Source organism: Marinobacter sp. CP1, from assembly GCF_001266795.1.
Lineage (GTDB): Bacteria > Pseudomonadota > Gammaproteobacteria > Pseudomonadales > Oleiphilaceae > Marinobacter > Marinobacter flavimaris.
This window is the reverse complement of the sequence record NZ_CP011929.1, coordinates 3,429,720-3,487,390: the sequence shown is the minus strand read 5'-3', so window position 1 is coordinate 3,487,390 and position 57,671 is coordinate 3,429,720. Positions and strand designations below refer to the sequence as shown.

The following is a 57,671-nucleotide window of genomic DNA, read 5'->3' as shown; positions in this document are numbered from 1 at the left end:
AGCAAACTGGAGACCGATCATCAGAAAGAAAATGCCGAGAAAGTGGCGTACGAGGGGTTCAATAAATTCCATCAGGATCGCTTACAACGTTTTCAGGCCGACAGCTTATTATTTGAAGAGGTCTGTGAAAAGGCCCTGTGCTAGCCGCCGACCACTCACCCTACCTAAAATGACATGTCATCACGTTTTCAAATGCAGTAGAGTCGTGGAATCACTTTCAAGGAGAGTCTGGCCATGAGCGCCCCGCAGTCCTGCCACAGTTTCAGAAACGACGCGATAGGTTGCGATGACGCCACTGCCCTTGCCGAACGGGTCCTCCGCCGGGAAATATCGATCACCGAACTCACTCAAGCCGCTATCGCTCGCGCACAGGCGGTCGAACCGCTCCTTCACGGTCTGGCCTCGGCGAATTACGACCAGGCGATCCGGACTGCTTCAAAGCTTGATGCCGCCGACCAGACCGGTTCCTTTCCCCTGTTCCGCGGTGTTCCAACACTTATCAAAGACAACACCAACGTGTCGGGCATGACCACACGGCACGGCTCCCTGGCCGTGCCCAGCGTTCCTGCATCCGATACCAGTCCATTTGCCCGCCAGTTGCTTGCCCAGGGTTTTCTGTGCCTGGGTAAAAGCACCCTGCCGGAATTCGGATTCAACGCCACAACCGAGCCCGCACACGCGCCGGCAACCTGTAACCCGTGGAACCTGGCCTATTCCTCCGGAGCCTCCTCAGGCGGTTCAGCGGCCCTTGTGGCGGCCGGCGTGGTACCCATTGCCCACGCGAATGACGGCGGAGGCTCCATACGGATTCCGGCCGCCTGCTGCGGCCTGGTCGGCCTTAAGCCCACACTAGGACGATTGATAGACAACGAAGCGGCAGCCTCCCTGCCGATCAACATTATCAGCGAGGGCGTAGTGACGCGCTCGGTACGGGATACCGCTAATTTTTTCGAGCAGGCCGAGACCTATTTCCGCAATCCCGGCCTGCCGGCCATTGGAAGAATGGAGGGCCCCTCCGGTCGTCCTTTGAGAATCGGACTGGTGCTGGATTCCATCAATGGTCACAAAACCGATGACATCACCCGACGGACTGTCGAAGAAACGGCGCTCAGGCTGGAAAAAATGGGCCACCGCATTGAGCCAGTGCCCGTTCCGGTGCACAGCACCTTCCCTGATGACTTTGCCCTGTACTGGGCACTGCTTGCCTTCGGCATCAGGGCCAACGGCAGGAAACTGCTTCACCCGGCCTTCGACAAACACAAAACAGACGGCCTGACCAACGGCCTCGACAGGATGTTCCGGCGACAGTTCTGGCGCCTGCCAACTGCGCTCTGGCGGCTCAAGCGTTCCTGGCACGACTATGCACATGCCATGGCCGGATTTGATGCCGTGCTCACGCCGGTACTTGGCCACACCACACCCGCCCTTGGCCATCTGAGCCCCGATGTGCCTTTTGACACCCTGTTCGAACGGCTGCGCGAGTATGTGAGCTTCACCCCTCTGGCAAACGCCACGGGCGCACCGGCAATCTCACTGCCCATGGGCCACACGCCCGATCAACTGCCCGTGTCCGTTCAGTTTATGGGGCGGCACGGAGGCGAACGCACGTTGCTGGATATCGCCTTCACTCTGGAAGCCACCCATCCCTGGCCGCTGCTTTGCGATTTCAGCCGGAACAATCCTGGCAGTGGGGAACAAAACGCCAGGGACTCACTGGCCAATCCCGCTTGAAGTTGGACACTTATAAAAACAGCTGCCATATTCTTTAAAGAACTTAGACGTAACCTGATCAAGTATCCAAACCGAGAGCCAAGGCCGTTCGTAATTCTAAGAAGGACAATTTATTGAGCCCGGCCATGCGTGACAGTGAAGTCCTCGTGACCCACCACAAGGCACTGATGGAGCTGAGCCACAATACCAGCTTTATCGAGATGCCCCGCCCCCGGAAGCTGGCAGCACTCATGGAGCTGTGCACCCGGCTGTTGGGCGTGAAACGGGCGAGTGTCTGGCTTTTCCCTCCGGAACGGGACCGGATCACCTGCGAGTGGCTTCACGACACAGAGCTGCCCGGCCGCAATAGCTGCATCGCGCAGAATGGCTCAGAGTTCAACCTGTTTCGCTCAGACCACCCTGACTACTTCCGCGCCATCACCGAAGAACGAGTCATTGCCGTGGAAGACGCCCGCAATGATATCCGTACCCGTTCCTTCGACCGCGATTATCTGTCCGTGCAAAACATTCATTCCATGTTAGACGCCCCGATTTTCGACGGCGAACAACTCAGCGGGGTTGTCTGCCTGGAGTCAAGTGTGCGCCGTGACTGGTCGGTCCCGGACATTTCGCTGTCAGCTGCCATTGCAGACACCATAAGCCTGATGAACACTCACGAGGCATGGCTGAGATCCAAGCGGGCGCTGGAATACGTCAGTCGCTACGACTCCCTCACCGGACTCGCCAACATTGATTCACTGCGTGACCGGCTGAACCACCTGGTGCGCAAGATCAAAGGCCGGGGTACCGGCAGTCTTGCACTGCTCTGGATTGACGTTGACCGCCTGAAAACCATCAACGATGGCCTTGGCCCTCAGGCGGGGGATCAGGTCATCGCCGATATCGGACAGCGCCTGAAAGAAATCCAGTTGGCGGGCAAGGACTTTCTGGCGCGCATTGGAGGGGATGAATTTGCCCTGGTTATTCGCAACTACACCCAGCCGAGCTTTCTGGACGAGGTGATCCGCGAGATCCACAGCCGTATTCGCCAGTCTATCCGGGTGTCCGATCAGGATCTGAATGTCAGTGCCAGTGTGGGCATCTGTCACTTCCCGGGCGATTGCCACGAGTCAGAAGAACTGCTCAGAGGTGCAGAGGCTGCGATGTACCACGCGAAGCGGCAGGGCGGGGACCGTTCGACCTTGTTCGATTCGGAAATCCAGATGACAGCCCGCTCCCGGTTTGCGCTCGAGAGCGAGCTGCGGGAAACACTCAGAACCAGCGGCCTCGATGTCTTCTACCAGCCAATCATGGACCGCACAGGAACACAGCTGGAAAGCGCCGAGGCCCTGGTTCGCTGGCAGCACCCGCAACGTGGCTGGCTGTCACCGATTGAATTTCTGGACGTGGCGCGCAGCGCCGGCCTGATGTATGAGCTGGGCGCCTGTGTGCTGAAAAACGTCTGCGCCCACTGGCGTGAGGCAAAAGACCGGAATACGCCATTACCAACGATATCCGTCAACCTGTCGGCAGAGCAGATATTGGTCCCAGAGTTGCCAGAGCTGGTAAAAGAGATCTGCGGTAACCAGGGCATGCCGGTCAGTGCCCTGCAGTTTGAGGTGACCGAAGACTCCATCCAGGGTGATTTCAGTGTCATCGGTCGGGTTCTGGAACAGCTGGTACACGCCGGCGCCGAGCTCGCTATCGACGACTTTGGCACCGGGTACTCATCGCTGTCCCGGCTCAAAAGCCTGCCCTTCTCCCGAATCAAGATCGACCGCTCGTTCATCAACAACCTCCCGGATGACGAAAACGATTGCGCTATCACCCTGTCGATCATTGGCCTGGCCAGGGGGCTTGGCCTTTCTGTCGTTGCAGAAGGTGTGGAGAGCGAAGCCCATGAAAGCTGGCTGTTCGAGAAAGGCTGCGACTACCTTCAGGGCTACCGTTACAGTATACCGCTTCCCTACCCAGAGTTTATCAAGCGCTATTTTTCCCAGTGATCCTGCACGTCAAATCCCGGAAATAGTGATAACACCTCCAGAAAACTCGCCTCCGGCGCGGCGCTAATGGTCAGTGGTTTACCCGAAACCGGGTGTCGGAATGCCATCCGGGTTGCGGCCAGCATCAACCGCCCCTGGCCGAATCGCTCTGCAAAATAGCGATTGTGGCGGCCCCGGCCGTGATTGGCATCGCCAATGATCGGGTGATTGATGTGTTTCATGTGCCTGCGCAACTGGTGCTTTCGGCCGGTTTTCGGGTTCAGTTCAACAACGGCGTAGCGACTGCTCGGGTATTTCTCGATCTCGACCGGTATCTCCGTCGTCGCCAGCGTGCGGTAATAAGTGAGAGCGTCCCGCACTGGCTGCTCTTCCCCTTTCAGCCGTCGATCCTCCGATTCCTCTCGCAAGGGATGATCAATCTCCCCGTGTTCCGGCGGCCAGCCACGCACCATCGCCAGATAGGTTTTCGTCACCTCACCGGCCATCAGCGCCATACCCAGCGTGCGGGCAGTGTCGCTGTCCCTGGCAAACACCAGGACGCCGGAGGTAGGCCGGTCCAGTCGATGGACCGGGTAAACATGCTGGCCCTCATTTAGCGCCCGGGCATATTGCAGGGCAAACTCGGTTTCGTGTTTGTCGATAGGGCTCCGGTGAACCAACAGCCCGGCCGGTTTGTGGACAGCCAGAAGGTGTTCGTCCCGGTAAAGAACGGTTAGTGGGTTGCTCATAAGATAGATGTCATAAAAGCTTCATATTCAAGTCGGCCAATTGCATTCAAGAGCCCGCTTCTCTAGCCGATACCAAAGTAGATAACCTAATCAACTAACGCTACGTATACACTAGCGACACACCCTTACCATCGATCGCTCCCAGGAATAGCTGATGAACTGGTACTCGAAAAGCATTCTCAACCGGGTTCTTCTCGTCGTTTTGACGGCAAATCTAGTCGTCGCCGCAGTGGCGGTGATTTACCTGAACTTCTCCCTGAAAGTCAAAGATGACTTCAACAGTCTTGTAAGTACCAGGATGGTGAACGCCCTTGAAGCCCAGGATGTGCTTTCTGATTTCAAGACCCAGGTCCAGGAGTGGAAAAACGTCCTGATCCGCGGAGCCGACCCGGAACAACTGGACAAATACTGGGGCCGATTTCAGCAGCGCGAAGCATCAATACAGAGCCAGCTTGATGACCTGATTCCCCGAATTCAGGAGCCACAGGCAAAGTCACTGATGTCCGACTTCAAACAGGCACACCAGACGATGGGGCGTGCCTATCGTGAGGGATTCGAGGCGTTCACACGCTCAGGCTTTGATCCGAACGCAGGCGATGCCGCGGTACAGGGGATCGACCGTGAACCTGCCAGACTGATTGTAGATGCTGCAACCGCAGTCCGTGAAGATAGCCTTGTCCGGGCCCGAACCCTGAACACCGTTGTCACCGAGCGTAGCTGGCTGGTGGCGGGTCTTCTGATTGCCGCCATCATTCTGGGTACCATCGCGCTGATAATGATCCTGTTGTCAGGTGTGGTCCGGCCCGCACAGAAGCTCACCTCGCAGATCTCCCGACTGGGCGACGGTGATCTTTCGGATCCTGTAACCATGCAGCGGGCTGACGAATTGGGGCAATTGGCCGACGCTGCCCGAAGCCTGCACCGCTTCCTCAGCGATACCGGAAGCCAACTGAGCGAGAACGCCAGGCAACTGAACGATACCGGCGAGTTGATCCGCCAGAACGCCGACAGTGTCGTCAGCCAGTCTGACCTGGCCCACCAGCGCATTGAGCAGATTGCGACAGCCATGAACGAAATGTCTGCCACCGCGGAGGATGTGGCCAGTCACGCTGCCTCGGTAGCCACCGAAGTGAGCCAGACATCCGACGAGACGGCTACAGCGGATTCGCAGATCAACAAGGCGGTAGACAGCATGCGGCGTCTGACCGACCAGATCCGGAACTCGGCCGAAACCGTTAACCAACTCGCCAATGATGGCAAGAAGGTCGGCGACGTTATGCAGGTTATCCGGGAAATTGCAGACCAGACCAACCTGCTGGCACTGAACGCCGCCATCGAGGCGGCCCGGGCCGGCGACGCAGGTCGCGGATTCGCGGTGGTTGCCGATGAAGTCCGGAACCTGGCTGCCAAGACCCAGGAAGCCACCGTGGAAATCGACCAGATCATCGGCGCCATCAGTGGGGCTTCGCGGGACGCCACCGAGTTCATGCAGGCCTCAGGCGTTGTAGCCCAGGAAAGCAGCGAGGCCGTTGAAGCCGTACGCGCCACCCTGGCCGAAATCAACCGGCGCATGGGCAGCATCAACGACGCAACAACCCAGGTTGCTACAGCGGCCGAAGAACAGACCAGTGTCTGTGAAGACATCAACCGCAATGTCACGGATGTGGCCGAAACCTCCGAAGCCATGCACCAGGCTGCTGAAAACAACCTGCGCACGGTACCTGAACTGGAAGCCATGGCTGCCCGGGCCCAGGAACTGGCGGGCCGGATCAAGCATTAAGTAGTTCGGAAGCGGCTGGTCAGACTCCCGAAAGCCCGACCGGCCCGGTTACCCAGCACCAGCAATGCAGGTGTGAGCAACAGCGTCAGCACCGTAGCAAACGCCAACCCCCCCGCGATGGCACTGGACAGCTGGGTCCACCACTGGGTTGATGGCGCACCAAGGCCCAGGGAGGGCGTCAGCAGGTCCACATTGACGCCGAGGACCATGGGCATCAACCCCAGCACAGTGGTGATGGCCGTCAGCAGCACCGGCCTCAGGCGAAGGCAACCGGTTTCCAGGGCGGCCTCGTAGGCCTCAACCCCGTCCTTGCGCATCTGGTTGTAGGTATCGATCAGAATGATGTTGTTGTTTACCACGATGCCTGCCAGGGCAATCGTACCCATTCCCACCATCACAATGCCGAACGACTGACCGTTTACCAGAAGCCCGAGCAGCACCCCGGCGGTGGAGAGCACAATCGCCGAGAGAATCAGGAAGGTCTGGTACAACGAATTGAACTGGGTCACCAGTATCAACAGCATGAGGCCGATGGCTACCAGGAAGGCCGTCGCAAGGAAGTTTGATGCCTGCTGCTGATCCTCGTTCTCGCCGGCAAACTTCACCGAAATTCCCTCTGGCGGTTCCGGCATCTCGGCCTGCAGGGCCCGCAGCAGCTCATCCACGCGGCGCCCCTGTGCCAGATCGGATTTGATGGTTACCGTGCGCTGGCCATCCACCCGGACAATACTGTTGGTTTTGTCGCCCGGGCGAAGATCGACGAATTCAGAGAGCGGCACCTGGCCCCGGGAGGTATGAATGGTCTGGCGCTGCAGATGATCCAGTTCCCGCCAGTTATTCGGAACTCGCACCACGATGTCCACTTCATCCCGCACGTCTTCAGGGCGATAGGTGGCCAGTTTCAACCCGTTGGTCACCAAGCGCACGGCACTGCCGATACCCAGCACATCGGTACCGAAGCGAGCGGCGGCTTCCCGGTCAACCTGCAGCCGCCACTCAATCCCCGGAAGGCTGCGGTCGTCTTCGATGTCCACGAAACCACCGAGCTCACGCATGCGGTCTTTGATTTCGTCCACGTAGCCATTGAGACTGTTTGCTTCGCGGCTGCTCACCTGTAGCTCTATCGGTTTGCCTTCGGCAGGCCCACCTTCCTGTTTGCGGAATTCCAGCTCAACGCCCGCTATATCAGAGGTCATGTCGCGGAAGTCCTCGAGAATCGCGCTGGCCGGTCGCCGGGTGAACCAGTCGGTAAACTGGAATTGCAGAACGCCTATGACATCTGGCGCCAGTTGCGAGCTGGTCTGTACCATTGAGCGGGCGTACAGGGCCTTCACCTCGGGCATGCCACGCAACCGCTGCTCCACTTCACGCACAATGGCATCCCGCTCCCACACTGAAAGATCACCCCTCGCCCTCACCTGAACCTGGGCGGAATCCGGCTCCACACTGGGGAAGAACTCAACCCCATGGTTGAAGCGGGCGTACGCGGCGTAGATCACGGCGATCACGCAGAGCACACCAATCAACGTCAGCCCCGGTGAACGAAGTAGCAGCCCCAGTACCCGTCGATAACCCTCCATCAGGCGCCCCGAAGAATGCCCCTGCCGCGCCCGGCGCCCCCCACTGGTGCTGCCCAGCACGGGCAGGAACACCAGCGCCATGGCCAGGGAAGCAATCAGACAGATAATCACCGTCAGCGGCAGGAACTTCATGAACTCCCCGACAACGCCGGGCCAGAACAACAACGGCACAAACACCGCCAGCGTGGTTGCGGTCGACGCAATAATGGGCCAGGCCATGCGACTGGCCGCCTCGGCCCAGGCGTGCTTTACCGTCTGCCCCTCCGACAGGTTCCGGTCCGCCAGCTCCGACACAACAATGGCGCCATCCACCAGCATGCCGGCCACCAGGATCAGACTGAACAGCACCACGATGTTGAGCGTGAGCCCCATGCTCCAGATCACCAGGATGCCGGTGAGGAAGGCACCAGGAATCGTCAGCCCCACCATAACCGCCGAACGCGGCCCCATGGCGGCAATCACCACAATCAGAACCAGCACGATGGCGGTGAGCACGTTATTCAGCAGGTCACTGAGAATATCCCGGACTTCCTCGGACTGGTCCATGATGTAGCGGATTTCCAGAGAGTCCGGCAGCTCCGGTCTGGCCTGATCAATCAACTCACGAACCTGGGCAATGGTCTCGATAATGTTGGCACCCGAGCGCTTGGAGACTTCCAGCACCAGCGCCGGCTCCCCATTGATACGAGCGAAACCGGTGGGGTCCTTGAAGGTACGCTGGAGCATGGCCACATCGCCGAAGGTGACCACTGTGTCACCGTCCACCTTGATCGGCATGGACATCACATCCTCGATGGTTTCGATCACCCCGGGCACTTTCAGGGCCATGCGGCCATTGCCGGTATCCAGCGAGCCGGCCGCCACCAGCTGATTGTTGCGGGTTACCAGCGAAGCCAGCTGATCAAAATCAACGCCATAGCTCTCCAGCACCTGGGGATCGACCACGATTTCCAGCAGATCCTCCCGATCGCCACCAATCTCCACTTCCAGAACTTCCGGGATAGACTCGATGGCATCCTGGAACCGCCGGGCGATGGTTATCAGCTCCCGCTCCGACAAGGGGCCAGACAGACCCACGGACAGCACCGGGAACAGGGACACGTTGATCTCGTTTACCCTGGGTTCATCCGCTTCCTGGGGCAGCTTGGTACGTGCTGTATCCACTTTCTCCCGCACGTCCTGAAGCGCCTTGTCCGGATCAAACCCGGCATCGAACTCCAGCATCACCGAGGCATGACCTTCCGAGGCGGTACCACGCATTTCCTTGATGCCTTCAAGCGAACGCAGCTCCTGCTCCATGGGCCGCACCAGCAGACGCTCGGCGTCCTCCGGGCTGATGCCATCCAGGGTCATGGAGACATAGATCATGGGGATGGTGACGTCGGGGTTGGCTTCCTTCGGGATGGTCTGAAACGCGGCAATACCCCCGAGCAGGAGGAACAGAAGCGTCAGCAAGGTGGTCCGGCTGCGATCAATGGCTGCGAAGATCAGTGCGCGCATGCGGTCTAGCCCCTGTCTTCAGCGGCGTCGACCGGCACAACCTGTTCCCCGGTGCTGACGAAACCACCGCCGCGGGTAATCAGGCGGATCTCATCCGGCAAGCCGGTCACCCAGGCACCCTCGGTGGATACACTCAACAACTTCACTTCACCGAACTCGACACGGTTCTCACCGTTCACGTATTTCACACCGGGGCGACCGTCATCACCGAGGGACAAATAAGCGGGTGAGATAAACATCGCCTTTACCTCCGGCAATGCCACCCGCAGGCTGGCGCTGCCACCGGCCACCCGTTTGCGATCCGGATTCTCCACCGCGATCTCCACGGCAAAACTCCGGGTTTCGGGCGAGGCAGCGCTGGCCACAAAGGTCACCACGCCAGAAAGACGGCTGCCATCCAGCAAATCCACGCGAACAGACTGACCGGGCGCCACATTGCCCACCGATTGCTGGGGGATCTGCGCGGTAGCCTTCAGGCGATCCACCCTCACCAATTGAAACAGGGGGGAACCCACCTGCACCAGATCGCCGATATCCACCGATTTGCTGTTGATAATGCCGTCAAAAGGCGCCTCGGGAGTGAGGTGGCTGATGGCCTGTCGGGCACCGGTCAGCTCCGCTTCAGCGGCAGCAAGTCCGCTTTCCAGGCTCAAAATCTGGGATTCCGAGGCAAGGTTATTGGCGCGGAGCCGGCGGGCCGCCACCAGGTCCGCTTCCAGTTTCCGAACCTGGGACTGCCAGCGCAACACCGCGGCACTCCGCCCTTCATCAGCTATCGTAAGCAGCTTCTGACCCTGCTGGACCTGCTCACCCAGACTCACAGCCAGAGACTCCACGCGGCCGGGCACCTGGGCACTCAGCATCACCGAACTCCAGGGCTCCAACTGGCCCTGCAGCATCAGGCCCGGCTCATGCAGCCGGGCCGTCAGGGTTTCCACCTGCACCGTTGTAGGCTGGCCATCGCCGCTGTCCTGACGTTCCGGAGCCTCGTCACTGGCCACCTTCACCTCGCCAGTCGCCATCCAGATCACCATTGCGATCACGATCAGAAGTGACAGCCCAAGAGAACCCCATTTTGCTTTCGTCATTGAATGCTCACTGTTGCTGAATCGAGGGTGGCAGAAAAAACCGGCAATTAACGGTTGCATCCGGCTAAAAACGTGGGGTAGATTCTACACAGAATCTTTTTACGAATTCAGAGCAGACTGTCGATTTTATGAATCTCAACGCAGTGATTGTCCTTGTGAAGCTTGTCCTGGTGGTCGTGGTACCGTCCGGGGGCTTCTGCGTGGACAAGCGGGTGAGATAGCGACAAACCTGACAAGACACCAGAAACCCCCGGCACCGAAAGGTCCCGGGGGTTTCTTTTTTTACGGCAAAAGAAAAGGGAAAGACGACCATGAACGGCGCACAGCACATTCTTGACGCGTTCCACCGCCACAACATCAGCACGGTTTTCGGGTATCCGGGCGGCTGCATCATGCCGCTATACGACGCGCTGGTGGACGATGTGGGCGTGGAGCATGTGCTGTGCCGCCATGAACAGGGCTGCGCCCTGGCGGCAGACGGCTACGCCCGGGCCAGTGGCAAGCTGGGCGTCTGCATTGCCACGTCGGGCCCCGGCGCCACCAACCTGATCACCGGCGTTGCCAACGCGCACCGGGATTCCATTCCCATGCTGGTGATCACCGGCCAGGTTCCCTCGGGCCTGATCGGCACCGACGCCTTCCAGGAAACCGACGTACTGGGCATGACCCTGGGCATCGTTAAACACAGCTACCTGATCGATGATGCCAACAGCCTGCCGACCATCATGGAAGAGGCGATCGAACTGGCTCAGAGCGGTCGCCCCGGGCCGGTCTGGATTGATATCCCCAAGGACCTGTTGCTGTCCGAAGCGGCCGATGCGCCCTTCCCCCAGCCTGAAGCCCGTGAAACAGCTTCAACCGACCTGACGGAAGCCCTGGCGATGCTGCGCGCCGCCCGCAAGCCCCTGCTTTACACCGGCGGTGGCATCAGCCTGGCCCACGCCGAGGACAGCTTCCGGGCCTTTGCCGAATCCTCCGCCCTGCCCGCGGTTGTGACTCTGAAGGGCATCGGCAACCCCGGCAAACACAATCCTTATAACCTAGGCATGCTGGGCATGCACGGTTCCCGGGCAGCCAACAAGGCGGTCGACGAGTGCGACCTGCTGCTGGTTATCGGCGCGCGCCTTGATGATCGCGCCACCGGCAAACTGGATGGCTTTGCGCCCAACGCCAGGATGATCCACATTGATGCTGATGCCGCCGAAATCAACAAATTGCGCGATGCCGATCTGGCCATTCGCGGTGATCTGAACCACATCCTGAAAGCATTGGCGGGCGCCTTGCAGGCCGAGCCACTGGCCATCAGTGAATGGCAGAAACAGTGCCGTACCTGGTACACCACCGGCGGCTTCCACGCCGCTGACAACGAAGAGCCCCTGGCCCCGATTACCGGCCCAGCGTTTATCCGCCAACTCTCCCGGATTGCCCCGGACGACACCGTGATCGCCTGCGACGTTGGCCAGCACCAGATGTGGGTAGCCCAGCACTACGACTTCGATCATCCGCGCCATCACCTGACCAGCGGCGGCCTCGGCACCATGGGCTTCGGCCTGCCCGCCGCCATCGGCGCCCAGTTTGCGGATCGCAACAGCACCGTCATCAACGTTACCGGCGATGGCTCTTTCATGATGAACGCTCAGGAACTGGCCACCATCCGCCGCTACAACCTGCCGGTGAAACTAATCGTCATGGATAACCAGTGCCTGGGCATGGTCCGCCAGCAACAGGAACTGTTCTACAACAACCGGGAAAGCCAGATAAACCTGGACGACAATCCGGACTTCGTTGCCATGGCCCGGGCCTTCGATATCCCGGCCCTGTACATCGAACGCACCGACCAGATCCGCCGCGGCATCGAAACCATCCTGGCCTTTAACGGCCCGATGCTGCTGCACGTTGCCATCAGCCGTGAAGAGAACGTCTGGCCCATCGTCAAACCCGGCGCCAGCAACACCGACATGATCGACGAAACCGCCCGCACCGCCAAAGCCAGCAAGGAGCAAGTTGCATGAACCCGCAAAGCCAACCTTCAACGCCCAGCTACACCATCAACTGCCGCATGACCCACGAAGCCGCCGCCCTGGAGCGGCTATGCCAGGTGGTCCGCATCCGCGGGTTCCGGATTGCCTCCATGGCGGTGGAAACCGCCGGCGAGCATTTGAATATCGCGCTGACGCTGGAGGGTACGCGGCCGATTGCCATGTTGCAGTCGCAACTGGAGAAGCTTCACACCGTTGCCGAGGTTGCACTGGCGGCTGGTTCTGTCGCTCGTTCCCGTTCGGCCTGAGGTTTTGGCGGCATAGTCTTTTCGTAGCCTGAGGTTTGGCGGGCAGGTACGGGGGTGGGGGTATCTTTTCTTCGGGGAAAACAACTCGCTGCGCTCAGACATCTTTTCCCTGTCAGAAAAGATACCCCCACCCCCTACCGACGGGCAGAAACGATATTTCTGGAGAAAAGAGAAAACACAACGTCTTTAAGCCGGTGAACCCGCGTTGCACGTCGGCGCGGGGTGGTAGGTGGATTTTTCGCCGGAAAAAGATGTCTGAGCGCAGCGAGTTGCTTTTTCCAAGAAAAACTCCACCTGCCACCCCGCAAGCCCGCCCCTCAACCAACAGGCTACAAGGACCGGACCTCCGAGGTGACAGGACCTGCGATTACCAGGCTTTATAAGGCAGGAACTTCCCGTTCATGGTAACCACCACACGGTCGCCCTTCGGATTCTCTTCCTTCTCGATGTCCATGGTGAAATCGATGGCACTCATGATGCCGTCGCCGAACTTCTCATGGATGAGCTCTTTCATGGTATCGCCATAGACACCCACCACTTCGTACAAACGATAGATCAGCGGATCCTGCGGAACAGCACCGTCCCAGGCTTTTTTGGGGCAGACCTGCAGGGCTTCGGCTATTGGCTTGTCGAGGTCGAGCACTTCGCACAGGGCGAAGGCCTTGTCTTCGGTGAGGCTGTTCATACCCAGGGCCGCTGAGGTGGTGAACACCGGGGATAGGCCGATGGTTTCGGCGATGGATTCCCAGGTCATACCCTTGGACACTTTGGCTTCCAGGATTTTTGCGGTCATCAGTTCTTTGTTCATCATGGCTGTTTCCTCTCTTGGGTTTTAACGTCAGGCATTCACCGCACGGGCGGCAGTCTCAGATTCGGATTCGGTTTCAGAGTCGGCAGACGCTGGCGTGGACTGGGCAACGCCTTTGGCGGGTTCGACGATTTTCGGGGTGCCGTCTTTTTCCGGCAGAGCCGAGCCGCTTCGGTTGACCAGGAAGTCCACCAGGTAGTCCCGGGTTTTGTGGTAGGCCGGGTTCTGGAAGATGGTGGCCCGGGCCCGCGGGTGCGGAATGTCCACTTTCACGCTCTCAGCGATGCGGGCGTTGGGGCCGTTCGACATCAGGAAGATGCGGTCAGACAGTAGAATGGCTTCGTCCACATCGTGGGTGATCATGAACACGGTCTGGCGGGTTTCTTCCCAGATTTTCACCAGCTCGTCCTGAATCACACCCCGGGTGAGCGCATCCAGCGCGCCGAAAGGCTCGTCCAGCAGCAGGAGTTCCGGCTGGGTGGCGAAGGCCCGGGCGATACTCACCCGCTGACGCATACCGCCGGACAGCTGGGACGGCTTGCGGTTCAGGGCGTGGTCCAGGCCCACCATCTTCAGGTAGCGTTCGCTGTGCTCTTTCACCTTTTCCTTGGACCACTCCGGCCAGCGGGCGCGCACGGCGAAGACGATGTTGTTCAGGGTGGTTTTCCAGGGCAGCAGGCTGTAGTTCTGGAACACAACCCCGCGCTCAAGGCCTGGGCCTTTGATTTCCTTGCCGTTCATCACCACGTTGCCGGCGCTGGCTTCGTCCAGGCCTGCCAACACGTTCAGGATGGTGGATTTGCCGCAACCGGAGTGGCCGATGATGCAAACAAACTCACCTTTCTCCAGGGCAAAGCGGATATCCTCGAAGACGGTCAGCTCACCGCCCTGGCCGTCCGGATAGACTTTGGACAGGCCATCTACTTCCAGGAATGATTTACTCATAACAGGTCTCCATTCGGAGGGTTGAGGCCGGCACCGGAAACCGGTGCCGGACCGCTCATTCTTTGTATTCCACCAGTTTCTGGGCCTTGCCCAGGGCCAGGTCGAGCAGCATGCCCACCACCCCGATCATCAGGATGGAGAAGATCACACTGGCCAGATCCAGGTTGTTCCATTCGTTCCACACGTAGTAGCCAATGCCGGTGCCGCCCACGAGCATTTCCGCGGCGACGATGACCAGCCAGGCGATGCCGATGGAGATCCGCATACCAGTGAGAATGGTTGGTGCGGCGGCCGGCAGGATCACCGTGATGGCAGTGCGCAGTGGCCCGAGTTCGTGGGTGCGAGCCACGTTTACCCAGTCCTGCCTCACGTTGGCGACGCCAAAGGCGGTGTTCAGCAACATGGGCCAGATCGAACAGATAAAGATCACGAAGATGGCCGAGGCATCAGAGTCCTGGATGATGAACAGAGCCAGGGGCATCCAGGCCAGGGGCGAGATCGGCCGCAGTACCTGGATGTAAGGGTTCAGGGCTTTGTACATCAGCGGCGACATGCCGATCAGGAAGCCAACCGGCAAGGCGATGGCCATGGCCGCCAGGTAGCCGGTCAGTACCCGGTACACCGAATAGGCCAGCTGGATGCCGATACCCTTGTCGTTGGCGCCGGCGTCATAGAACGGATCGGACAACTCCGCCCAGGCCAGCTTGATCACCGCCGAGGGTGGCGGCACCCGGGATTCCTGCTCCACACCACCCATCAGCATTTCGTATTCGGTCAGTCCTGTCTGGGCCTCCGGGGGCTGGGTTGCCATTTCCCAGAGCCCCAGGGCCAGAATCAGGAACGACACCGACAGCAGTGCTGCCCGGACGTTCAGGGAAGCCATGGTTACACCCTCCCGATGTCGAAGCTGCGTGCGTATTCTTCGGCACGATCAGAATCGAACGTCTTGCCCATGATGGTGTGGGTCTTGTAGGTCTTGTCCGGAGCGGTGTAACCCAGTTCTTCCATGATCTTGCCGGTCTCGCTCGCCAGGTAGACCTGCTCGGCAATGCCTTTGTAGTCCACATCACCCTCGATATAACCCCAGCGCTTCATCTGGGTGAGGATCCACACGCCCATGGAGTGCCACGGGAACGGGTCGAAGTCGATGCGGTCCGGCACGTCTTTTACCTCGCCAAGGCCATCGGCGTAGTAGCCGGTCAGCACCTGCTGAATCACCGGAACCGGCTGGTTCAGATAGTTCTTTGGCGCGATGGCTTCGGAGATTTCCTTACGGTTATCCGGATTGTTGGAGTACTGCGTCGCGTCGATGATGGCGCGCAACAGGGCGCCGTAGGTGTTCGGGTTCTGGGTCGCGAACTGCTTGCTGCAGGCAAAGGCGCAGCACGGGTGGCCTTCCCAGATGTCCTTGGTCAGCATGTGGATGAAGCCCACCTTCTCCCAAACAGCACGCTGGTTGAACGGATCCGGTGACAAGTAGCCATCCAGGTTACCGGCGCGGAGGTTGGCAACCATCTCGGGTGGCGGGACCACACGGATCTGCACATCTTTGTCCGGGTCGATACCGTTCTCGGCCAGGTAGTAACGCAGCAGGAAGTTGTGCATGGAGTACTCGAACGGCACGCCAAACTTGAAGCCTTTCCACTGTTTCGGGTCGCGCTTGTCCTTGTGGTCGACGTGCAGCACGATGGCCTGGCCATTGATGTTCTCAACGGCCGGCATGATGAACGGCTCCGGTGTGGAGCCCGCGCCCATGGTCATCGCCAGGGGCATGGGAGTAAGCATATGTGAGGCGTCGTATTCGCCAGCCAGGGACTTGTCCCGGGCCACCGCCCAACCTGCGGTCTTGGTGACGGTCACATCGAGGCCGTACCGCTCATAAAAGCCCATCGGGTGGGCCATGATGATAGGCGTGGCGCAGGTGATCGGTACAAAACCAACGTTCAGCTTGGTCTTCTCGAGCTTGCCCAGGGATTCCTTCACCGCGGCCTTGGCCTTTTCCATCGGGAACACGCTGCCCAGAACGGCCGCCGCGGTGCCCGCGCCCATCATTTTCATGAAGGCGCGCCGGCTGTGTTCGTTGTGACCAAACACCGAGCGCACCACCGCGCCTTCGATGGCGCGATCCATCATCGCTTCTGAATCCAAATGCTCGTCAGCAACTGCCTGCTGGCCGGCAGAGGGCTTGAGATCGAGGGAAATCGACGGGGTGCTGTCGCCGGGTTTGCACTCGGGGCAGCCGCAGGTCTTGGCATGAATCAGGGACTTGTCACCGTCAAACGGGTTTCCAAGGCTTTTCGTGGTCATGGCGCACTCTCCTGGGTTTGGGACCTAAGTTTTGGGTTATTTCTGCACTCTCACGGTGCAACAAAGGTGCGGCTCGGGCCCGAGGCTGGAAATGGTCGGGTCGGCTCCGCGTTCTGAGAGAGGTATCGCAGGGTTTGTGCCAAGTCCGGTTATTTTTTTAACCCATTGTTTTTAAGGCATCAGGAATGAGGAGCCTGAAAACAGGAGAGCTACGACATTTCGTATTTCACGATTTTTCGTAGCCCGGACTGCGATTTTTCGTAGTTGGCACAGGGTTTGTTTCTTCCTTCGGGAACTGACTCAGGAAATCGCCATGAACACCGAAGCCATCATTCGCCCTGAAATCACCGGCAACTGGATTGACCATCTGCCAGAGGCTGCGCTGTTGGTAGATGCAGGCAGGGACCTGATTCTGTCCGCCAACAGTGCCATGGGCCGAATGATCGGCTCCGACCGGCAATCCCTCGTCGGAACGCCATGCACCCACCTGTTCACCGACCAGCGGCCGCAACTGATTGCATTCACTGAGGAAACCCTGTTTCGCAGCCACGGCTGGAGCCGGGATTTCTTCCTCCAGCACCGGGACGGCCACACCGTGGAACTGGAAATCTCCTCATCCAGGGTCGGCGAGGCGGAAACCCAGAATGTGCTGCTGTTGTTGAGGGACCGACGCCAGCTGCGAACCCTTCGGGAGCGCCACGATGCCAACCACTACCACCGGGGCGGCCTGCTTGAATGGCGTCGGGTGGAAGAACTGTTCAAGGACATGGAGCGGGAAAACCAGCTGATCCTGCATGCCGTCGGGGAAGGCATTTACGGGGTGGATGCCGAGGGGCGAGGCACCTTCGCAAACCCCGCAGCCGAGCGCATGCTGGGGTGGCGAATTGACGAACTCATGGGGCGGGTTCTGCACCGCGTGGTGCACCACTCCCATGCCGATGGCAGCCTGTATCCCCTGAAGGACTGCCCGATATACGCCGCCTTCCGCGATGCCAGTGTGAAGCGGGTTGGCGAGGACTGGTTCTGGCGCAAGGACGGCAGCGGTTTCCCGGTGGAATACACCAGCACACCGATCCTGGACAACGGGCATCCGGTGGGTGCAGTGGTGGTTTTCCGGGATATCTCCGCGCGTCAGGAAGCCCAGCAAGAACTGCAGAAAGCGCTGGAGGAAGTGGAAACCCTCAAGCACCGGCTGGAAATGGAGAACGCCTATCTGCAGGAAGAACTCAGCGCCGAGTACCACTTCCACGAAATCTTCGGCCAGAGCGAGGCCATCAAAGCCATCGTGCGCCGTATCGGTATGGTGGCGCCCACCGATGCCAACGTGCTGATCACCGGCGAATCCGGCACGGGCAAGGAGCTGATTGCCCGCGCCATCCACCAGTCCAGCAGCCGACGTGACCGGCCCCTGATTCGGGTGAACTGTGCGGCCATCCCCAAGGATCTGTTCGAGAGCGAGTTCTTCGGCCACATCAAAGGTGCCTTCACCGGCGCCGTCAGCGATCGCGTGGGCCGGTTCGAACTGGCCGACGGCGGCACCCTGTTCCTGGACGAAGTGGGCGAAATCCCCCTTGAACTCCAGGGTAAACTGCTCCGGGTGCTGCAGGATCAGCAATTCGAGCGGGTTGGCGAAAACCGAACCCGGGCTGTGGATGTGCGGGTGATCGCGGCCACCAACCGTGACCTGAAGGCGGAAGTTCAGGAAAAAACCTTCCGGGAAGACCTCTACTTCCGCCTGAATGTTTTCCCCATCGAATCCGTACCCTTGCGCCGGCGGCTGGAGGACATCCCCATCCTCGCCCAGGAATTCCTGAACCGCGCGTGCCAGAAGTTCAACCGGCCTCTGTTGGCCCTGAAAGAACGTGACGTTGAAACCCTGAAAGCCTACCACTGGCCCGGCAATGTGCGGGAGTTGGAGAATGTGATCGAGCGCCAGGTAATCACCGCCGACGGCCGGCTGGATCTGGACCTGCCAGGCCCAGAGTCCGCAGCCCGGTCCAACACGGCAGAAGCGCCGCCTGCGAGACATTACAGCGGCGAATTGATGACGGAGCAGGAGTTGCGGGAACTGGAGAAACAGAATTTGGCCCGGGCCCTCACCATGAGCAGTGGCCGGGTCTTCGGCGATGACGGCGCGGCGGCCATGCTGGGCATCAAACCGACCACCCTGACCTCGCGCCTGAAGAAGCTGAAGATCGACGCCAGGGAGTTCCAGGTCAGGCCGGAGTAATGCCCACCTGGTTCAGGGCATAGGTCACCACAATCCAGATCAGCATCACCAGCGGCAGGTAGCGACCAACCAGGTACATACGCCACTCCCACCAGCGGCTCTGGGTGCCCAGCACCGTTCGTATCTTCTCGGGCGGAATAAACCAGCAGAACATGGCGGCCCCCAACACCCCGGAGAAGATGATCACATTACCGCCGGCCACCCGGTCGATCACATCCAGCACCGGCTCCCCGGCAATGTTCCACTCCAGCGGGGTGAAACTCAGTGCCGATGCCGTGCCCAGCACCAGCATCACCAGGGTAACAAGACTGACGGCCTTGCCATTGCTAAGCCGGAACTCCTCCGCTACCGCCGCAATCATCACCTTCAGACCGGCCAGGCTGGAACTGAACGCGGCCATGAAAAACAGGCTGAAAAACAGCGTACCCACCCAGTAGCCGCCAACCATGTCCTCGAACACCCGGGGCATGGTCACAAACGCCAGCTGACTGCCCTCCGCGGGCTCCATGCCAAGACTGAACACAAACGGAAAGATCATCCAGCCCGCCAGCAGCGCCACACTGGTCTCGGTACCTGCAACAATCAGACAGGCCCGGGGCACGTGGGTCTGCCGGGGGATAAAACTGCCATAGGTCACCAGGTAGCCCTGACCAATCGCCAGCGTGTAGAACGCCTGCCCGAACGCAAACGCCCAAAGCTTGCCGTCCGCCAGCCGGCTCCAGTCCACCTGGAAAAAGAAATCCTTGGTCTGCTCCCAACCGGGTGTGCGGCTGGCGAAAATCACCAGACCGATCATCACAATGATCAACACCGGCATCAGGATCTTCGACATCAGCTCAATGGCCGTCACATCCTTGGCCAGGATGACTGCCCCCAGCACGGTCACCGCGAAGAAATACCAGAGCGAGTTATACCCGGCGGTAAAGTCGCCAAACACTCGGAGATTGTCTGTTGCGGCATCCACCGCATAACCCAGGGTCCAGCCGGTAATCACCAGGTAATAGCTGGTAATGGCCATGGTGATGAGCACCACAAACCACCCGTAAACAACCCCGAAGCGGTTCACCTGCCGGTAGGTCTGAACCGTACTGCCCTTGGAAAGACGTCCTGCAGACACTTCCAGAATCATGATGGGCAAAACCACGACAATCAGCGCCAGCAGATAGGCCACCACAAAAGCGCCACCACCGTTCTCCCCCACCATGTACGGAAACCGCCACAGGTTCCCAAGCCCCACAGCCGCTGCGGCCATCGAAGCCACAAACGCGGGCTCGGAACTCCACTGTTTGCGGGATTCCTCAATAAACTCGTGGCGCTTTCGCACGTGGGGTCTTTCTCCAATACCGGGGAATTTCAATGCATTGAAGTCTAGCAAATCATGGGATTGGCCGCATGACTGATATCAAGTCAGGCTTTCTGGGATGGTGAGACTTCTGCCTTGGGGGATGGCCGGCAGTGGGGGTACCTTTTCTTCTGGGAAAAACAACTCGCTTCGCTCAGACATTTTTTCCCGCCAGAAAAGGTACCCCCACCACCGTCCTTCGGACTAAGGGATTGGGGTCTCTAAAGTAGAGAAAAAGGAAACCTGTATTTCGCGATACCTCCTGGGTATCTCGGCGCGGGGTGGCCGGTGAATTTTTCGCCGGAAAAAGGTGTCTGAGCGAAGCGAGTTCTTTTTCCAAGAAAAATTCACCGGACACCCCGCAAGCCCGCCCTAAAATGGGCAGGCTACAACGAGGACAATTCCACCAAATCAGATCAACTCGATAGCAACGGCAGTCCCCTCGCCACCACCAATACACAGCGAAGCCACACCGCGCTTCAGGCCACGCTGCTTCAGGGCATTGATCAGGGTAACGATAATCCGCGAACCGGAAGAACCGATCGGATGCCCCAGGGCACAGGCGCCACCGTGGACGTTCACCTTGTCAGCCGGGAGTTTCAGTTCGTTGATGGCCGCCAGGGTGACAACGGCGAAGGCTTCGTTGATCTCGAAGAGATCCACGTCGTCCACGCTCCAGCCGGCTTTCTTCAGCACCTTCTCGATGGAACCGATGGGCGCCAGGGTGAACTCAGCGGGCAGGCGTGCGTGAGTGGCGTGGGCCACGATGCGGGCCTGGGGTGTCAGGCCACGGGCGTCGGCTTCGGCGGCGGAGGCCAGAACAAGGGCGGAGGCGCCGTCGCTGATGGAGCTGGAGTTGGCCGCGGTCACGGAACCGTCTTTGGCGAAGGCCGGCTTGAGGTGCGGGATTTTCTCCGGTTTGGCGTTGCCCGGTTGCTCGTCAGTGTCGACTTCGGTGTCGCCACCACGACCAGATACGGTGACCGGAACAATCTCGTCACGGAACCAGCCGTTTTCGATGGCCGCCAGGGATTTCTGCAGGGAGCCGATGGCAAATTCGTCCATGGCCTGACGGCTGATGTCGTATTTATCCGCGGTACGCTGGGCGAAGACACCCATCAGGCCGCCTTCGTAGGCATCTTCCAGACCATCCAGGAACATGCTGTCCATTACCTGACCGTGGCCCATGCGCATACCGGCGCGGGCCTTGGGCAACAGGTAAGGCGCCTGGCTCATGTTTTCCATGCCGCCGGCGATCATGATGTTATTGGTACCGGCCTTGATCTGGTCGTGAGCCATGATCACGGCCTGCATGCCGGAGCCGCACATCTTGTTGATGGTGGTGCAGCCGGAGCTGTCGGGAATGCCGGAGGCGCGTGAGGCCTGGCGCGCCGGGGCCTGGCCCAGGCCGGCGGGCAGCACGCAGCCCATGATGACTTCCTGGACATCCGCCGGCTGGAGGCCGGAGCGTTCAATGGCGGTCTTGATGGAGATAGCGCCCAGATCCGGCGAGCGCACGGAGCTGAGGGAGCCCATCATGCCACCCATGGGGGTTCTTGCTGAACCTGCGATTACCACATCATTGCTGTCCATTTTGTTGTCCTCCTGATTGGGTGGAGGGCCCGATCAGGGGCAGACTTTCCGGGACACGCTGTGAATACGTCCCTGTACGCTTGACTGCAGCATCCATGCTGCAGACAGTCCCGGAAAGGCTGCCCCTGCTCGGACCCCGAGCATTCGAGTTGCCTTCCTCAGGCCTTGCCCAGTACCGACCGGGCAATAATTTCTTTCATGACTTCCGAGGTGCCGCCATAAATTCGCTGCACCCGCGCGTCGATGAAGGCCCGGGAAATCGGATACTCGGTGGTGTAGCCGTAACCGCCAAACAGCTGCAGGCAACCATCGGCCACTCGGCACTGCATCTCAGTGGCGCTGTACTTGGCCATGGAGGCGGTTGGCGCGTCCAGTTCGCCCAGGTCGTACTGGTCGATGCACTGGTCCACGAACGCCTTGTTCACCCGGTAGTCAGTTTCCATGCGCGCGATTTCAAAGCGGGTGTTCTGCAGTTGGGCCAGTTTCTGTCCGAACAGTTCCCGCTCCTGGGCGTAGGCAATGGTCAGATCCAGGGAGCCACGGGCGGCAGCCACGCCAAGGGCGCCAATCACCAGACGTTCACGGGGCAGTTCCTTCATCAGGTACACAAACCCCTGCCCCTCTTCGCCAAGACGCGCGGAAGCCGGGATGCGCATGTCGGAGAAGAACAGCTCGGAGGTATCCCCGGAATGCTGGCCGATCTTGTCCAGGTTGCGGCCTTTGCTGAAGCCAGGCAGTGAGGTATCCACCAGGAACAGACTGATGCCCCGGGCGCCGGCCTTCGGATCGGTTTTCGCGGCAACGATGACCATATCAGCGTGCTGACCGTTGGTGATGAAGGTCTTGGAGCCGTTCAGGATGTAGTCATCGCCATCTTTCACCGCACTGGTGCGGATCGCCTGCAGGTCACTGCCGGCACCGGGCTCGGTCATGGCGATGGCGCCAACGGCTTCGCCGGAAACCAGCTTGGGCAACCACTGCTGACGCTGATCTTCATTGCCCATGTGGCTCAGATAGGGAGCGACAATGTCCGAATGGACCATCACGTTGGTGGATAGCGCGCCGAATCCCATGCGGGCCAGCTCTTCACCCACCACCACGGAGAACTGGAAAGGCGCACCGATGCCGCCCCACTCTTCTGGTACATCCACGCAGAGCATCCCGGCGTTGCCCAAGGTGTTCCAGAGCTCGCGGGGAACCAGCCCGGATTTTTCCCAGGCTTCGTAGTGCGGCGTCACTTCTTTTTCCAGGACCTTGATCACGGAATCCCGGAACATCGCCAGTTCTTCTTTATCAACAGACACGGTCATGTATGTCTCCTGCAACTGAATGCTTTACTTGGGCGCCATGCGAAGCGCGCAGTCCAGACGAATCACTTCGCCGTTGAGAATCGGGTTGCGCACCATCTGGTCAACCATCATGCCGAATTCTTCCGGCTTGCCGAGGCGCTTCGGGAACGGCAGCGTGGCCGCCAGGCTTTCCTGAACTTCCTCGGGCATACCCGCCATCATGGGCGTCATGAACAGGCCCGGTGCAATCGTATTTACACGGATGCCTTCGCGAGCCAGCTCACGGGCCGACTGCAGGGTTAGCGATACCACACCGCCCTTGGAGGCACTGTAGGCCGCCTGGCCAATCTGGCCCTCGTAGGCGGCCACCGACGCGGTGTTGATAATCACACCGCGCTCACCATCGGCGTTGGGTTCACGCTGGGCCATATCCGCTGCGGCGAGGCGCAGGATGTTAAAAGTACCAATCAGGTTGACCTGAATAACCTTGCTGAAGTTCTCCAGCGGCATCACACCCTCACGGCCCAGAATCTTCGAGGCCGTGGCAATACCAGCGCAGTTCACAGCAATACCGCAGGGGCCATGGGCCTCACGGGCAGCGTTGATGGCCGCTTCGGCGCTGTCGGGGGAGCTTACATCGCACTCAAGGAAAATCCCGCCAATGTCCTCGGCTACCTTGCGGCCCTGCTCTTTCTGCAGATCCAGGATCGCCACCTTGCATCCGGATGCCGCCAGCGCACGGGCCGCACCCTCGCCCAGCCCGGAAGCACCGCCTGTTACAATGGCTGCCACATTTTTGAATTCCATCGTTCACTCCCCTTTTCAGGATTCTGTTTGTTAAAAATCGGACCCTAAAACTACTTTACGTTTACGTAAACTTTATCTAACCTAAGTCTAAAAAGGAAATCCCAATGGACATTAAACAGACATACAGCATCAGCGAGCTCGCCAAAGAGTTCGACGTGACAACCCGGAGCATTCGTTTCTACGAGGATCAGGAGCTGCTCAGGCCCACGCGGCGCGGGCAGACACGGATCTTCAGTTCAAAGGATCGAGTGCGTCTGAAGCTTATTCTCCGCGGCAAGCGAATGGGATTTTCCCTCGCGGAAACCAAAGAATTGTTCGACCTGTGGGACGAAACCCTCAGCGGCAATGAAAAACAGCTGCTGAAGATGCTGACCATCCTGGAAAACAAGCGGGCTCAGCTGGAACAGCAGAAAAACGACATTGCCCAGGCAGAAATGGAAATGGATACAGCCGAAGCCCGGTGCCGAGAAGCCCTGGCCGAGCTGCAGAAGAAAAAGAAACAGCAGGCGCCGGCGAAAGAAGAAGCCAGGCAGACCGCTGAAAACTAATGAATGACAGAAATCAAAGGTAGCCAACGATGAAATCACAATACTCAGAGCTCAACTTCGGCCTCGGCGAAACCCTCGATATGCTCCGCGAGCAGATCAACGGCTTTGCTGCTTCCGAAATCGCACCGCGCGCCGAGGAAATTGACCGCAACAACGAGTTCCCCATGGACCTGTGGCGGAAAATGGGCGACATGGGCCTGCTGGGTATCACCGTGAGCGAAGAATACGGCGGCTCCGACATGGGCTACCTGGCGCACGTCATCGCCATGGAAGAAATCAGCCGTGCTTCCGCCTCCGTTGGCCTCTCCTACGGTGCCCACTCCAACCTGTGTGTGAACCAGATTCACCGCAACGGCACCGAAGAACAGAAACAGAAATACCTGCCGAAGCTCGTCAGCGGCGAGCACATTGGCGCCCTGGCCATGTCCGAGCCCAACGCCGGCTCCGACGTCATCTCCATGAAACTGACCGCCAAAGATGAAGGTGACCACTACCTCCTCAACGGCAACAAAATGTGGATCACCAACGGCCCGGATGCGAACACCTACGTCATCTACGCCAAAACCGACACCTCCGCCGGCTCCAGGGGCGTGACCGCCTTCATCGTAGAGCGCGACGCCCCGGGCTTCAGCCGCCACCAGAAACTCGACAAGCTCGGCATGCGCGGCTCCAACACCTGTGAACTGGTCTTCCAGGACTGCAAAGTACCCAAGGAGAACGTCCTGGGTGGTGTTGGCAACGGCGCAAAAGTCCTCATGAGCGGCCTCGACTACGAACGCCTGGTTCTCTCTGGCGGCCCGCTGGGCATCATGCAAGCCGCTATGGACGTGGTCGTACCCTACATCCGCGAGCGCAAGCAGTTCGGCCAGGCCATCGGTGAATTCGAACTGGTCCAGGGCAAAGTCGCCGACATGTACACCTGGATGAACACCGCCAAGTCCTACGTCTACATGGTTGCCATGTCTGCCGACCGTGGCGCAGAAACCACCCGTAAAGACGCCGCCGGCGCGATCCTCTACTCCGCCGAAATGGCCACCAAAATCGCCCTGGATGCCATCCAGCTGCTCGGCGGTAACGGTTACATCAACGAATACCCGACAGGCCGCCTGCTGCGGGACGCCAAGCTGTATGAGATCGGTGCCGGAACGTCCGAGATTCGTCGGATGCTGATCGGCCGTGAGCTGTACCTGAACAAATAACGCGCAGCTTCAAGCCAGTAGCCGTCCGCAGCCAGATAAGCTGGGGACGGCTTGCACCCAAAGTACAACGAGGGACTGGCAGGGTGTCTTTCCGGGAATGTCGGCGGCCATGGATGGCCGACGTCAAGCGCACATGGATGTGCTCGTAGCGGTTCCCGGAAAGATTCCCTGCCAGTCCCGCCGCCCCGAACCTCGAGGCCCGAAAAAATGACAATACTTCAAAGCAAGATTAATCCCAGGTCCGAAGAGTTCCAGGCCAATCAGGAATCCATGGCCCAGGCCGTAGCCGACCTGCGCGACAAAGTTTCCACCATCCAGCAAGGCGGCGGCCCCTCCTACCAGGAGCGCCACATCGCCCGTGGCAAGCTGCTCCCCAGAGAGCGCATCAACCGCCTCCTGGACGACGGCTCCCCGTTCCTGGAAATCGGCCAGTTCGCCGCCTACAACGTTTACGATGAAGAAGTCCCCGCTGCAGGCGTCATCGCCGGCGTGGGCCGCGTCTCCGGCACCGAATGCATGATCATCGCCAACGACGCCACCGTAAAAGGCGGCAGCTACTACCCGCTGACGGTAAAAAAACACCTGCGCGCCCAGGAAATCGCCCTGCAGAACCGCCTGCCGTGCATCTACCTGGTCGACTCCGGCGGCGCCAACCTGCCCCGCCAGGACGAAGTCTTCCCGGATCGCGACCACTTCGGCCGCATCTTCTACAACCAGGCCCGTATGTCTGCCGACGACATCCCGCAGATCGCCGTCGTCATGGGCCTGTGCACCGCCGGTGGCGCCTACGTGCCCGCCATGGCGGATGAATCCATTATCGTCCGCAACCAGGGCACCATCTTCCTGGCCGGCCCGCCGCTGGTGAAAGCCGCCACCGGTGAAGTAGTGACCGCCGAAGACCTCGGTGGCGCCGACGTACACTGTAAAATCTCCGGTGTGGCCGACCACTACGCCGAGAACGACGCACACGCCCTGGAAATCGCCCGGCGCAGCGTCTCCAACCTGAACCGTCGCAAGCCAACGGATGTGGAAATCCGCAAGCCCAAGGCACCGCTGTACGACGCCGAGGAGATCTACGGCATCGTTGGCACCGACCTGCGCAAACAGTTCGACGTGCGTGACGTCATCGCCCGCACCGTCGACGGTTCCGAGTTTGACGAATTCAAACGCTATTACGGCCAGACCCTGGTCACCGGCTTTGCCCATATCCACGGCTACCCGGTGGGCATCATCGCCAACAACGGCATCCTGTTCAGTGAAGCCGCCCAGAAAGGCGCCCACTTCGTTGAATTGTGCTGCCAGCGCAACATCCCGTTGCTGTTCCTGCAGAATATCACCGGGTTCATGGTTGGCCAGAAATACGAATCCGAAGGCATCGCCAAGCACGGCGCCAAGATGGTTATGGCCGTGGCCTGTGCCAACGTCCCCAAGATCACCGTGCTGATCGGTGGCTCCTTCGGCGCGGGCAACTACGGCATGTGCGGCCGTGCCTACAGTCCGGATTTCCTCTGGATGTGGCCGAACGCCCGCATCTCGGTGATGGGCGGCGAACAGGCCGCCGGCGTTATGGCCACCGTTCGCCGTGAAGGCATGGAGCGCAAGGGCCAGGAATGGAGCGCCGAGGAAGAAGCTGAATTCAAGAAGCCGATCATCGACACCTACGAACACCAGGGCCACCCGTACTACGCCAGTGCCCGCCTCTGGGACGACGGCGTCATCGACCCGGCCCAGACCCGGGAAGTGGTTGCCCTGAGCCTGTCTGCCACCCTTAACCGACCCGCCAAGCCGACACGCTTTGGCGTGTTCCGGATGTAATCGGGGAGACTGACATGACAGACAACGAATCCGCAGTTCTGCTCAAACGTCGCGACGAAGGCATTGCCGAGGTGGTTCTCAACCGCCCTGACAAACGCAACGCCTTTGATGACGTGATCATCCAGCAGCTGATCAGCACCCTCACCGAGGTGAATGCCGACAACAGCGTGAAGGTCGTTATCCTGCGCTCCGAAGGCAAGCACTTCTCCGCCGGGGCCGACCTTGGCTGGATGCGCCGCATGGCCGAGAACAGCCGCCAGGAAAACCTGGATGATTCCCGTGAACTGGCGCGGCTGATGAACGTACTCAACCATCTGTCCAAGCCGGTGATCGGCCTGGTACAGGGCGCCGCTTTCGGCGGCGCGGTGGGCCTTGCCGCCTGCTGCGACATCGTCATCGCCACCGAGAAATCCAGCTTCTGCCTCAGCGAAGTGAAGCTCGGCCTGATTCCGGCCGTGATCAGCCCCTATGTGGTGCGCGCCATCGGCGAGCGCCAGGCCCGGCGGTACTTCATCTCTGCCGAAGTATTCACCGCCCAGCAGGCTCAGGAATACGGCCTCGTACACATCGTCTGTGACGATGTCGATGCCATGGAAGCCCGCTGCAACGAGATGCTCCAACAACTGGCCATGAACGGGCCCGAGGCCATGAAAGCCGCCAAGGACCTGGTATTCGCCGTCAGCCACAAGCCCATCAACGACGACGTGATTGACGACACCGCACACCGCATCGCGGATATCCGGGTGGGTGAAGAAGGGCAGGAAGGGCTCAGCGCCTTCCTGAACAAGCGCAAGGCCAACTGGGTTCCGGAGGAAGAATAACAATGTTCAGCAAGATACTGATCGCCAACCGGGGCGAAATCGCCTGCCGGATCATACAAACCGCCCACCGCATGGGCATTCGCGTTGTTGCCGTCTATTCGGAGGCCGACGCCAATGCACGGCACGTGGCCATGGCTGACGAAGCCTTCCACATCGGCCCTGCACCCAGCTCCGAGAGCTACCTGCGGGCCGAAAAGATCATCGAGATTGCCAAAAAGAGCGGTGCCCAGGCCATCCACCCCGGTTACGGTTTCCTCTCGGAAAACACCGGGTTTGCCGAATCCTGTGAAGCCAACAACATTGTCTTCATCGGCCCGCCCTCCTCGGCCATCGCTGCCATGGGCTCCAAGTCCGCAGCCAAGGCCATCATGGAAAAGGCTGGCGTACCGCTGGTGCCCGGTTACCACGGCGACGACCAGTCGGTTGAAACCCTGCGGGCCGAAGCCGAGAAATGCGGCTTCCCCTTGCTGCTCAAGGCTGTTGCCGGCGGCGGTGGCAAAGGCATGCGCGTCGTGAACAACATGGGCGAGTTTGACGACGCCTTGGCCGCCGCCAAGCGCGAAGCCCAGAACGCGTTCGGCAACCCGGACATGCTGATCGAACGTTACCTGACCCAGCCCCGGCACGTGGAGATCCAGGTCTTCTGCGACCAGGAAGGCAAGGGCGTGTACCTGGCCGAGCGTGATTGCTCCGTGCAGCGCCGCCATCAGAAAGTCCTGGAAGAAGCCCCGGCCCCGGGCCTGAGCGAAGAAACCCGCAAGGCCATGGGTGAAGCGGCCGTGCGCGCCGCCCAGGCCATTAACTACGTGGGTGCCGGCACCGTTGAATTCCTGTACGACGTCGACGGTTCCTTCTTCTTCATGGAGATGAACACCCGCCTTCAGGTCGAGCATCCGGTCACCGAAATGGTCACCGGCCAGGATCTGGTGGAATGGCAGCTGAAAGTGGCCTGGGGTGATGCCCTGCCGCTGGAACAGTCCCAGGTGAAAACCCGGGGCCACGCCCTGGAAGCGCGGATCTACGCCGAAGACCCGGACCAGGACTTCCTGCCGGCCACAGGCAACCTGCGCTACCTGAGCACTCCGGATGAAAGCGCCCATGTGCGCGTCGACACCGGCGTGACCGAGGGCGACGACATCAGCATCCATTACGACCCCATGATCGCCAAACTCATCGTGTGGGACGAAACCCGCGACCAGGCCATCAACCGCATGGTTCAGGCCCTGGAGCACTACCGCATCGCGGGCGTGAAGACCAACATCCGGTTCCTGCACGCCCTGGCGGACGCCCAACCGTTCCGGGAAGCGGAACTGACCACCGGCTTTATCGACGATCACCGGGAACTGCTGTTCCCGAAATCCAAGCTGGATACCCATAAAGCCCTGGTACTTGCCGCCGGTTTTGTTCTGGAACAGCGCAAATCCCGGGAAGTGGTCAGCACCGACCCCTGGTCGCCCTTCGGTCGCCAGAACAGCTGGCGCATGAACTCGGAATTTGCCCAGCCGCTGCAGCTGCAGGTGGGTGAAGAGATTCACGATCTCAAGGTGCTGGAGCGCGACGATCGCTATCAGGTATTCGTTGGTGACAGCGTCTACAACCTTACGGCCCGTCTGGATGACGACTACCTGCAGGCGGTCATCAACGGCCATCGCATCAGCATCCACGGCAACCTGCATAACGACCAGCTGGTGCTGTTCTACGAAGGCGACACCTTCAACTGCACCGTGTACAAGGAAAGCTACGGCTTCGAGGAAATGGCCGGCGAAGGCAGCCTGGCCGCGCCCATGAACGGCGCCATCGTCGCTGTACAGGCCAAGGTCGGCGACAAGGTCACTGCGGGCCAGAGCCTGGTGATCATGGAAGCCATGAAGATGGAACACGCCATCAAGGCCCCGGCCGACGGCGTGGTCACTGAAATCTTCTTCGCCGAGGGCGACCAGGTTTCCGAAGGTGCCGAACTGATTGCCATTGAAGTGAATGAAGAGGAGGCAGGCTGATGGCCTTTCCCAAACAGGTTCGCCTGGTTGAGATGAGCCCCCGGGACGGACTCCAGAACGAGCCCGGCCCGGTGATCGCCACCGCCATCAAAACCGGGCTTATCGACCGCCTGGCAGACAGCGGCCTGAGCCACATCGAGGCCGCCAGTTTCGTGTCCCCGAAATGGGTGCCACAAATGGGCGACGCCGCCGAGGTGATGGCCGGCATCACCCGCAAGGCTGGCGTCCGCTACTCCGCCCTCACCCCGAACCTGAAAGGGTTTGAGGGGGCACTGGCGGCGAAGGCCGACGAAGTGGCCGTCTTTGGCGCTGCGTCCGAATCATTCACCAAAAAGAACATCAACTGCACCATCGCCGAGAGCCTCGAGCGCTTTGTGCCGGTCGTCGAGGAAGCCCGCAAACACGGCATCCCCGTGCGCGGCTACGTTTCTACCGTGATGGGCTGCCCGTACGAAGGCGACATTGCCCCGGAACAGGTGGCCACCGTGGCCAAGGCCCTGTACGACATGGGCTGCCACGAAATCTCCCTGGGCGACACCATCGGCGTAGGCACACCGATCAAAGCCAAACGCATGCTCGAAGCCGTCGCCGCCCACGTGCCGATGGCAAAACTTGCCGCCCATTTCCACGACACCTACGGCCAGGCCCTGGCCAATCTCTATGCGGTGCTGGAAGAAGGTGTGTCAGTGATCGACGCCTCCGTCGCCGGCCTCGGCGGCTGCCCCTACGCCAAAGGCGCCTCGGGCAACGTCGCCACCGAAGACGTGCTATACCTGCTTAACGGCCTTGGCATCAAGGCCGGCGTCGATCTGGAAAAACTGGTCGCTACAGGCGACTGGATCTGCGGCCAGCTGAACCGCCACAACGGTTCCAAAGTCGGCCAGGCAATGGGCGGTAACTGTTAAAACCAGGAGTAGTTATGAGCAACAAGAATGTGGTCGCGCTGGATCTGCCGATTCCCGAAATCAGCGACATGCCGGAAGACACCCAGAAGTACTTCCAGATCTGCCAGGAAAAGCTCGGCATGATCCCGAACGTACTCACCGCCTATAGCCAGAACCTGAAGCAGTTGGATGGCTTCACTCGCCTGTACAACGAGCTTATGCTCGGCGAAAGTGAACTCTCCAAGCTGGAGCGGGAAATGGTGGCCGTAGTGGTCTCCTCCGAGAACAAATGCTTCTACTGCCTGGTCGCCCACGGCGCGGCCGTTCGGGTCCTGAGCGGCGATCCCCAGCTGGGTGAGCACATGGTGATGAACTACCGCAGCGCCAAACTCGACAAGCGCCAGCGGGCCATGCTGGATTTTGCATCCCACCTTACCCGCTCGCCGGCCACCGTCACCGAAGACGACATCCAGGCCCTGCGGGATGCCGGTCTGAGTGACCGCGGCATCTGGGATCTCAGTAACCTGATCGGTTTTTACAACATGTCCAACCGGGTGGCGATTGCCAGTGATATGCAACCGAACCCCGAATATCACAGTCAGAGTCGCTAGCAGGTAAACCACCCTGCTCGCCCTCGAATACAAAAACAATGGAGGCAGAGATATGAGCAAGACTCTACCAAGTTATACCAGCGGAACCGCGGAAGTGCCCCTGCTGGGCATGACCATCGGTGAAATGCTCGACCGCACCGCAGAGAAGTACCCGGACAACGAAGCCCTGGTGTGCCTGCACCAGGACATTCGCTGGACCTACAAAGAGTTTGTTGAAAAAGTCGACGAAGCCGCCCGCGCCTTCATGGCCATTGGCGTCAAACGCGGCGACCGCGTGGGCATCTGGTCCCCCAACCGCTACGAGTGGACCGTTACCCAGTTCGCCACCGCCAAAGTCGGTGCCATCCTGGTGAACATCAACCCGGCTTACGGTGTCCACGAACTGCAATACGCCCTCAACCTGGCTGGTATAACCACCCTGGTGACGGCTGACAGCTTCAAAGCTTCCAATTACCGCGAGATGATCTACGAGCTGGCCCCGGAGCTGAAGCGAAGCTCCCCCGGCAAGCTCAAGGCCGACCACGTTCCGGAATTGCGGGCCGTGATCAACGTGCACGAAGACAAGCACGACGGCATGTGGACCTGGAAGGAATTCCTCGGCTTCTCAAGCGACGTGTCCCAGGACGATCTGGTAAAACGCCAGGGCGAACTGCAGTTTGACGACCCCATCAACATCCAGTTCACCTCCGGCACCACCGGCAACCCGAAAGGCGCTACCCTCACCCACCACAACATCCTGAACAACGGGTACTTTGTGGGCGAGAGCCAGATCCTGACCGAGAAAGACCGCCTGGTGATCCCGGTGCCCCTGTACCACTGCTTCGGCATGGTCATGGGCAACCTGGGCTGTATCACCCACGGTTCTACCATGATTTATCCCGGCGAAGGCTTCGAGCCCAAGTCGGTTCTGCAGGCCGTGCACCAGGAAAAGGCCACCGCCCTGTACGGCGTGCCCACCATGTTCATTGCCGAACTGACCGAGCCGGAATTCGAGACCTATGACCTTTCCAGCCTGCGCACCGGCATCATGGCGGGGTCCATCTGCCCGGCAGAGGTCATGAAGAAGGTCAACGGCAAGATGAACATGAAAGAGGTTCAGATTGCCTACGGAATGACCGAAACCAGCCCGGTTTCCACCCAGACCAGCTCCCTTGATCCGTTCGAGAAGCAGGTCACCACCGTGGGCCGCACCCAGCCCCACCTGGAAACCAAGATCGTTGATCCGGGCACCGGCAACGTGGTTCCGCGTGGCGAGATCGGCGAGCTGTGCACCCGTGGCTACAGCGTGATGCTGAAGTACTGGAACAACGAAGAGAAAACCCGCGAAGCCATCGACAGCGCCGGATGGATGCACACTGGCGATCTGGCCACCATGGACGAAGAGGGCTACATCCAGATCGTTGGCCGCATCAAGGACATGGTCATCCGCGGTGGTGAGAACATCTACCCGAAAGAAATCGAAGAGTTCCTCTACACCCATCCAGCCATCGAAGAAGTGCAGGTAACCGGCATTCCCGATGACAAGTACGGCGAAGAGCTGATTGCCTGGGTGAAGCTGGCTCCGGATGCGGCGCCGGTAACGGCTGAGGATCTGCAGGCCTTCTGCAAGGGCAAGATCGCCCACTTCAAGATCCCGAAGAACTATAAGTTCGTGGACGAATTCCCGATGACCGTCACCGGGAAGATCCAGAAGTTCAAGATGCGGGAGATTTCGATCGAGGAGATGGGGCTGAACAAATAGCCACAGTCCCGACTTTGGTTGAATCGACAAATCCCGGCTTTTGCCGGGGTTTGTCGTTTAGAGCTCGAGCAAAACCAGGCCGAATCCGTGCTTGTCAGCGCTCCACCGCCATGCTTCACTCCTGTGATTAGCATGCAACCGGAGACGCCCCTATGCCCAGCCCCGCAACCGACTACTCGAAAACAAAAACCAGCCTTCAACGTGTCTGGGTGCTATTGCTCAGCGCGGTGCTCCTTGGCGGGTGCTCCACGGTGTACTACAAAACCATGGAAAAATTCGGGTATGAAAAGCGGGACATTCTGGTGGATCGGGTTGAAGATGCCCGGGACAGCCAGAACGACGCCCAGGAAACCTTCCGTTCGTCGCTTGAGCGTTTCCAGAGTGTGGTGGACACGCCTGACACCGAGCTAAAGGAACAATATGCCGAAATCAGCGATGCCTACGAAGACAGCCTGTCGAGTGCCGAAGAGGTTAGAGACCGGATCGACAAGGTAGAAGAAGTCGCCGAGGACCTGTTTGATGAGTGGGAAGACGAGCTCAGCCTGTACGAAAGCGCATCACTGCGCCGCAGCAGTGAACAGCAACTGAAAGAAACCCGCGTTCAGTACGGCCAGCTGATCAGCCGGATGCACGACGCCGAGGACAGGATGGAACCGGTGCTGCAGGCATTTGAGGATCAGGTGCTGTACCTTAAGCATAATCTGAATGCCCAGGCGATCGGTTCGCTGGAAAACGAACTGGTGAGCATCCGTCAGGATGTGGACTCCCTGATTCGCAACATGGAACAATCAATCGCGGAGTCTGAAGCCTTTATTCAACGCTTTCGCCAGGGCGGGTAATACCTCAAGGGAGCCAACGCTATGGAGCGCCAAGACGCAGATCCTGCGCTCAAGCCGGCATTGATGCAATTCGACATGGCGCTGGCAGAATTTGCCCGCGCCCGCAAATCGGACCCCAAAGCCTCCAGTCTCAGTCTCCTGGAGCGCACACGGATGCTGATGACGCTGCCAGGCGGCTTCGACGCCATCTACCGGCGCGTAAGGTCGCTCGAATCCGCTGGCATTTTCGGCACCAGCGACTGGGCCCGGCCAGCCCTTCTGCAACCGGCGCTCGCCAAACACTCGCTGAGGGAGGCGGGTGCAGTTACCACGATTGTCGAGGCGATCAGCGAACTGCGTATGCTGGCCGTCACCCGTGGCAAATACTTCCATCCCGGAATTTCTGCTGAGCAGGCACGCCACTTTCTCACCCAGGTGATGGCATTAAACCTGGACCTGCTGTCTGGCCAGCTCACCGAAGCCGATCGTGAAAGACCCAAGCAACTTGGCACCATCGTTCAGGAACTCTATCGGTACCTGATCTCCCACCTCGGTTATGAAAGCCTATTGGACAGCCTGGTAGCGGAAGTCTGGCGATTGCTGGACCAGGGGCCGGTGCAGGTCGACAGTATTCGGGAAATGATCGGGCAGATCGCCAAATGCCTTTACGACCCCGACATCAAAACCGGACGCAATGCCGATGCCACGCGGCTGGTGAAGGCCCTCTTTGCCCCCACACCTGCCAGCGCCGAGGACCCCGGCCTTGCCGTTTACGAGCAGCGTTTGAAAGACATGGACGACGTGGCGCTCTCCTCCGAAGCCACCTACTTTGCCCGCAGCATGTTCGACACCGGCCTTGCCTCTCCCTACCACGCGGTGATGTTGCGGTTCCTGCGTGCCAGCGGCCAGGACGATCTCATCCCCAACACACTGGGGCTGACCATGACCGGGCTGGACGATCTCTACTGTTACACCGATCTGGTCCATGCCCTGATTGACGAGGCCATCTACCCGGAAACCTGCCAGGCCGTCTATGGCCTGACCATGATGCTGGAGCGTGGATCGCTGTTTACACCCTCCGTGGCCCAGGCCCTGTGGCGGCAAATCAAACTGAAGCCCTCTGCGGAAACCGATCAGGCCCTGAGAGAGGCGTTCGGCGATGCCCGGCCACCCCGGGTATTCCTGCTGGCCGGGGTTATCAACCTGCTGGGCCAGCCGCTGGGCGTTGGTCAGGGCAACAACCCCACCTGCCAGTCTGCCATTGGCCTCTCCATGTGGGCGTCAAACGAGGCGGATTACCTGTTGCAAGTCCTGGCCTGGGCAGCACGCGACAACGAAGTACTGAGCCGCTTTGAAGGCCAGGAGGTTTCTTCCCGCGATCTGGAACCTGGCCTGGTGAAGGGCACGCCAGTGGATGTGGACCCGGTATCGCTGGTGCTCATCCCTCATCTCGATCGCCTCTACGGCGAGATGTGGCGCCGCTGTGAAACCCGGGACGACGACGCCCATCGCTGGATCAACCCGGAATTCTACGGCTGGTGGGTCAGCCACGGCTTCCGCGTGGTCGCCGACGTAAAAACCGGCGAGGTGAAAGACTACGAGGGGTTTATCCGGCATTTCTACGCGAGCTATCACCCCTTCTACAACGGCAACATACCGGTCATTCATGCCCAGCCCGCGGGCATTGCCGTTACGGACAGCGCCGCCCGCTTTGTGGGCCGGCACGCCATCAATATCCTGCGGGTTGCCCTGAGCCCCAAGAACGAGATGCGGGTGTACTTTTTCAACCCCAACAACGACAGCGGCCAGAACTGGGGCCAGGGCATTACCTGCTCAACCCACGGCAATGGCGAGTTTCGCGGTGAAGCTTCCCTGCCCGTGGCCGAATTCACGTCTCGACTGTACGCCTTCCACTTTGACCCGCTGGAACTGGGCGATCTCTCGGCGATACCCGATGAGGAAGTCGCCCGGGTTATGGACCTGGGCTACACAAGCTGGGCGGCGCCGAGAGATACATCCGAGGAATAACACTCTCGGCTATCCGCCCTAATAGCTCTCGGTCTTACCGGTGACCGGCGACAGGGGCTCGCCCTCCTCGTTCTGCAGCTGATAGTCGTAGGCGGCCTGCAGACCGGTATCCTCTTCGGTCTCATCATCCGGTTCGTATTCCAGATGCCTTGGATAGAGCGGCGACAACATGGCCACGATAATGCCGATGGCGCAGAACATGGCAAAGGCATCGGCGTAACCCACCTTGCCGACAAGAATACCGACTATCGGCGAGCCAGCCGCCTGGCCCAGTGATACTGCCATGAAAGGCAGTACGGGGCCCATGGACAGCCGCCCCGGCAGCAGGCGAATGCCGGTCATCAGGTACAGCCCGGTCAGACTCATGTAGGCCAGACCAAACACCAGTGCTGAAAACGCCGAAATCATCAGGTTGTCGGGGCTGGCCGCCAACAACGCCAGGCTCGCGGCCAGTGTCATCAGCATCAGGGCCTGGGTAACCGGTGGGTTGTTCCGGTCAGCCAGATCGGCCACCACCGCGCCGCCAAGGCCAGCAATACCGACCCCCAGCCACAGCCATGCCGTGGCATCGGATGGCATGGACCCGAGATTAACCACAAGATCGGGTGCGAAAATCCAATAGGCGGCAGACACAAAGCCCATCATGAACGCGAACAGAGAGAGCCTGAGCAGCCGCCACCACTGATCCGCACTGATCGGCTGCACCGGCGCGGCGTTGGCGGGCACAACACGGGATACAGACGGAATGAAGAACCAGGTGGCAATCACGCCAATTACCGCCAGCACGGCAAAGGACGCGTAGGCATAGCGCCAGGCCCCGGCGAGGAACAGGATCGTCGGCACAGCAACGACGACACCGATACTGGTGCCCGCGTTCATCACCGAGCTTACCCGGCCGTGGAGCGAGCGTCTCACCAACGCCTGCATGGCGGCTGTGAGAGCCGGCATCATCAGGCCCGTGCAGATACCACAGAGAACAACACCCACCCCGAGGGAGACGGCCCCCACGGCCTGGCTGATCAGCGCCAGGCCAACAACACCAAAAATACCGGATGCCATGGCGGTATTGCGGGCACCAAGACGATTTGCCGAGAGCGGAGCCACCAGGGTAGCGAATACGAAACTGATCAGCGGCAGCGCACCGATCACACCGATCACATCCGGCGCCAGCCCCAGGTCATCCCGGATCGGGGGGACGAACAGACCGAACGCAAAGCGCGCCAGACCATAGCTGATCGCGATCAGTGCTGCGCCGAGGAGTGCAAATGACGTGCTCGAAGGAAACTTCATTCCGCTGTGCTCCTTGCGCTGTCCATCTTCGTCAGACTAGACATCAAAGCAGGATTTTTAAAGCAGCGGATGGCCTGCGCCAGCGATCAGCCTGCGGTCTGGGGCAGAAACCGGCGGTCCCAGACCGGCTCAGCGGCCTCGAACAGGCTGTCCACCGTCAGCGCGAGCATGCCAATCAGAATCGCGCCCTGCAACACGTAGGCTGTGTTGCCATTGACGAGACCGGCGATCACCGGATCCCCCAGGGTTCTGGCACCGATGGTTGAGCCAATGGCGGCCGTTGCAATGTTGATGGTTACCGAGGTCCGGATACCGGCCAGGATCACCCTGCCCGCCAGCGGCAACTCCACCTGCAACAGCACCTGAAAAGGCGACATGCCCATACCGAGCGCCGCCTGCCTCACTGTGGCATCGACACCCTCCAAGCCGGCCAGGGTATTGCGCAGAATGGGCAGCAAGCCATACAGAATCAGCGCCACCAGAATCGGCGCCTCACCAAACCCGAGAACCGGCACCGCCAGGGCAAGAACCGCCACCGGCGGGAAGGTCTGGCCGATAGAGGCAATCTGGCTAACCAGCGGCAGAAAGTCCCGCCCAGCCGGGCGCGTGGCGAAGATTCCCCCGGCAACCGCAGCGACGGTTCCAACCAGGGCGGAAATCACCACCAGCATCAGATGGTTCTGGAGCAGAAAGAGAAAGCTCTCCCGCTCGTAGATCACATTCTGCTTATCGGGCTGCATCCACTCGAAAAGCGGTTCGAGAGCCGGCATGCCCGCGCTCAGGGCACAGAGGAGCACAGTCAGCATCACAGGCGGCAACCAGACCCGCATCAGGCACCTTCCTGGATAATGCGGTCACGGGTGATGGTTCCGGTTTCCTGGCCATCGGCATTGAACACCGGCACCTGGCTCCAGTTCTGCCAGAGCATGATTGAAAGAGCCACTCGCAGGCTGTCGTCTTCCTTGAGGCCGTCGGCGCCGGGTTCCGGCTCTCTGGGCTGAGGGTGAGCCTCCATCAGATCCCGCACGGTATGCAGGCTCATCAGTTTCAGGCCTCGGTCCTGCTTGCCCACGAGATTCTCCACAAAAACGGAGGCGGGTCGCCGGAGAATGTTCTCCGGCGTGTCGTGCTGGATAATCCGGCCCTGATCCATCACGGCAATGCGGGTCGCCAGCCTCAGGGCTTCGTCAATATCGTGGGTTACAAAGACCGTGGTTTTCCGCAGCTGACTCTGGATACGCAGCATCTCCAGCTGCAGGTTCTCCCGCGTGATGGCATCCAGCGCACCGAAGGGTTCGTCCATCAGCAGAATATTGGGGTTGGCAGCCAACGCCCTGGCAACGCCCACCCTTTGAGCCTGCCCGCCGGACAATTGCTGGGGATATTTGTTGGCGTGGGTGGCCTGGTCCAGATCCAGCAGCGTCAGCAACTCATGCACGCGCTCGTCGATCCGCTCCCGTGGCCATTTCAGAAGCTGGGGTACCATGGCGATATTGCGGGCCACCGTCCAGTGTGGAAACAGCCCCGTGCCCTGAATCACATAACCCATGTTCAACCGCAGCTGCTCGGGGTTCATGGCGGTAACATCGTTACCATCCACCAGGATCTGGCCCTCACTGTGGGGCAGCAACTGGTTGATCATCCGCAGGGTAGTCGACTTGCCGCAGCCTGAGCTGCCCACCAGCACGCACACTTCGCCGGTTTCGACCGTGAGGTTTATCCGGTCCACCGCCACGGCATCTCCAAAGCGGCGGGTAACGTTTTTCAGTTCAATCATCCGGGCTTATCCCTCTCCTGTCAGGCCGTCGCCGGTGTCGGCTTGAGACTGGCCGCCAGCATGGTGAGCAGAGCATCCGCCAGCAGCGCGAGTGCAATGGTGGGCAGCGCACCAAGCAATACCAGATCCATCGCCGCCTGCCCCAGGCCCTGAAAGATAAAGCTGCCAAAACCGCCGGCGCCAATGAGCGCGGCAACCGCGGTCAGGCCAATGGCCTGGATGGTGGTAATGCGCACGCCTTCCACAATCACGGGAAGCGCCAGTGGCAACTTGAGTTTGAAGAACAGCTGTCGCTCGTTCATTCCCATACCCCGCCCGGCATCGGCGAGGCTTTCCGGCACCTCGGTAAGCGCGACGAAGGTGTTGCGCACCATGGGCAACAGACTGTAAGCCACCAAAGCCAGCAAGGCCGGAGCCCAGCCAATGCCACGAATCCCCATGGCCTGCAGTGCCGGAAAAGCGGCCGCCAGCGCACTGAGCGGTGCGATCAGTAACCCGAATACCGCCAGGCTGGGAATAGTCTGAAGAAAGCTGACCGCGCCAAGGATGGGACGGCGCCAGGCCACACTACGAATCATCTTTAGGGCCAGTAGAAAAGCCAGACCGGCGCTGATGCCGACCGCGCCAAAGGCCAGTGCCAGATGAGTCCACAGGGCCTGCTCGAACTTGTCCGGGCGGGCGTTGAATTCCCGAACCAGCGACAAACTCTCCAGCCCACCGCCTCGAAGGATCCACAGCCAGCTGCCAACGATGACGGCCAGTATCATCAGCTGCAGCCCTCGCCCGCTCCCGAGGCGCCCGAGGATTTCGATCAGCATCAGCGACAGCAAAAACAGCAAACACCAGAAACCGGCTCCGATGGACGACCGCGCATAAGGTGCGTCTTCCGGCAGGTGCCGGCCCGCAAAGACCTCGAGCAACAGGGGCAGCAGCGCCAGGGAGAGGCCTACCAGGCCCAGAAGCGGCAGGTACCGCCGGCGCAACGGCAGAAAAGACAGCAGAACGCAGCCAGCCAGAACCAGTGACACCAGGCCAGCCCAGGGCCCGCCAACGGCCGAAATGAGGCCGTGACCGGTACCCGGAACAATGCGGTTGGGTTGAATGACGCCCAGGTCCAAAAGCCAGACCAGCGCCAGGGCAAGACACCCCAGCACAGGCAGGACACGGTTCGGCATGGTGTTCGAGGCAACAGAGCTGTAAATCGACAAACCTCAGTCCTGGGCCAGGGAATCCAGGTAATCCCGGGCGACGGTATCCGCCGGTACCCCGTTCACGGCCACCTGGCCATTCAGGCGCTGCAGCGTTTCGAGATCCAGCGATTCGAAGATCGGCGTCAGCACTTCCCGGATCTGCGGATAGGCTTCCAGCACCTCGCCACGCACGATCGGCGCTGCCTGATACACCGGCTGAACGCCTGCGGTATCTTCCATTACCTTCAGATCCAGCGCATCCAGCCCGCCATCGGTGCCGTAGGTCATCGCACCGTTTACGTCGTTGTTATTCAGGGCCGCCGCGCGCAATGTCGCCGCCGTGTTGCCACCGGAAAGAATCAACAGCTGGTCGGATTCCAGCTTGAAGCCATAGGCCTCCTGGAACGCCTGCAAGGCACTGGCGGATTCCACAAACTCGGCGCTGGCCGCAAACTTGAAGGCACCGCCCTCATTGATGTAATTCGCATGATCTTCGAGTGTGGCCAGGTTATTTTCCCGCGCCAGATCGCCCCGCACGCTCATAGCCCAGGTGTTGTTTGCTTCGGCGGGTTCCAGCCAGACAATGTTATGTGCCTCTTTATCCAGGCGAGCAGCCTCCTGGTAGGCCTTATCCGCGTCTTTCCAGATATCCCGATCCGCCTGATCGTGAAAGAACGCAGCATTGCCGGTGTACTCGGGGTAGATATCGATTTCGCCGGCCTTGATCGCATTACGGACGATGCTGGTGCCACCCAACTGGAGCCTGTTTTCAACGGGAATACCGGCTCCCTCCAGGGACTGCAACACCATCTGCCCCAGTACCGAGCCTTCGGTGTCGATCTTGGAGGACACCACCACGGGATCAGCAGCCATTACCGATCCGGACATCACGAACGCTGTCAATGCCGCTGTGCGGCGCAAAAGGGATTTGGGAGTCACGGCCATTCCTCTCGGTTTTTGGTTACCACTATCAGTCTAGAGGCCGCATCTACGAAGGCAAACGGGATTTGGTCTTGCCTGCACCGGCCCGCAGGAGGCCAGTTCCGAAATCGGGCGGAACGGACATCGTATTTGAAATCCGGAAACCCAACGGGTTAGGCTGTCTAAAAAGCGAGCAGCATGGTAGTGAAGGTTATGGCACAGACCCTGGAAAAGACCCGCGAACCCACCTCCACCGTAGCGCCCCTGAACCCTGATAACGTGGCACTGCTCGAACAGGAAGGTTTAACCCTCAAGCCACTGGACCCTATCGGCGTTGAGATCTACGGATCCGACGTGCGCAACCAGCTGCCAGAGCCGGCTATCAAGGCCCTGGAAGAGGAAATGGCAAATCGCGGGTTCATCGTATTCAAGCACCAGGCCGGCCTTTCCCCCGATGAACTGATTGAAGCCTGCAAATGGTGGGGCGGGCGCGAGATCCATTCCACCCACGGTGTTCATCCTGCAACACCCGGCCGCAACCGGCATATTTTCCGCTGCTCCAACGACGGCCGCCAGGGCATTCTCGGCGTTGGCCCGCAATGGCACAACGACGGCAGTTTCGAAGCCGCCACCTTCTCGCACAGCGCCTACTACATGGCCCGTGCGCCCGAGAATGGCGGTGGTACCCACTTCGCGCACCAGGGTGCGGCCTTTGACGCACTCCCGCCGGAGAAACAGGATTTCTGGGAACGACTGGTGTCGGTAAACTCCGCATCCAGTGTGACCCACCCCGTGGTTCACACCCACCCGATTTCCGGTCGCAAGAGTGTCTGGCTGCATCTGGGCATGACCGGCGCCGTGCTGGAGCGCCTGCCGGAAGAAGGCCTGACGCTCGACCAGTTGAAAACCCTGCCCGCACCTGCGGACAGCTTCCACCTGCTGGACGAGGCCGCCATGAAGGAACTGTTCAACGATTACAACGATCTGCTGAACGATTCCTTCGAGGGTGGCTACGGAATTCGCTACGAATACGAAACCGGCGATCTGTTATTTATCGATAACTGGGCCGTCGCCCACCGCGCCGCGCCAGAAGCGCATCTGCCGGCAGAGCAACAGGGACTGCGCATCATGGACCGGGTCACTATCAAGGCACCGCGAAACCTGTCGCCCCATTTCGGGCTGCCCCAATACATCAACATGGCCGGCCCCCACCCGTTCAACAAAGACGGCGTATGGCAGGCCGGTGGCGTGGGCTTCCGGTGGAAAGACGATATCCGCATGCAGAACTGATTCACCCGTTTTGCATGCGGCCGTGCGTCACTGCACCGGCTGACAACCGCGCACAGCGAGAGAGATATTCGTTGCCGCCTTGATCTGATCGTAGTATTTCGCGGCGGTTTTCACGCCCATATCCGCGTAGTTCCCGGCACTGGGGCTGATCAGGGTGCCCAGCTGGGCCCAGGCCGCCGCGGATTGCCGGTCACTCTCATAGGCTGAAAATGCCTGGTAGATTTCATTACAGGTAATGCCGTCTCCATCCATAGCTGCGGAGGAAACATGAGAGGACGTTTGACAGCCCGTCAAAGCGCCAACCGCCAACAAAAACCCAAGACTCTTGTACTTCATTGATCAGGTCTCCCAGGCCGTAATGGCCTCTTTTCGAAAGTATGGATAGCATGGTCTTATACATTCCAGCCCGATGCCAGACCTGCTGGTCTCAATGGAAAGATGTATTGAAAATTCCTCGCCACAAACTAAGCTATTCCTGTCTCTTCACTCTTTTGAGCATGCCCATGAAAGCGTGTCTTCATGCAGGTCTCACTCTCGCGCTATCCATTCTGCTTCTCTGGAGTCCAGCCCGAATTGGCCATGCAGAAACCGTCCTGCATGTTGCCTACGAAGATAAAACGCAGTTCCCCTATTACATGGGCGACACCCAGAAGGTTCTGGAGAGACCCGGCGCAGCGGTGGAACTCGTCAAACTGCTGGAAGAGCGGGTACCGGGTTTGCGGATCAAGTTCAGCCGATACCCCTGGAAACGATGCCTGGCCATGCTCGAAACCGGCCAGGTGGATGGTATCTTCAATGCTTCTTACAATGCTGCCCGCACCCGAATTGGCGAATACCCCTGGCGGGACGGTCAGGTTGACCCTACCCGCCGACTAACCACCATCAGCTACAATCTCTATGCCCTGCCAGATACAGAGCTGGGCTGGAGCGGCAAGGCTTTCGAAGACACGGACCTGTCAGTTGGCGCCCCATTGGGCTACTCAATCGTGAACGATCTGGAAAACCTGGGCGTTTCCGTAATCAAGGTTCGGAGTTCCAGGCAGAGCCTGCAGTTACTGACTGCCAGACGCGTTCATGCCGTTGCGCTCCAATCGGTCACCGCCGATTTTCTGTTACGCCAGAACGCCAGGCAGCTCCCGGGCATTGTCCGGATTGATCCCCCTCTCAAAACCAAGCCCTACTACCTGATGCTCTCGCGGGAATTCAAAGCGGCACACCCAGAGCTTGCAGAGCACATATGGAATGCCATCGGCGAACTCAGAGAAGAAAAGCTTGAGGCCCTGGCGCAGCCCTATCTATCCGAGTCCGGCTAGTCAGCTTTCCCACTTATTTGGCCTATTGAGAGTGAGTAAGCCCATAGTCGATGGCAGCACACACCGCCGCGGCCTGCGCAGCATTGCATTGCTCGGAGGTCACACGGGGGCTATCGGGATAAACCTCGGTGGTGGTCCGGTAGGGAGCGCGGGTCATGCCAGCGCACAGGCCCCACTGCGAGAGCGGATACTGGATCACGCCCCGGGCAACGACTGGTGAGGCGAAAATCTCGCCTTTCTCGTCGGCGGGTGCAATGTGCGTCACCTGCCCCACCGCCTTGATCAGTGCCTGCTGAAAATCTGGCTGCGGGTTTTCGCTATCGTCCACCACATAGAAGCCATCGGGAATGCCGGCCGGCTCGAATGGCTTGCCGTCGCGGGCGGCCAGCGCCGGGCGGAACTCCGACTCGTCGGTATCGGTGGTTTCGTGAAGGTCGATATGAATCAAAACATGCTCACGAACCGGCGCCACCAGCCGCATTAGCGCGGCCGATTCTTCCGCGGGACTGCCGTCATGGAACGAGCGGTTCGGATCAATCGCGTTCCGGTTCCAGCGATGAATGCGCTCGTATGCCCAGGGGCTGACACAAGGCGCAACCAGCAGGTTCACGCGCCCCGCATAATCCGCCGCGTGCTTATCGAGGAACTCAAGCGCGCCATGAACACCGCTGGTCTCGTAACCGTGAACGCCACCGGTGATCAGCACCACGGGAAGGTCGTTGTTCCAGTCGCGGCTGCGAATCGCCATCAGCGGATAATAGTCCGGGCCGTAATCCAGCCCGCCGTATTCTTCTAGATCAAACCGCGCGCCAAGGCGCTCAATCACACTCAACACCTCCGTGTCGTAACTGCGCTGACGGGTCTGTCGCGACAACCACTCGGCGCGCTCTGCCTCGCCCCAGGGCGTGCCGGGTGTGCCGATTGGATAGGGTGTTGAAGCTGTGTTCATAGTAGCGCTCCGTTAACGATCGCCCGCAGCTCCTGACGGATCGGGTAGGTGGACGACGGAATCAGTTGCGTCATGAAAATCATCACCAGTTCCTCAACGGGATCGACAAAAAAGTTAGTGCTCGCAAGGCCACCCCAACCGTACTCACCAACCGATCCGTTGGTCTGGGATTTGGCGACGTCCGTTTTTACCGAAAAACCCAGACCAAAGCCAGTCCCGGCAAACGGTGTCTCGCTGAATGCACCCACAGACAGGCCCGGCAGGTCCTGATTGTTGGGCAGATGGTTACGACACATGAATTCCAGAGTTTTTCGACCAATAATCCGCCGCCCCCGGAACTCGCCACCCTGACACAGGGCCTGGGCGAAGTGGAAATAATCGTCGATGGTGGAAACCAGCCCGCCACCGCCGGACATGAACTGGGGCTTACGCCGGAAGGGAGAGGTCTCGGGGTCATCCTGCAGCGTGAACTGATCTCCGGCCTTGTACTGATAGCAGGCAGCGAAGCGGTCAAGCTGATCATCCCGAACATGGAAGCCGGTGTCAGTCATATCCAGAGGCTCAAAGATATGCTCCCGCAGATACTCATCAAACGGCTTGCCCGACAGCAACTGCACCAGATACCCCAGCACATCCGTGCTGACCGAATAATTCCAGGCTGTGCCCGGGGAAAACTCCAGCGGCAGCCCGGCCAGGTGATCGACCAGGGCTTCCAGCGACATACTCCGGCTGCCATCCAGCTTGAGCTCGCGGTAGGCAGCGTCAACGTTGGTGCGCTGCATAAATCCATAAGTCAGGCCTGACATATGCGTGAACAGGTCACGAATCGTCATGGTGCTGGATGCAGGCGTGGTCAGGAAGTTCGGATAAACCCCGCTTTTATAAATCCGCTGGTGCCTCCAGGCAGGAATATACTTGTGTACGGGATCATCCATTAGAAACCGCCCCTGCTCATAAAGCTGCATCATGGCGATAGACGTAATCGGCTTGGTCATGGAATAGATGCGGAACACCGTATCCCGGCGGACCGGCTTGTTGCGTTCCACGTCCATCAGCCCCTGGGCTTTCACATAGGCAATCTCCCCTCGCCGGGCGACCAGTGTCAGCGCGCCAGGTAACTTCCCGGGCTGGAGATAGCAGCGGTCAAGATGACGTTCAATATTTGGAAGCTGTTCCGTAGACAGACCTGCCACCTGTGTGAGTTCCGTCATTGCACGGGTACCTCTTCAAGCGCCTCATCCCAGGCTGCCCTGCTCGCCGTGAAAATATGCGCCGTTGGCTTTATGGAGACTTCAGTGTCCAGACACCCTGCCGGAACCACAAGCAACCCTTCAAGCTGAGTGCCTGGCAGTGCGGAACCACACAGCTTACAAAAACTCTTGCTATGGCGAGTACCCGGAAGCGTGTAGGACGTCACGGCATCCTCACCGGCCAGCCACGTCAATTTGGCGGTTTGTGAAAACAGATTTGCTGCATGAGCAGAACCCGTATCTTTTTGGCAGTGCTGGCAATGGCACAGGTAAAAGCTCTCGAAATCGCCTTCAATCCCAAATGCCACGGTGCCGCAAAGGCAGGAACCAGAATGAACAGTCATCGGTGTGTCTCTATCGTTGTTACCGAATAGCCAGGACATCCTCGATATCTACCGGCCTTGAGAGTACGGATTTATACCAGATAAGGTCTTTCTTCAGCATCAAGGGAAGCTCAAGGCCGAGTAAGTGCATGGTCTCGTATCGAGAAAAATCGATGTTTAGCGCAACCCAGGTTCTATTTTGCGCATCAAAGATTTGTGCACCGTCGGCGTTACCTACCTCCACTTTGACACCCTCGTACTTGAACTGGACGTAGGTCAGGTCCCAGCCCTCTTCCTGGCGGTAGGCGGCCGCTTTGGATATGAACTGATGCCCTGCCTGGACCACAGACGAAAAGTGCTCCCCAGGGACAAAGAGATCAATGTCATGCAGATCGCGTTGAGAGCCATATCCCCTTGCGGCGAGCCCGCCACAAATGAGGAAGGGAATGTTCCTTTCCCTCAGTAGCGACACAATCCACTCGGCGGCTGATTGATGCACGCCTTCTCCTTTCGTGCTTAAAGCTGAACACAGCAGTTCGGCACATAGTTCACGCCCCGTTGAGGGCTTATTTGTAACCGTTGATTCTTAGCTGCAGCTTAGACATTTGCCTCCTGGTTGCAACGCTCTCTTCCAGTAACGCTATGCTCATTAGCGACTGGTAGCCCAACGCCACGCCCCTCGAAGTAGTTTGGTGCATGGGGTAAATGACGTATGGGCCATGGCTTCTCCCTGATTTACTTTGATTGCGGATAAGGAGGAAGCGATGATCAGGATTGGGACCGTCTCGTCCATATGGCGATACCCTGTAAAAGGAATGGCTGGCGAATCGTTAACACGGGCAGATATCGGATCAATGGGGGTTTTCGGAGATCGGGTTCTCGCTGTTCAGGACGTCGCCCGCCAGGAGATTCAGAGCTGCAAGTTCCGCCCGGAGTTGTTGCAGTGCCGTTGCAAGGCCGTTGATAGCGCGGCAACCGTGGAAATCCTCTTTCCGGATGGCGAGGTCAAACTAAGCTCTGATCGCGATGTGAATGACAGAATATCCCAACTGGTAGGCCATAAGAGCAAGCTGCAATCGTTACGCCCCAAAAGTGACTCGCAGTTCTATCAGCGTTTCAAGCGCGATGATCATTCCTGGCTGACAGAATTGAAAGCGACCTTCGCCAGAGAGCCGGGCGAGCCACTGCCGAACCTGGATGATCTGCCTGACGAGATGCAAACCTATGTCTCGTTACTCGGGACTTTTTTCCTTGTGTCCCCGTTTCACATCATCACCACCGCCAGCCTAAATCATATGCGATCAATCCACCCCGGCCCCGACTGGAACGTGGAACGGTTTCGGCCCAACCTGATCATTGACACCTTGCCGGAGATATCTGGATTGGCCGAGCAGGAATGGCTCGGGCGCTCGCTGGTAATTGGTGACGTCGCCGTCAAGCTTGGTGAAGCCGCTCCACGTTGTGGAGCCGTTGTAAGGAAACAACAGGGCTTTTCCGAAGATAGAAGCATACTGCGCAGTATTGTGCGTGATGCGGACCAGAACCTCGGAGTTTACGGCGATATCCTTGCCGAAGGTGCTATCCACGCAGGCGATCAAATCTACCTCGTGTAAATCTGGAGAACCCCAAACAAGAGCGGTTGAACGATTGTCTCTAATCTCAGGATGCTTCGATTCCGCCCAACGCATCTGATAGTGTAATCGACCTTTCAGCAACCGTTCATTGGAACTCAGGCATGGCCCCCTCCAAGCAGCACCCCTGGCTTCCGCTACTCATCTTCCTGGGCGCGGCCTTTACCTTCAGCGTGACCATGATCGGCACCACCATGCCGACGCCGCTCTACCCCATCTACCAGGACAGATTCGGCTTTTCCGATCTGATGATCACCATCATCTTTGCCGCCTATGCCTTTGGTGTGATCGCCGCGCTGGTAATGACGGGGCGCTGGTCCGATCAGATAGGCCGCCGGCCAATGCTGTTCGCGGGCCTGGCTTGTTCCATCATCAGCGACCTGGTGTTCTGGCAGGCCAATGGGCAGGGAATGATACTCACCGGCCGGGTGCTGTCCGGATTGTCTGCGGGGATCTTTACCGGCACGGCCACGGTTGCCGTGCTTGAATTGGCTCCGCCCCACTGGCGGGATAAGGCAACCTTCTTTGCCACGGCGGCGAACATGGGCGGGCTTGGCCTTGGCCCAATGCTTGCCGGCGCCCTCTCAGAGTACCTTCCCTGGCCACTGCACCTGACCTTTCTGGTGCACTCAGCCATGGCCCTGCTGGCCGTGTGCTGCATCTGGGCAGCGCCGGAGACCGTCTCCAAACCCGCTCGCCCAAAACTGATTATCCAGCGCCTGAGCGTGCCACCGGAAGTTCGCGGCGTGTTCATTCCCGCCGCCATTGCTGGATTTGCCGGCTTCGCCATGTGCGGCTTCTTCACCTCCATCGCCCCGGCGATGATGGGCAAGGTCCTGGGCTATGACAACCGGTTGCTGATCGGTGTTGTTGCCGGCAGCATTTTCATCGCCTCAACCCTGGGCCAGTTCCTGCAAGGTGCCCTGCCGCTGAGGCTGCGCCTTCCCCTAGGCTGCGTGTCTCTGATGCTAGGCGTGATTCCGATAGCACTGGGCATCTATTCCCAGTCTCTTGCCCTATTCGTAACCGGGGCCGTGATTGCCGGCATGGGCCAGGGTATTTCGTTCCGGGCCGGCATGGGTGCAATCGCCTCAGCCAGCCCGACGACGGAGAAGGCCGCCGTAACGTCCGCCTTCTTTGTTGTGGCCTATATCGCGATCTCGGTGCCGGTGATCGGCCTGGGCATAATGGCAACCGTGACCAGCCTGACGACGACCGGGATCAGCTTCGCTGCTGTTATGGGGTCAATGGCGGCACTGGCATTGGTGCTGCTGATTCGGCGGGAACGGGTAGAAGTGCGATAAGGCCGGATATTTACCCAGCAGTGACGCAGGGTGAATAGGACGGAGTGAGAAATTACCACCACAGTTGGCGCATTCTCACGCCATCCCATCACTCTCAGGCGTCAGGTGATATTCTTCGTCAGATACTCAAGGTGCTTGCCATCGGTACCACAACAACCACCAAGAATTTTCAATCCGAAATCTCTGTTCAACTGCGCCATGAGCGCGCCCCACTCTTCAACAGATTCGGATTTCAGTTCTGCTGAACCTTCCAGCTCGTCATGGCTAAGGGAGGAGGCGTTTGCCTGTATACCAATCAGCCGTTCAAATAATTTTTCAGAGAGCGTATCCGGATCAAGAAATGACGGGTAGGAGCAGTTAACAAAATATCCAAGCGGTTTACTGATGGTCTGGGCATCGACATATTCAATTGCCTGCTGCAGCTCTGTTCCATCCAGGACGTTACCATCGGAACCGATCACGAAACTTATGATGTAAGGTAATCCCGTAGCTTCCATTGCGAGAGCAATTCCGGCGGCCTCCTCTACTGAAGGCAACGTGACTGCGATGAGGAAATCCACACCCGAGTCTGCTAGCTGATCAATCTGCCATTTATGGAATTCGCTTGCTTCATTCAGTGACAAGCCTTCCTCAGGCAGATAGCAATCGTTTTTACAGCCAATCAGACCACCAATTTTAACGGGCACTTTCCTCGATTCTTCGACAACTGATTCTTGCAGGAACTTTGCGGCGTCAACGTTAATGCTCTGTCGCTGATTCGAGGCTTGCACTCTCTCCCTGTTTGCTCGCCAGGTAGGCGTACAAAGCAATATTGGCCGGTTATTGGCCTCAGCAATGCGCAGATATTCCCGGTAAAGGCTCTTCAGCTCCGCTCTACCCTCATCGTTGTAAATCAATGGGGTGTGAACCAGACTCTGGTCCAGTTCTACCTTCGCGCTACGCCGGAGCCTTTCGATAATGGCCGCCTCAGCGAGGATAAATTGATGGTTTTCTAGAAGCTCTTTCATCTGAAATTCTCGGGGGCCTCGTCTATTAGCGTTGCCAACAGGGGCTTGAGGGGCTAGTGATATTCACTGGGGTTGGCCATATCCCTCGAAGGACTGCTCAACGCCTAGATGAACCTTATATTCAACATACCGGGAAATCTGTAGTTCCTCATTTTCATATTTTTCCCGTTCCTTCACCGCCTCCATCGAGGGCCAGCTTTCTACACCAATATAATCCCATTCGTCATCGCTTTGGCTGCAATCGATCATAGGAATTGCCTTCATTCCCAAGGCATCAAGGTTGGCCCGATCCCTGACCATAAACTGTCTTCGTTCTTCCTCAGATAGCTGGAAAAATGTCGGTTTCATCTTGGCAAAAAACAGCCTGACAATAGGCGCTTCATTCTTCATTGGGGAAACGTCCGTTTAGTATGAATCTGTAACATGACGCTTAAAGCACAGGCGCATTTATTTAGCGTCCGGTGGCTTTACTTGTTAGGTTTCGAATCCGGACCATCAACTTCAATTACCGATGCTTCAACGGAATTATTAAGCCAATTTATAGATTCTAACGTCAGTTTATATTTCTTATCATTCTTATCAAAAATCCAAGTTTCCCCTGGTCTTGTCCTAGTCAGCCGTATAGATTCTTCCCCAGGAATATAGACGACACCATCTGCGGTGTAGTCCGACGAGATGCTCGATACGCCCAGAGTCGCGGTTGTTCGTGGGTCAACAAATGAGCCACCCTTTTCAAATGAACCTTTGAATTCATACGGCAAATCGGACGGGCTCACATTACTTGCACCATTCTCCTTTGGAATATGGTTAGCTTCAGCCAAGGCATCATTTAGCTGTGACTCAAGGCTAGATATTTTTTTCTCCAAGGATGGGAAGCTATCAGGCTCCTCTCTCAACCAAGACAGATACCGATTATTAACCCTCTTTAGATCAGAAATTTCAGACTCTAAAATTGAGACCTTTGCCTTATATTGCTCTGCAATGGCTTTTTCATTTTTAATTTGAGCGTTTGCATTTTCGGCTTGAGCCCTATAAAGATTCACCTTGTTCTCATCTATGACAAATGATGAGACTAACCAAGTTGTCGTTGCAACGAGTACTGTGTGTCCGACTATCGTTGTAACTGGATGTTCTTGAAACCAATTAGACATATCTTCCCTTTTTAACCTAACGCTTTAAGAAGAGGCGCCGAGCTTTTCGGCGTCCCCCTTGCTTATCTTGTTAGCCGTGCTTTCCAGCTCCCTACCCAGACTTAAAGATGTATGATTCACGTATTCTTCGTTTACGTTGCGAAAGAGCCAACCGCCAACCAATAAACAACCCCCGCTGTGTAATTTTAGCAATGCGGTGGCATATGAGGTAACTCGCCGATCTTTTGGAGTAAAGTTTAGAGTTACATACCCTTCCCAGATGTAACCTCGAACATTGAACTCTAGAACAAAGTCTTTCTCACTGTTTTTAAACTTAAATATAAATAAGCCGCTTAGATCATGTGCCTTCTGGTCGAGAAATAGCGTAGCTTCATTCCAATATATATCGCCTTTCTCTTCATCTTTATTTTCAGATGTTCCATACCATTGCCCGGCCAGCATAACTCCCTGGTATCGCGTTTTTTCGAGAAAAGGAACTATTTTAGTTGTCCAGAAATCACGTGCGAGAAAAATCAACACTGTGGTCAATATGCCAGTGACAATTCCGACAATACCTTGCTCAATAATTTTATCCATAGTTTTCCTTGTACTGCTAATCGGGATAGGGAGGCACCTCACGATGCCCCTCCTCCCACATCACCGGGCATACGGATCACGTACCACGGCGATTCAGTGACTTGATTCAACCCGTTACCGCACTGCCAGTTCCGGCAGTCCATAGCTCCGGAACAACCGGGCCGGTAAGGCTTCCCGCAGGGCCGGCGAATGACTCAGCCGCCACGGGCCGTGGGCTGATTTCGCGGTGTTCCAGGCCAATCTGACCGGGACACCCCGCTTTCTCAGCTCACGATACCCCCTTCGGCCCCATTGCTTCCACACGTAACTTCTCATTCTCCGCCGTATCCACTTGTCCAGGTCCCGCAGCGGGCTCAGTACTTCGGCTGCGTCGAAGTACGCTTTCCAACCAAGCAGGGTCTCTTTCAGATCTGCGATCACCCGGGCCAGTGAGTGGCCCCGTGTTCGGCGGCTCAGTAGCCGGATCTGGGTTTTCAGCTTGGTGATGGCTTTGTCAGCCACTTTCAATCGCTGCCCTTTCCGGCTGAGGGTGAAGCCCAGGAAGCTGCGCTTCCAGGGCCGGTCTACCGCGCTCTTTCGTGTATTCACTGTGAGCCTCAGCGAGTCCTCGATAAAGCGCGTCAGACTCACCATCACCCGCTCGCCTGCGCGGTGACTGCCCACGTAGATCTGGCAGTCATCCGCGTAGCGGGCGAAGCGCAGGTTGCGCCGCTCCAGCTCCCAATCCAGTTCATCCAGCATCACATTCGCCAACACCGGAGATAGTGGCCCGCCTTGTGGTACGCCCTCGGGTGTTGGTGTTTTGCGGCTGTCGATCTGTACACCTGCCTTCAGGTACCGGTTGATCAACCTGAGCATCGGCCTGTCCGGCGTGTGCCGTTTCAGACGTGCCATCAGGCGATCATGGTTTACCCGGTCAAAGAAGGCTTCCAGGTCCAGATCCACCACCCAGTTGCGACCTTCCCGGGCGCAGCGCTGTCCGTATCGGACCGCTTGATGCGCAGAGCGTCCCGGACGGAAGCCGTAGCTGTGTGGGTGGAAGCGCGGTTCCCAGTCCTGCTGGATAACCTGAGCGATTGCTTGCTGGATAAAGCGATCCAGCACCGTTGGAATGCCCAGAGGGCGGGAACCGCCGTTGGCTTTGGGGATGGTAACCCGCCGGACCGGTTTTGGTCGGTAGGTCTGCTGGAGCAGTTGCTGCCGGATCTCGGGCCAGTGTTGGCGCAGATAATCCGGCAACTCATCCACGGTCATGCCGTCGATGCCCGGCGCTCCCTTGTTACGTCGAACCTGTTTCAGGGCGCGATTGAGGTTGTCCCTGCTCAACACACGCGCCATCCACGGTGAGGGTTGAACGGAGTGCGAGCCTTCCCGGTTTCCGGCAACGGGTTCATCCCCTGGAGACTCCAGGGGCAGCGCTAGCTGCTTTGCGGATGCCATCCCGTTTCCCTGCACGGACTCTCGACTCCTGTCTCTGTTCGGGCCTTCGGTTCACGGGCGAACCTACTATGCCCTCTGCTGATTTCTGCCACGCGATCAGAGACGATCGCTCGTCTCTCAGTGGGTCCGTCCACACGTGGCAGACCTCCCGGGGTAAGGCACAGAGCTTTCACGACGTGAACGCCCGATTTATAAAGTACACCCCAGTCGCAGAAGGAGGGCTTCGCGGTCACGTGCCCGCTCGCCCCGGATGTACCACACCTCGTATCGGGTTCCTGTTCGTCGTCCCGCCGCTTTGGATTGGGCTTCCTTCAGACCCCACCTCGCGATGACGCCCTTGCCCTTCTCCTAGCCTTCGGCTCTGCGAACACCTGGCAGGAGGACTTTCACCTCCCTAGTTCTGTGCCATGCCCGGCACACACGCTTTTGTTTAGCGGCGCCCTGACAAGGGCGCCCGGTGGAGGCCGCAGGCCGGAACAAACTACAACAACTTGTTAGGGCTTGGGGTCGATACCAAACTTCTTGGCAAATTCTGGATCTACCCAAACCGACTTAACCTGACCAGGCTCCAACTCCACTTCTGACGGAGCTACACACCCAGCGATAAATTCATTAATAGACTGCGCGAGAACCGTAGATTCGCTAGTTTCGTGATCCCAAAAATGAACTTCTAGATTCGCTTGGACGAAATAATTCCCGCACTCATCTTCGGCGATCACATCTGACTCGGCAAGCTCCTCAGGAAACGGCTCAGTAGTCTTCCGAATAATCCCGTACTCACCGCCACCACTGGCTCTGAAGACTTTGCCGTAAATTTGCTTCATAAAGAAACGCCCTAACGCCGAGCGCACCGGCGGCCTGACAAGGCCGTCCGAGTAACGCGGCTTGTTATCACTGCCTCAGTCATACTCCGCATTCTGAGGCAGATCGTCAGTAATCTCGAACCAGGGAGCCTTGCTGCCCACGAATACGTGGCGCCCTGCTTTTACTCCCGGGTCGGTATCGAGTGTTCCGAGTGGAAAGCCATAGACGTCGGGATATGCGTCGAATTTCGTGTAGAGGCTAGAACCGCAGTTTGAGCAAAAGCCCTTGTGCTCACCCGGAGAGGATTCGTAGAACTTCATCAACTCCTGACCTTGGATGGTATACCAGTCAGAGGACTGCACCTTAGCGCGGGTTCTGAACGCTGAGGCATGTAGCTTCCGGCACATGGAACAATGACAGTTTAGGACATCGGTCAGCGGACCGTTGATTTCGTATTGAATGCCTCCGCAGAGGCAGCTACCCGTGTTCTTCATGAATGCACTTCCTTGTGTGATAACAGCTGATGATACGAACGCGTTCGTATATCACCCGTTCGTAAAACTCCATTCAAACACGCTCAAGAAAAAACGAGCTTCTTAAGTAAAAACAATCCCTTGAGCACCAGTTACCACGGCTACCGCAGGAGTTATACGCCCTCTTTTGAGCCACTCCTGCTCCTACCATGGGCGTATAACTCCACCCAACCTTTTCCATCTTTCCAACCCTATCAGATAGTTACCGACATTTCTCATGTGACATCTGGAGTTTTGCGAACGCGTGCGTATAACTCCAGTGCCTAGCGCCTCGGTACTACCCTCCCACTCACATACCTGAGATACTCATCTATACCCACCGAACAGGATGTACCGGTCGTCTCCATGCGCCGGAGGGTGGGCAAGCTTACTCCCCATTCGACAGGCGGAGCACAGGGAAACAAAACGACAGGAGGTCACTCCCATGAAACGCATCGCTGTCTGCTTTGATGGCACCTGGAATCGCCCGGAGGAAATCCTGGGTGAGGACTTTCCAACCAACGTGCTGCAATTTGCCCGCGCCATTCGGCCTACCGACGGCAACGGGGTGGAACAGGTGGTGTTCTACGACTGGGGCATTGGCTCCTACCACGATTCACTTCGGGCCGGCGCCACCGGTTACGGGCTGGAGAAGAACGTGATGGACGGCTACCGGTTTCTGGTGCACAACTACGAGCCCGGCGACGAGATTTTTCTGTTCGGGTTCAGCCGCGGTGCCTACACGGCCCGCAGCCTGTGCGGGATGATCAATAACTGCAGCATTCTGCGAAAAGAGCACGGCAGCCGGATCGAGGAGGCCTTCAAGCTCTACAAAACCAAGAAGCACAAAGCCAACGGCGACCACTCCATGGCCTGGAAGGCGAACTATTCGCTGGAGCAGCGCACGCCTATCCGGTTTGTCGGGGTGTGGGATACCGTGGGTGCCCTGGGCCTGCCATTCACTTTTTTCGGCCTGATCAAGGATCGGGACCTGTTCTACGATTGCAAGATCGGCAGCAACATTCGCGTCGCCCGCCACGCGCTCTCGCTGGACGAGCAGCGGGAGGATTTCGAACCCACACTGTGGGACCCGCGAGAGGGCACCGATCTGGCCCAGGTCTGGTTTGCCGGGGTGCACTCGGACGTCGGCGGCGGTTACGAGCCAGACAAACAGGGCCGCACCCTGGCGGATATCCCCCTGCTGTGGTTGAAAGAAGAAGCGCAAAAACACGCCCTGGTGTTCAACGATTCCCTGCCCACCGTAACCCATGCCAGCGCCGATCAGCACAATGAGTACAAGGGCAAGTACAAGCTGCTGGGCAAGCTGGTGCGCGAGATACCCCCGCCCAAGACCAATCGCACCTGGGTGCATCCCAGCGTGAAAGAGCGCTATGCTGGCGGCTATCGCAGCGAGCCGATCGAGCAGTACAACAAGCTCCACGGCCAATGGCCACCGCTCTGGCCGGGATAAGCCCGCGCGTTCCCCGCCCGGTTTTTGATAGACTCCGCAGCCACAGAGTGCCGTTCGGTATTGCCGGGCGGTTGTTCACCAATGGGGGCTGTAAGTTGTGAAGAGCTGGATTTTTCTGGGCGTTGCCATCGTAGCGGAAGTGATTGCCACCACCGGCCTGAAAGCCAGTGAAGGGTTTACCAGACTCTGGCCCAGCCTGCTGGTGATTGCCGGCTATACCATTGCCTTTTACTTCCTCTCGCTGACCCTGAAGGAAATTCCCGTGGGCGTGGCCTATGCCATCTGGGCAGGCATGGGCGTTGTGCTGGTGGCACTTATCGGCTGGCTGATTTACGGGCAGGCTCTGGATGCCGCCACTGTGATTGGTATGGCGCTGATCATCACCGGTGTTGCAGTGATCAATCTGTTTTCCAAGTCAGTCGCTCACTAACCTGACGGTAAAACCGGAGCCCCCATGCATCTCCCTTTCTGGCTGACGACTACCCTGCTCTTTCCGGTACTGCTCTACCAGGGCAAGCAGGCGCGCCGCACAACGCCCAGGTTGCCGGAGGCCGGAGGCTCTCCGTGCGGTCAATATGGCGAAGGTGCTCCCGCCAGGCGAGTGCTGGTGATTGGCGAATCCACGGCGGCCGGCGTAGGTGTTGAAACCCACGATCAGGGCCTGGCCAGCCAATTGGCAAGGGAAATCCACGAGCGCACGGGCCAGACCATTGCCTGGCATACCTTTGGGGTCAACGGCATCCGGCTCGGGGCGTTGATTCACACGCTGGAAACCGCCGAGTTGCCAGAGGCGGATGTGGTGCTGTTGAGCATGGGGGTGAACGACACCACGGGCTTCACGCCCCGCTTTCGTTTCCGCCGGCAGTTGCAGGCATTGCGTGAATTGCTGGCGCCACGATATTCAGGGCCTATTCTGCTTTTGAGCGTGCCGCCGATGCATCTTTTTACGGCGCTGCCCTCGCCGCTTCGGCATGTGATGGGGTGGCGGGCCAGGCAGCTGGATAACCTCTATA

General features: G+C 58.7%; 52 protein-coding genes (2 of these 52 cut by a window edge). 23 read left to right on the top strand and 29 right to left on the bottom strand.

Features of this window, described 5'->3' with window-relative positions:
* Positions 1-72: the 5' portion of a methyltransferase family protein gene (locus ACP86_RS16095; protein WP_041645084.1), read on the bottom strand. The gene continues 537 nt to the left of window position 1, outside the view; the window shows 72 of its 609 coding nt (coding positions 1-72); its start codon is at positions 70-72; its stop codon lies off the left edge, out of view.
* Between the two features lie 162 nt (positions 73-234).
* Here ACP86_RS16095 and ACP86_RS16090 point away from each other — a divergent pair, with 162 nt between their 5' ends.
* The gene (locus tag ACP86_RS16090) at positions 235-1,731 is read left to right on the top strand and encodes an amidase (protein WP_053114761.1); all 1,497 of its coding nucleotides are present in this window, start codon (positions 235-237) and stop codon (positions 1,729-1,731) included.
* A gap of 125 nt (positions 1,732-1,856) precedes the next feature.
* Positions 1,857-3,713, top strand: a complete 1,857-nt coding sequence (locus ACP86_RS16085) for a putative bifunctional diguanylate cyclase/phosphodiesterase (protein ID WP_053115551.1) — start codon at positions 1,857-1,859, stop codon at positions 3,711-3,713.
* Here the strand turns inward: ACP86_RS16085 and ACP86_RS16080 are convergent.
* Complete coding sequence (locus ACP86_RS16080) at positions 3,698-4,441, bottom strand: pseudouridine synthase (RefSeq protein ID WP_053114760.1); 744 nt, start codon at positions 4,439-4,441, stop codon at positions 3,698-3,700. The two genes, ACP86_RS16085 and ACP86_RS16080, sit on opposite strands and share 16 nt — an antisense overlap.
* A gap of 154 nt (positions 4,442-4,595) precedes the next feature.
* Here ACP86_RS16080 and ACP86_RS16075 point away from each other — a divergent pair, with 154 nt between their 5' ends.
* Positions 4,596-6,221, top strand: coding sequence for a methyl-accepting chemotaxis protein (locus ACP86_RS16075; RefSeq protein ID WP_008170578.1), 1,626 nt, complete (start codon positions 4,596-4,598; stop codon positions 6,219-6,221).
* Here the strand turns inward: ACP86_RS16075 and ACP86_RS16070 are convergent.
* A complete protein-coding gene (locus tag ACP86_RS16070) occupies positions 6,218-9,301 on the bottom strand; it encodes an efflux RND transporter permease subunit (RefSeq protein ID WP_053114759.1) in 3,084 nt (1,027 codons plus the stop codon). The two genes, ACP86_RS16075 and ACP86_RS16070, sit on opposite strands and share 4 nt — an antisense overlap.
* Before the next feature lie 5 nt (positions 9,302-9,306).
* Positions 9,307-10,389, bottom strand: coding sequence for an efflux RND transporter periplasmic adaptor subunit (locus tag ACP86_RS16065; protein WP_053114758.1), 1,083 nt, complete (start codon positions 10,387-10,389; stop codon positions 9,307-9,309).
* 311 nt (positions 10,390-10,700) lie between these two features.
* On the opposite strand from ACP86_RS16065, the gene ilvG reads away from it, so the two are divergent.
* Positions 10,701-12,401, top strand: a complete 1,701-nt coding sequence (gene ilvG / locus ACP86_RS16060) for an acetolactate synthase 2 catalytic subunit (RefSeq protein WP_053114757.1) — start codon at positions 10,701-10,703, stop codon at positions 12,399-12,401.
* Positions 12,398-12,676, top strand: a complete 279-nt coding sequence (locus ACP86_RS16055; RefSeq protein WP_053114756.1) for an ACT domain-containing protein — start codon at positions 12,398-12,400, stop codon at positions 12,674-12,676. The genes ilvG and ACP86_RS16055 overlap by 4 nt, the downstream gene beginning before the upstream one ends.
* A 367-nt stretch (positions 12,677-13,043) precedes the next feature.
* Here ACP86_RS16055 and cynS read toward each other — a convergent pair whose 3' ends face one another.
* Genes cynS through ACP86_RS16035 form a run of 4 tightly spaced genes read right to left on the bottom strand, consistent with a single transcriptional unit; the run spans position 13,044 to position 16,736 of the window.
* A complete protein-coding gene (cynS, locus tag ACP86_RS16050; protein ID WP_053114755.1) occupies positions 13,044-13,487 on the bottom strand; it encodes a cyanase in 444 nt (147 codons plus the stop codon).
* 27 nt (positions 13,488-13,514) lie between these two features.
* Positions 13,515-14,429, bottom strand: coding sequence for an ABC transporter ATP-binding protein (locus tag ACP86_RS16045; protein WP_008170588.1), 915 nt, complete (start codon positions 14,427-14,429; stop codon positions 13,515-13,517).
* A gap of 55 nt (positions 14,430-14,484) precedes the next feature.
* The gene (gene ntrB, locus ACP86_RS16040) at positions 14,485-15,312 is read right to left on the bottom strand and encodes a nitrate ABC transporter permease (protein ID WP_008170590.1); all 828 of its coding nucleotides are present in this window, start codon (positions 15,310-15,312) and stop codon (positions 14,485-14,487) included.
* A gap of 2 nt (positions 15,313-15,314) precedes the next feature.
* The gene (locus ACP86_RS16035) at positions 15,315-16,736 is read right to left on the bottom strand and encodes an ABC transporter substrate-binding protein (protein WP_008170591.1); all 1,422 of its coding nucleotides are present in this window, start codon (positions 16,734-16,736) and stop codon (positions 15,315-15,317) included.
* 313 nt (positions 16,737-17,049) lie between these two features.
* Between ACP86_RS16035 and ACP86_RS16030 the strand changes: the two genes are divergently transcribed.
* Entirely contained in the window at positions 17,050-18,966 is a 1,917-nt protein-coding gene (locus tag ACP86_RS16030) for a sigma 54-interacting transcriptional regulator (RefSeq protein ID WP_053114754.1), read from the top strand.
* Here the strand turns inward: ACP86_RS16030 and ACP86_RS16025 are convergent.
* The 4 genes from ACP86_RS16025 to ACP86_RS16010 all read right to left on the bottom strand — a co-directional run bounded on the left by ACP86_RS16025 (position 18,953) and on the right by ACP86_RS16010 (position 23,997).
* On the bottom strand, positions 18,953-20,290 hold the full coding sequence (locus tag ACP86_RS16025) for a sodium-dependent transporter (RefSeq protein WP_053114753.1): 1,338 nt from the start codon (positions 20,288-20,290) through the stop codon (positions 18,953-18,955). The genes ACP86_RS16030 and ACP86_RS16025 overlap by 14 nt on opposite strands.
* 429 nt (positions 20,291-20,719) lie before the next feature.
* Entirely contained in the window at positions 20,720-21,901 is a 1,182-nt protein-coding gene (locus tag ACP86_RS16020; protein ID WP_053114752.1) for a thiolase family protein, read from the bottom strand.
* Between the two features lie 158 nt (positions 21,902-22,059).
* On the bottom strand, positions 22,060-23,211 hold the full coding sequence (locus tag ACP86_RS16015) for an acyl-CoA dehydrogenase family protein (protein WP_053114751.1): 1,152 nt from the start codon (positions 23,209-23,211) through the stop codon (positions 22,060-22,062).
* Positions 23,212-23,235: 24 nt separating this feature from the next.
* The gene (locus tag ACP86_RS16010) at positions 23,236-23,997 is read right to left on the bottom strand and encodes a 3-hydroxyacyl-CoA dehydrogenase (protein ID WP_014576485.1); all 762 of its coding nucleotides are present in this window, start codon (positions 23,995-23,997) and stop codon (positions 23,236-23,238) included.
* A 104-nt stretch (positions 23,998-24,101) separates the two neighbouring features.
* On the opposite strand from ACP86_RS16010, the gene ACP86_RS16005 reads away from it, so the two are divergent.
* From ACP86_RS16005 to ACP86_RS15960, 10 genes are all read left to right on the top strand, one after another.
* Positions 24,102-24,545 (top strand): MerR family transcriptional regulator, encoded by a 444-nt coding sequence (locus tag ACP86_RS16005; protein ID WP_014576484.1) that lies wholly within the window; start codon positions 24,102-24,104, stop codon positions 24,543-24,545.
* A 29-nt stretch (positions 24,546-24,574) separates the two neighbouring features.
* Positions 24,575-25,744, top strand: a complete 1,170-nt coding sequence (locus ACP86_RS16000) for an isovaleryl-CoA dehydrogenase (RefSeq protein WP_008170605.1) — start codon at positions 24,575-24,577, stop codon at positions 25,742-25,744.
* Positions 25,745-25,951: 207 nt separating this feature from the next.
* Entirely contained in the window at positions 25,952-27,559 is a 1,608-nt protein-coding gene (locus ACP86_RS15995) for a carboxyl transferase domain-containing protein (protein WP_008170608.1), read from the top strand.
* Between the two features lie 14 nt (positions 27,560-27,573).
* Positions 27,574-28,380 (top strand): enoyl-CoA hydratase-related protein, encoded by an 807-nt coding sequence (locus ACP86_RS15990; RefSeq protein WP_053114750.1) that lies wholly within the window; start codon positions 27,574-27,576, stop codon positions 28,378-28,380.
* A 2-nt stretch (positions 28,381-28,382) separates the two neighbouring features.
* Positions 28,383-30,377, top strand: coding sequence for an acetyl/propionyl/methylcrotonyl-CoA carboxylase subunit alpha (locus tag ACP86_RS15985; protein WP_014579286.1), 1,995 nt, complete (start codon positions 28,383-28,385; stop codon positions 30,375-30,377).
* Positions 30,377-31,282: a hydroxymethylglutaryl-CoA lyase gene (locus ACP86_RS15980; protein WP_053114749.1), complete on the top strand. Its 906-nt coding sequence runs from the start codon at positions 30,377-30,379 to the stop codon at positions 31,280-31,282. Before ACP86_RS15985 ends, ACP86_RS15980 begins: the two co-directional genes overlap by 1 nt.
* Before the next feature lie 14 nt (positions 31,283-31,296).
* The gene (locus ACP86_RS15975) at positions 31,297-31,872 is read left to right on the top strand and encodes a peroxidase-related enzyme (protein ID WP_053114748.1); all 576 of its coding nucleotides are present in this window, start codon (positions 31,297-31,299) and stop codon (positions 31,870-31,872) included.
* Between the two features lie 52 nt (positions 31,873-31,924).
* On the top strand, positions 31,925-33,613 hold the full coding sequence (locus tag ACP86_RS15970; RefSeq protein WP_075267675.1) for an AMP-binding protein: 1,689 nt from the start codon (positions 31,925-31,927) through the stop codon (positions 33,611-33,613).
* A gap of 152 nt (positions 33,614-33,765) precedes the next feature.
* Entirely contained in the window at positions 33,766-34,452 is a 687-nt protein-coding gene (locus ACP86_RS15965; protein ID WP_053114747.1) for a DUF2959 domain-containing protein, read from the top strand.
* 21 nt (positions 34,453-34,473) lie between these two features.
* On the top strand, positions 34,474-36,459 hold the full coding sequence (locus ACP86_RS15960) for a hypothetical protein (RefSeq protein WP_053114746.1): 1,986 nt from the start codon (positions 34,474-34,476) through the stop codon (positions 36,457-36,459).
* Between the two features lie 18 nt (positions 36,460-36,477).
* Here ACP86_RS15960 and ACP86_RS15955 read toward each other — a convergent pair whose 3' ends face one another.
* The 5 genes from ACP86_RS15955 to ACP86_RS15935 all read right to left on the bottom strand — a co-directional run bounded on the left by ACP86_RS15955 (position 36,478) and on the right by ACP86_RS15935 (position 41,661).
* Positions 36,478-37,749 carry a CynX/NimT family MFS transporter gene (locus ACP86_RS15955; protein WP_053114745.1) on the bottom strand — a complete coding sequence of 424 codons (1,272 nt, stop codon included), beginning with the start codon at positions 37,747-37,749 and terminating at the stop codon, positions 36,478-36,480.
* 86 nt (positions 37,750-37,835) lie between these two features.
* Positions 37,836-38,579: an ABC transporter permease gene (locus ACP86_RS15950; RefSeq protein ID WP_053114744.1), complete on the bottom strand. Its 744-nt coding sequence runs from the start codon at positions 38,577-38,579 to the stop codon at positions 37,836-37,838.
* Positions 38,579-39,526: an ABC transporter ATP-binding protein gene (locus ACP86_RS15945; RefSeq protein WP_053114743.1), complete on the bottom strand. Its 948-nt coding sequence runs from the start codon at positions 39,524-39,526 to the stop codon at positions 38,579-38,581. The genes ACP86_RS15950 and ACP86_RS15945 overlap by 1 nt, the downstream gene beginning before the upstream one ends.
* Positions 39,527-39,546: 20 nt before the next feature.
* Entirely contained in the window at positions 39,547-40,701 is a 1,155-nt protein-coding gene (locus ACP86_RS15940) for an ABC transporter permease (protein WP_053115549.1), read from the bottom strand.
* Between the two features lie 36 nt (positions 40,702-40,737).
* Positions 40,738-41,661, bottom strand: coding sequence for an ABC transporter substrate-binding protein (locus ACP86_RS15935; RefSeq protein WP_053114742.1), 924 nt, complete (start codon positions 41,659-41,661; stop codon positions 40,738-40,740).
* A 174-nt stretch (positions 41,662-41,835) separates the two neighbouring features.
* Between ACP86_RS15935 and ACP86_RS15930 the strand changes: the two genes are divergently transcribed.
* Positions 41,836-42,927, top strand: a complete 1,092-nt coding sequence (locus ACP86_RS15930; protein ID WP_094182554.1) for a TauD/TfdA dioxygenase family protein — start codon at positions 41,836-41,838, stop codon at positions 42,925-42,927.
* A gap of 27 nt (positions 42,928-42,954) precedes the next feature.
* Here the strand turns inward: ACP86_RS15930 and ACP86_RS15925 are convergent, their stop codons facing one another.
* Positions 42,955-43,263, bottom strand: a complete 309-nt coding sequence (locus ACP86_RS15925) for a hypothetical protein (RefSeq protein ID WP_008170638.1) — start codon at positions 43,261-43,263, stop codon at positions 42,955-42,957.
* Between the two features lie 167 nt (positions 43,264-43,430).
* On the opposite strand from ACP86_RS15925, the gene ACP86_RS15920 reads away from it, so the two are divergent.
* Positions 43,431-44,240: a substrate-binding periplasmic protein gene (locus ACP86_RS15920; RefSeq protein ID WP_227507735.1), complete on the top strand. Its 810-nt coding sequence runs from the start codon at positions 43,431-43,433 to the stop codon at positions 44,238-44,240.
* Between the two features lie 22 nt (positions 44,241-44,262).
* Here ACP86_RS15920 and ACP86_RS15915 read toward each other — a convergent pair whose 3' ends face one another.
* The 4 genes from ACP86_RS15915 to ACP86_RS15900 are packed head-to-tail and all read right to left on the bottom strand — an operon-like array spanning position 44,263 to position 47,261.
* Entirely contained in the window at positions 44,263-45,189 is a 927-nt protein-coding gene (locus ACP86_RS15915) for a M14 family metallocarboxypeptidase (protein ID WP_053114741.1), read from the bottom strand.
* Positions 45,186-46,400 (bottom strand): serine hydrolase domain-containing protein, encoded by a 1,215-nt coding sequence (locus ACP86_RS15910; protein ID WP_053114740.1) that lies wholly within the window; start codon positions 46,398-46,400, stop codon positions 45,186-45,188. Before ACP86_RS15910 ends, ACP86_RS15915 begins: the two co-directional genes overlap by 4 nt.
* A complete protein-coding gene (locus tag ACP86_RS15905) occupies positions 46,397-46,783 on the bottom strand; it encodes a GFA family protein (RefSeq protein WP_053114739.1) in 387 nt (128 codons plus the stop codon). The genes ACP86_RS15910 and ACP86_RS15905 overlap by 4 nt, the downstream gene beginning before the upstream one ends.
* A gap of 19 nt (positions 46,784-46,802) precedes the next feature.
* Positions 46,803-47,261 (bottom strand): hypothetical protein, encoded by a 459-nt coding sequence (locus tag ACP86_RS15900; protein WP_053114738.1) that lies wholly within the window; start codon positions 47,259-47,261, stop codon positions 46,803-46,805.
* A 265-nt stretch (positions 47,262-47,526) separates the two neighbouring features.
* Between ACP86_RS15900 and ACP86_RS15895 the strand changes: the two genes are divergently transcribed.
* Positions 47,527-48,375 carry an MOSC domain-containing protein gene (locus tag ACP86_RS15895; RefSeq protein ID WP_053114737.1) on the top strand — a complete coding sequence of 283 codons (849 nt, stop codon included), beginning with the start codon at positions 47,527-47,529 and terminating at the stop codon, positions 48,373-48,375.
* 122 nt (positions 48,376-48,497) lie between these two features.
* Positions 48,498-49,697, top strand: coding sequence for an MFS transporter (locus tag ACP86_RS15890; RefSeq protein WP_053114736.1), 1,200 nt, complete (start codon positions 48,498-48,500; stop codon positions 49,695-49,697).
* A 101-nt stretch (positions 49,698-49,798) separates the two neighbouring features.
* Here ACP86_RS15890 and ACP86_RS15885 read toward each other — a convergent pair whose 3' ends face one another.
* The 7 genes from ACP86_RS15885 to ACP86_RS15855 all read right to left on the bottom strand — a co-directional run bounded on the left by ACP86_RS15885 (position 49,799) and on the right by ACP86_RS15855 (position 55,169).
* A complete protein-coding gene (locus ACP86_RS15885; protein WP_053114735.1) occupies positions 49,799-50,704 on the bottom strand; it encodes a homocysteine S-methyltransferase family protein in 906 nt (301 codons plus the stop codon).
* Positions 50,705-50,767: 63 nt separating this feature from the next.
* Positions 50,768-51,094, bottom strand: a complete 327-nt coding sequence (locus tag ACP86_RS15880; protein ID WP_053114734.1) for a hypothetical protein — start codon at positions 51,092-51,094, stop codon at positions 50,768-50,770.
* Positions 51,095-51,171: 77 nt separating this feature from the next.
* Entirely contained in the window at positions 51,172-51,855 is a 684-nt protein-coding gene (locus tag ACP86_RS15875; protein ID WP_053114733.1) for a hypothetical protein, read from the bottom strand.
* Between the two features lie 24 nt (positions 51,856-51,879).
* Positions 51,880-52,431: a hypothetical protein gene (locus tag ACP86_RS15870; RefSeq protein WP_053114732.1), complete on the bottom strand. Its 552-nt coding sequence runs from the start codon at positions 52,429-52,431 to the stop codon at positions 51,880-51,882.
* A 114-nt stretch (positions 52,432-52,545) separates the two neighbouring features.
* Positions 52,546-53,871 (bottom strand): group II intron reverse transcriptase/maturase, encoded by a 1,326-nt coding sequence (gene ltrA, locus ACP86_RS15865; RefSeq protein WP_053113004.1) that lies wholly within the window; start codon positions 53,869-53,871, stop codon positions 52,546-52,548.
* A 494-nt stretch (positions 53,872-54,365) separates the two neighbouring features.
* A complete protein-coding gene (locus tag ACP86_RS15860; protein ID WP_053114731.1) occupies positions 54,366-54,695 on the bottom strand; it encodes an SMI1/KNR4 family protein in 330 nt (109 codons plus the stop codon).
* 75 nt (positions 54,696-54,770) lie between these two features.
* On the bottom strand, positions 54,771-55,169 hold the full coding sequence (locus tag ACP86_RS15855; protein ID WP_053114730.1) for a GFA family protein: 399 nt from the start codon (positions 55,167-55,169) through the stop codon (positions 54,771-54,773).
* Between the two features lie 463 nt (positions 55,170-55,632).
* Between ACP86_RS15855 and ACP86_RS15850 the strand changes: the two genes are divergently transcribed.
* The 3 genes from ACP86_RS15850 to ACP86_RS15840 form a co-directional block, all read left to right on the top strand.
* On the top strand, positions 55,633-56,658 hold the full coding sequence (locus tag ACP86_RS15850; protein WP_053114729.1) for a DUF2235 domain-containing protein: 1,026 nt from the start codon (positions 55,633-55,635) through the stop codon (positions 56,656-56,658).
* A 97-nt stretch (positions 56,659-56,755) separates the two neighbouring features.
* A complete protein-coding gene (locus tag ACP86_RS15845) occupies positions 56,756-57,088 on the top strand; it encodes an SMR family transporter (protein ID WP_014576437.1) in 333 nt (110 codons plus the stop codon).
* Positions 57,089-57,112: 24 nt separating this feature from the next.
* Positions 57,113-57,671, top strand: the 5' portion of a protein-coding gene (locus ACP86_RS15840; protein ID WP_053114728.1) for an SGNH/GDSL hydrolase family protein. The gene runs 167 nt beyond the window's last position; only the first 559 of its 726 coding nucleotides appear in the window; it begins with the start codon at positions 57,113-57,115; its stop codon lies beyond the right edge, outside the window.

What these genes read in the sequence shown, in the direction of transcription:
- ACP86_RS16090 (WP_053114761.1), top strand. Translation starts at nt 235, where the DNA reads ATGAGCGCCCCGCAGTCCTGCCACAGTTTCAGAAACGACGCGATAGGT.
- ACP86_RS16085 (WP_053115551.1), top strand. Translation starts at nt 1,857, where the DNA reads ATGCGTGACAGTGAAGTCCTCGTGACCCACCACAAGGCACTGATGGAG.
- ACP86_RS16080 (WP_053114760.1), bottom strand. Translation starts at nt 4,441, where the DNA reads ATGAGCAACCCACTAACCGTTCTTTACCGGGACGAACACCTTCTGGCT.
- ACP86_RS16075 (WP_008170578.1), top strand. Translation starts at nt 4,596, where the DNA reads ATGAACTGGTACTCGAAAAGCATTCTCAACCGGGTTCTTCTCGTCGTT.
- ACP86_RS16070 (WP_053114759.1), bottom strand. Translation starts at nt 9,301, where the DNA reads ATGCGCGCACTGATCTTCGCAGCCATTGATCGCAGCCGGACCACCTTG.
- ACP86_RS16065 (WP_053114758.1), bottom strand. Translation starts at nt 10,389, where the DNA reads ATGACGAAAGCAAAATGGGGTTCTCTTGGGCTGTCACTTCTGATCGTG.
- ilvG (WP_053114757.1), top strand. Translation starts at nt 10,701, where the DNA reads ATGAACGGCGCACAGCACATTCTTGACGCGTTCCACCGCCACAACATC.
- ACP86_RS16055 (WP_053114756.1), top strand. Translation starts at nt 12,398, where the DNA reads ATGAACCCGCAAAGCCAACCTTCAACGCCCAGCTACACCATCAACTGC.
- cynS (WP_053114755.1), bottom strand. Translation starts at nt 13,487, where the DNA reads ATGATGAACAAAGAACTGATGACCGCAAAAATCCTGGAAGCCAAAGTG.
- ACP86_RS16045 (WP_008170588.1), bottom strand. Translation starts at nt 14,429, where the DNA reads ATGAGTAAATCATTCCTGGAAGTAGATGGCCTGTCCAAAGTCTATCCG.
- ntrB (WP_008170590.1), bottom strand. Translation starts at nt 15,312, where the DNA reads ATGGCTTCCCTGAACGTCCGGGCAGCACTGCTGTCGGTGTCGTTCCTG.
- ACP86_RS16035 (WP_008170591.1), bottom strand. Translation starts at nt 16,736, where the DNA reads ATGACCACGAAAAGCCTTGGAAACCCGTTTGACGGTGACAAGTCCCTG.
- ACP86_RS16030 (WP_053114754.1), top strand. Translation starts at nt 17,050, where the DNA reads ATGAACACCGAAGCCATCATTCGCCCTGAAATCACCGGCAACTGGATT.
- ACP86_RS16020 (WP_053114752.1), bottom strand. Translation starts at nt 21,901, where the DNA reads ATGGACAGCAATGATGTGGTAATCGCAGGTTCAGCAAGAACCCCCATG.
- ACP86_RS16015 (WP_053114751.1), bottom strand. Translation starts at nt 23,211, where the DNA reads ATGACCGTGTCTGTTGATAAAGAAGAACTGGCGATGTTCCGGGATTCC.
- ACP86_RS16010 (WP_014576485.1), bottom strand. Translation starts at nt 23,997, where the DNA reads ATGGAATTCAAAAATGTGGCAGCCATTGTAACAGGCGGTGCTTCCGGG.
- ACP86_RS16005 (WP_014576484.1), top strand. Translation starts at nt 24,102, where the DNA reads ATGGACATTAAACAGACATACAGCATCAGCGAGCTCGCCAAAGAGTTC.
- ACP86_RS16000 (WP_008170605.1), top strand. Translation starts at nt 24,575, where the DNA reads ATGAAATCACAATACTCAGAGCTCAACTTCGGCCTCGGCGAAACCCTC.
- ACP86_RS15995 (WP_008170608.1), top strand. Translation starts at nt 25,952, where the DNA reads ATGACAATACTTCAAAGCAAGATTAATCCCAGGTCCGAAGAGTTCCAG.
- ACP86_RS15990 (WP_053114750.1), top strand. Translation starts at nt 27,574, where the DNA reads ATGACAGACAACGAATCCGCAGTTCTGCTCAAACGTCGCGACGAAGGC.
- ACP86_RS15985 (WP_014579286.1), top strand. Translation starts at nt 28,383, where the DNA reads ATGTTCAGCAAGATACTGATCGCCAACCGGGGCGAAATCGCCTGCCGG.
- ACP86_RS15980 (WP_053114749.1), top strand. Translation starts at nt 30,377, where the DNA reads ATGGCCTTTCCCAAACAGGTTCGCCTGGTTGAGATGAGCCCCCGGGAC.
- ACP86_RS15975 (WP_053114748.1), top strand. Translation starts at nt 31,297, where the DNA reads ATGAGCAACAAGAATGTGGTCGCGCTGGATCTGCCGATTCCCGAAATC.
- ACP86_RS15970 (WP_075267675.1), top strand. Translation starts at nt 31,925, where the DNA reads ATGAGCAAGACTCTACCAAGTTATACCAGCGGAACCGCGGAAGTGCCC.
- ACP86_RS15965 (WP_053114747.1), top strand. Translation starts at nt 33,766, where the DNA reads ATGCCCAGCCCCGCAACCGACTACTCGAAAACAAAAACCAGCCTTCAA.
- ACP86_RS15960 (WP_053114746.1), top strand. Translation starts at nt 34,474, where the DNA reads ATGGAGCGCCAAGACGCAGATCCTGCGCTCAAGCCGGCATTGATGCAA.
- ACP86_RS15955 (WP_053114745.1), bottom strand. Translation starts at nt 37,749, where the DNA reads ATGAAGTTTCCTTCGAGCACGTCATTTGCACTCCTCGGCGCAGCACTG.
- ACP86_RS15950 (WP_053114744.1), bottom strand. Translation starts at nt 38,579, where the DNA reads ATGCGGGTCTGGTTGCCGCCTGTGATGCTGACTGTGCTCCTCTGTGCC.
- ACP86_RS15945 (WP_053114743.1), bottom strand. Translation starts at nt 39,526, where the DNA reads ATGATTGAACTGAAAAACGTTACCCGCCGCTTTGGAGATGCCGTGGCG.
- ACP86_RS15940 (WP_053115549.1), bottom strand. Translation starts at nt 40,701, where the DNA reads ATGCCGAACCGTGTCCTGCCTGTGCTGGGGTGTCTTGCCCTGGCGCTG.
- ACP86_RS15935 (WP_053114742.1), bottom strand. Translation starts at nt 41,661, where the DNA reads ATGGCCGTGACTCCCAAATCCCTTTTGCGCCGCACAGCGGCATTGACA.
- ACP86_RS15930 (WP_094182554.1), top strand. Translation starts at nt 41,836, where the DNA reads ATGGTAGTGAAGGTTATGGCACAGACCCTGGAAAAGACCCGCGAACCC.
- ACP86_RS15925 (WP_008170638.1), bottom strand. Translation starts at nt 43,263, where the DNA reads ATGAAGTACAAGAGTCTTGGGTTTTTGTTGGCGGTTGGCGCTTTGACG.
- ACP86_RS15920 (WP_227507735.1), top strand. Translation starts at nt 43,431, where the DNA reads ATGAAAGCGTGTCTTCATGCAGGTCTCACTCTCGCGCTATCCATTCTG.
- ACP86_RS15915 (WP_053114741.1), bottom strand. Translation starts at nt 45,189, where the DNA reads ATGAACACAGCTTCAACACCCTATCCAATCGGCACACCCGGCACGCCC.
- ACP86_RS15910 (WP_053114740.1), bottom strand. Translation starts at nt 46,400, where the DNA reads ATGACGGAACTCACACAGGTGGCAGGTCTGTCTACGGAACAGCTTCCA.
- ACP86_RS15905 (WP_053114739.1), bottom strand. Translation starts at nt 46,783, where the DNA reads ATGACTGTTCATTCTGGTTCCTGCCTTTGCGGCACCGTGGCATTTGGG.
- ACP86_RS15895 (WP_053114737.1), top strand. Translation starts at nt 47,527, where the DNA reads ATGATCAGGATTGGGACCGTCTCGTCCATATGGCGATACCCTGTAAAA.
- ACP86_RS15890 (WP_053114736.1), top strand. Translation starts at nt 48,498, where the DNA reads ATGGCCCCCTCCAAGCAGCACCCCTGGCTTCCGCTACTCATCTTCCTG.
- ACP86_RS15885 (WP_053114735.1), bottom strand. Translation starts at nt 50,704, where the DNA reads ATGAAAGAGCTTCTAGAAAACCATCAATTTATCCTCGCTGAGGCGGCC.
- ACP86_RS15880 (WP_053114734.1), bottom strand. Translation starts at nt 51,094, where the DNA reads ATGAAGAATGAAGCGCCTATTGTCAGGCTGTTTTTTGCCAAGATGAAA.
- ACP86_RS15875 (WP_053114733.1), bottom strand. Translation starts at nt 51,855, where the DNA reads ATGTCTAATTGGTTTCAAGAACATCCAGTTACAACGATAGTCGGACAC.
- ACP86_RS15870 (WP_053114732.1), bottom strand. Translation starts at nt 52,431, where the DNA reads ATGGATAAAATTATTGAGCAAGGTATTGTCGGAATTGTCACTGGCATA.
- ltrA (WP_053113004.1), bottom strand. Translation starts at nt 53,871, where the DNA reads ATGGCATCCGCAAAGCAGCTAGCGCTGCCCCTGGAGTCTCCAGGGGAT.
- ACP86_RS15860 (WP_053114731.1), bottom strand. Translation starts at nt 54,695, where the DNA reads ATGAAGCAAATTTACGGCAAAGTCTTCAGAGCCAGTGGTGGCGGTGAG.
- ACP86_RS15855 (WP_053114730.1), bottom strand. Translation starts at nt 55,169, where the DNA reads ATGAAGAACACGGGTAGCTGCCTCTGCGGAGGCATTCAATACGAAATC.
- ACP86_RS15850 (WP_053114729.1), top strand. Translation starts at nt 55,633, where the DNA reads ATGAAACGCATCGCTGTCTGCTTTGATGGCACCTGGAATCGCCCGGAG.